The organism is Desulfovibrio sp. SGI.169 (genome assembly GCF_050313595.1).
Lineage (GTDB): Bacteria > Desulfobacterota > Desulfovibrionia > Desulfovibrionales > Desulfovibrionaceae > Desulfovibrio.
Window position 1 is genome coordinate 57,283 of record NZ_JBNPLS010000007.1, and the last position, 57,249, is coordinate 114,531.

Annotated in this window: 48 protein-coding genes and 1 tRNA gene (2 of these 49 cut by a window edge); 21 read left to right on the forward strand and 28 right to left on the reverse strand. The window is 61.4% G+C overall.

All coding sequences use genetic code 11. The features are described from left to right. The 4 genes from flgB to ACQRA4_RS05500 all read left to right on the forward strand — a co-directional run. Positions 1-33: the 3' end of a flagellar basal body rod protein FlgB gene (gene flgB, locus ACQRA4_RS05485; RefSeq protein WP_427822085.1), read on the forward strand. Its footprint begins 381 nt before the window's first position; the window shows 33 of its 414 coding nt (coding positions 382-414); the start codon falls outside the window, past its left edge; its stop codon occupies positions 31-33. 13 nt (positions 34-46) lie between these two features. Next, positions 47-487, forward strand: coding sequence for a flagellar basal body rod protein FlgC (flgC, locus tag ACQRA4_RS05490; RefSeq protein ID WP_427822086.1), 441 nt, complete (start codon positions 47-49; stop codon positions 485-487). A gap of 26 nt (positions 488-513) precedes the next feature. Beyond that, complete coding sequence (gene fliE, locus ACQRA4_RS05495) at positions 514-960, forward strand: flagellar hook-basal body complex protein FliE (RefSeq protein WP_427822087.1); 447 nt, start codon at positions 514-516, stop codon at positions 958-960. Positions 961-1,275: 315 nt separating this feature from the next. Beyond that, positions 1,276-2,607, forward strand: a complete 1,332-nt coding sequence (locus ACQRA4_RS05500; RefSeq protein WP_427822088.1) for a glycerate kinase type-2 family protein — start codon at positions 1,276-1,278, stop codon at positions 2,605-2,607. Between the two features lie 147 nt (positions 2,608-2,754). Here ACQRA4_RS05500 and ACQRA4_RS05505 read toward each other — a convergent pair. From ACQRA4_RS05505 to ACQRA4_RS05565, 13 genes are all read right to left on the reverse strand, one after another. Further along, positions 2,755-2,831, reverse strand: a tRNA-Pro gene (locus tag ACQRA4_RS05505). A gap of 55 nt (positions 2,832-2,886) precedes the next feature. Then, entirely contained in the window at positions 2,887-4,842 is a 1,956-nt protein-coding gene (locus ACQRA4_RS05510) for an alpha-amylase family glycosyl hydrolase (protein WP_427822089.1), read from the reverse strand. A 215-nt stretch (positions 4,843-5,057) separates the two neighbouring features. Next, complete coding sequence (locus tag ACQRA4_RS05515) at positions 5,058-5,960, reverse strand: NAD(P)-dependent oxidoreductase (protein ID WP_427822090.1); 903 nt, start codon at positions 5,958-5,960, stop codon at positions 5,058-5,060. Between the two features lie 15 nt (positions 5,961-5,975). Beyond that, a complete protein-coding gene (locus tag ACQRA4_RS05520) occupies positions 5,976-7,664 on the reverse strand; it encodes an SUMF1/EgtB/PvdO family nonheme iron enzyme (protein WP_427822091.1) in 1,689 nt (562 codons plus the stop codon). Next, on the reverse strand, positions 7,657-8,973 hold the full coding sequence (locus ACQRA4_RS05525; protein ID WP_427822092.1) for an ABC transporter permease: 1,317 nt from the start codon (positions 8,971-8,973) through the stop codon (positions 7,657-7,659). Before ACQRA4_RS05525 ends, ACQRA4_RS05520 begins: the two co-directional genes overlap by 8 nt. 4 nt (positions 8,974-8,977) lie before the next feature. After that, positions 8,978-9,760 carry an ABC transporter ATP-binding protein gene (locus ACQRA4_RS05530; RefSeq protein ID WP_427822093.1) on the reverse strand — a complete coding sequence of 261 codons (783 nt, stop codon included), beginning with the start codon at positions 9,758-9,760 and terminating at the stop codon, positions 8,978-8,980. 16 nt (positions 9,761-9,776) lie between these two features. Continuing rightward, on the reverse strand, positions 9,777-11,783 hold the full coding sequence (locus ACQRA4_RS05535; RefSeq protein ID WP_427822094.1) for a vWA domain-containing protein: 2,007 nt from the start codon (positions 11,781-11,783) through the stop codon (positions 9,777-9,779). Positions 11,784-11,847: 64 nt separating this feature from the next. Beyond that, the gene (locus tag ACQRA4_RS05540; RefSeq protein WP_427822095.1) at positions 11,848-12,876 is read right to left on the reverse strand and encodes a sel1 repeat family protein; all 1,029 of its coding nucleotides are present in this window, start codon (positions 12,874-12,876) and stop codon (positions 11,848-11,850) included. Between the two features lies 1 nt (position 12,877). Continuing rightward, positions 12,878-15,511 carry a virulence factor SrfC family protein gene (locus tag ACQRA4_RS05545; protein WP_427822096.1) on the reverse strand — a complete coding sequence of 878 codons (2,634 nt, stop codon included), beginning with the start codon at positions 15,509-15,511 and terminating at the stop codon, positions 12,878-12,880. A gap of 244 nt (positions 15,512-15,755) precedes the next feature. Then, positions 15,756-18,869 (reverse strand): virulence factor SrfB, encoded by a 3,114-nt coding sequence (locus ACQRA4_RS05550; RefSeq protein WP_427822097.1) that lies wholly within the window; start codon positions 18,867-18,869, stop codon positions 15,756-15,758. Between the two features lie 2 nt (positions 18,870-18,871). Further along, positions 18,872-20,167, reverse strand: a complete 1,296-nt coding sequence (locus ACQRA4_RS05555) for an SrfA family protein (protein WP_427822098.1) — start codon at positions 20,165-20,167, stop codon at positions 18,872-18,874. Further along, positions 20,164-21,294 (reverse strand): S1C family serine protease, encoded by a 1,131-nt coding sequence (locus tag ACQRA4_RS05560; RefSeq protein ID WP_427822099.1) that lies wholly within the window; start codon positions 21,292-21,294, stop codon positions 20,164-20,166. Before ACQRA4_RS05560 ends, ACQRA4_RS05555 begins: the two co-directional genes overlap by 4 nt. Positions 21,295-21,386: 92 nt before the next feature. Then, positions 21,387-22,208 (reverse strand): glycine zipper domain-containing protein, encoded by an 822-nt coding sequence (locus tag ACQRA4_RS05565; protein ID WP_427822100.1) that lies wholly within the window; start codon positions 22,206-22,208, stop codon positions 21,387-21,389. Positions 22,209-22,487: 279 nt separating this feature from the next. Here ACQRA4_RS05565 and ACQRA4_RS05570 point away from each other — a divergent pair, with 279 nt between their 5' ends. The 10 genes from ACQRA4_RS05570 to ACQRA4_RS05615 all read left to right on the forward strand — a co-directional run bounded on the left by ACQRA4_RS05570 (position 22,488) and on the right by ACQRA4_RS05615 (position 33,801). Next, complete coding sequence (locus ACQRA4_RS05570) at positions 22,488-23,438, forward strand: TAXI family TRAP transporter solute-binding subunit (protein ID WP_427822101.1); 951 nt, start codon at positions 22,488-22,490, stop codon at positions 23,436-23,438. 121 nt (positions 23,439-23,559) lie between these two features. Continuing rightward, positions 23,560-24,114, forward strand: a complete 555-nt coding sequence (locus ACQRA4_RS05575; protein ID WP_427822102.1) for a DUF1850 domain-containing protein — start codon at positions 23,560-23,562, stop codon at positions 24,112-24,114. Between the two features lie 57 nt (positions 24,115-24,171). Then, positions 24,172-26,259 carry a TRAP transporter permease gene (locus ACQRA4_RS05580; protein WP_427822103.1) on the forward strand — a complete coding sequence of 696 codons (2,088 nt, stop codon included), beginning with the start codon at positions 24,172-24,174 and terminating at the stop codon, positions 26,257-26,259. Positions 26,260-26,882: 623 nt separating this feature from the next. Further along, a complete protein-coding gene (locus ACQRA4_RS05585; protein ID WP_427822104.1) occupies positions 26,883-27,947 on the forward strand; it encodes a DUF362 domain-containing protein in 1,065 nt (354 codons plus the stop codon). A 176-nt stretch (positions 27,948-28,123) separates the two neighbouring features. Then, positions 28,124-28,663 carry a flavodoxin family protein gene (locus ACQRA4_RS05590; RefSeq protein WP_427822105.1) on the forward strand — a complete coding sequence of 180 codons (540 nt, stop codon included), beginning with the start codon at positions 28,124-28,126 and terminating at the stop codon, positions 28,661-28,663. A gap of 227 nt (positions 28,664-28,890) precedes the next feature. After that, entirely contained in the window at positions 28,891-29,733 is an 843-nt protein-coding gene (locus ACQRA4_RS05595; RefSeq protein WP_427822106.1) for an oxidoreductase, read from the forward strand. 403 nt (positions 29,734-30,136) lie between these two features. After that, complete coding sequence (locus tag ACQRA4_RS05600; RefSeq protein ID WP_427822107.1) at positions 30,137-30,931, forward strand: flagellar hook-basal body protein; 795 nt, start codon at positions 30,137-30,139, stop codon at positions 30,929-30,931. 45 nt (positions 30,932-30,976) lie between these two features. After that, positions 30,977-31,762, forward strand: a complete 786-nt coding sequence (gene flgG / locus ACQRA4_RS05605) for a flagellar basal-body rod protein FlgG (RefSeq protein ID WP_427822108.1) — start codon at positions 30,977-30,979, stop codon at positions 31,760-31,762. A gap of 93 nt (positions 31,763-31,855) precedes the next feature. Beyond that, positions 31,856-33,046 (forward strand): flagellar basal body P-ring formation chaperone FlgA, encoded by a 1,191-nt coding sequence (gene flgA, locus ACQRA4_RS05610; protein ID WP_427822109.1) that lies wholly within the window; start codon positions 31,856-31,858, stop codon positions 33,044-33,046. Between the two features lie 32 nt (positions 33,047-33,078). After that, entirely contained in the window at positions 33,079-33,801 is a 723-nt protein-coding gene (locus ACQRA4_RS05615; protein ID WP_427822110.1) for a flagellar basal body L-ring protein FlgH, read from the forward strand. A 150-nt stretch (positions 33,802-33,951) separates the two neighbouring features. On the opposite strand, the gene ACQRA4_RS05620 is transcribed toward ACQRA4_RS05615, so the two are convergent. Both ACQRA4_RS05620 and ACQRA4_RS05625 read right to left on the reverse strand, forming a co-directional pair. Beyond that, the gene (locus tag ACQRA4_RS05620; RefSeq protein ID WP_427822111.1) at positions 33,952-34,584 is read right to left on the reverse strand and encodes a sugar O-acetyltransferase; all 633 of its coding nucleotides are present in this window, start codon (positions 34,582-34,584) and stop codon (positions 33,952-33,954) included. An 85-nt stretch (positions 34,585-34,669) separates the two neighbouring features. Then, positions 34,670-36,112, reverse strand: coding sequence for a sodium:proton antiporter (locus ACQRA4_RS05625; protein ID WP_427822112.1), 1,443 nt, complete (start codon positions 36,110-36,112; stop codon positions 34,670-34,672). A gap of 162 nt (positions 36,113-36,274) precedes the next feature. On the opposite strand from ACQRA4_RS05625, the gene ACQRA4_RS05630 reads away from it, so the two are divergent. Beyond that, on the forward strand, positions 36,275-36,865 hold the full coding sequence (locus ACQRA4_RS05630; RefSeq protein WP_427822113.1) for a TrmH family RNA methyltransferase: 591 nt from the start codon (positions 36,275-36,277) through the stop codon (positions 36,863-36,865). Between the two features lie 17 nt (positions 36,866-36,882). On the opposite strand, the gene ACQRA4_RS05635 is transcribed toward ACQRA4_RS05630, so the two are convergent. Beyond that, a complete protein-coding gene (locus tag ACQRA4_RS05635) occupies positions 36,883-37,515 on the reverse strand; it encodes a hypothetical protein (RefSeq protein WP_427822114.1) in 633 nt (210 codons plus the stop codon). Positions 37,516-37,658: 143 nt separating this feature from the next. Here ACQRA4_RS05635 and uvrA point away from each other — a divergent pair, with 143 nt between their 5' ends. The 3 genes from uvrA to ACQRA4_RS05650 all read left to right on the forward strand — a co-directional run bounded on the left by uvrA (position 37,659) and on the right by ACQRA4_RS05650 (position 41,053). Further along, positions 37,659-40,616: an excinuclease ABC subunit UvrA gene (gene uvrA, locus ACQRA4_RS05640; protein ID WP_427822115.1), complete on the forward strand. Its 2,958-nt coding sequence runs from the start codon at positions 37,659-37,661 to the stop codon at positions 40,614-40,616. 138 nt (positions 40,617-40,754) lie between these two features. Next, the gene (locus ACQRA4_RS05645) at positions 40,755-40,961 is read left to right on the forward strand and encodes a hypothetical protein (protein WP_427822116.1); all 207 of its coding nucleotides are present in this window, start codon (positions 40,755-40,757) and stop codon (positions 40,959-40,961) included. After that, positions 40,949-41,053, forward strand: a complete 105-nt coding sequence (locus ACQRA4_RS05650; protein WP_427822117.1) for a Dabb family protein — start codon at positions 40,949-40,951, stop codon at positions 41,051-41,053. Before ACQRA4_RS05645 ends, ACQRA4_RS05650 begins: the two co-directional genes overlap by 13 nt. A 204-nt stretch (positions 41,054-41,257) precedes the next feature. Here the strand turns inward: ACQRA4_RS05650 and ACQRA4_RS05655 are convergent, their stop codons facing one another. The 12 genes from ACQRA4_RS05655 to ACQRA4_RS05710 form a co-directional block, all read right to left on the reverse strand. After that, entirely contained in the window at positions 41,258-41,803 is a 546-nt protein-coding gene (locus ACQRA4_RS05655; RefSeq protein ID WP_427822118.1) for a serine/threonine protein kinase, read from the reverse strand. After that, positions 41,803-42,588, reverse strand: a complete 786-nt coding sequence (queC, locus tag ACQRA4_RS05660) for a 7-cyano-7-deazaguanine synthase QueC (protein ID WP_427822119.1) — start codon at positions 42,586-42,588, stop codon at positions 41,803-41,805. The genes ACQRA4_RS05655 and queC overlap by 1 nt, the downstream gene beginning before the upstream one ends. Next, the gene (locus tag ACQRA4_RS05665; RefSeq protein WP_427822120.1) at positions 42,585-43,295 is read right to left on the reverse strand and encodes a thermonuclease family protein; all 711 of its coding nucleotides are present in this window, start codon (positions 43,293-43,295) and stop codon (positions 42,585-42,587) included. Before ACQRA4_RS05665 ends, queC begins: the two co-directional genes overlap by 4 nt. A 137-nt stretch (positions 43,296-43,432) precedes the next feature. Next, positions 43,433-45,202 (reverse strand): RNA polymerase sigma factor RpoD, encoded by a 1,770-nt coding sequence (rpoD, locus tag ACQRA4_RS05670; RefSeq protein WP_427822121.1) that lies wholly within the window; start codon positions 45,200-45,202, stop codon positions 43,433-43,435. Beyond that, on the reverse strand, positions 45,195-46,934 hold the full coding sequence (gene dnaG / locus ACQRA4_RS05675; RefSeq protein ID WP_427822122.1) for a DNA primase: 1,740 nt from the start codon (positions 46,932-46,934) through the stop codon (positions 45,195-45,197). Before dnaG ends, rpoD begins: the two co-directional genes overlap by 8 nt. Before the next feature lie 235 nt (positions 46,935-47,169). Then, positions 47,170-49,569 (reverse strand): endonuclease MutS2, encoded by a 2,400-nt coding sequence (locus tag ACQRA4_RS05680; protein ID WP_427822123.1) that lies wholly within the window; start codon positions 49,567-49,569, stop codon positions 47,170-47,172. Between the two features lie 398 nt (positions 49,570-49,967). Then, positions 49,968-50,423 (reverse strand): GatB/YqeY domain-containing protein, encoded by a 456-nt coding sequence (locus ACQRA4_RS05685; protein WP_427822124.1) that lies wholly within the window; start codon positions 50,421-50,423, stop codon positions 49,968-49,970. Positions 50,424-50,572: 149 nt separating this feature from the next. After that, positions 50,573-50,776 carry a 30S ribosomal protein S21 gene (gene rpsU / locus ACQRA4_RS05690; RefSeq protein WP_009302365.1) on the reverse strand — a complete coding sequence of 68 codons (204 nt, stop codon included), beginning with the start codon at positions 50,774-50,776 and terminating at the stop codon, positions 50,573-50,575. 262 nt (positions 50,777-51,038) lie between these two features. Continuing rightward, entirely contained in the window at positions 51,039-52,139 is a 1,101-nt protein-coding gene (gene ychF / locus ACQRA4_RS05695) for a redox-regulated ATPase YchF (protein WP_427822125.1), read from the reverse strand. Positions 52,140-52,253: 114 nt separating this feature from the next. Then, positions 52,254-52,859 (reverse strand): FlgO family outer membrane protein, encoded by a 606-nt coding sequence (locus ACQRA4_RS05700; RefSeq protein WP_427822126.1) that lies wholly within the window; start codon positions 52,857-52,859, stop codon positions 52,254-52,256. 8 nt (positions 52,860-52,867) lie between these two features. Then, positions 52,868-53,164, reverse strand: a complete 297-nt coding sequence (locus tag ACQRA4_RS05705; protein ID WP_427822127.1) for a hypothetical protein — start codon at positions 53,162-53,164, stop codon at positions 52,868-52,870. A 13-nt stretch (positions 53,165-53,177) separates the two neighbouring features. Next, entirely contained in the window at positions 53,178-53,876 is a 699-nt protein-coding gene (locus ACQRA4_RS05710; protein WP_427822128.1) for a FlgO family outer membrane protein, read from the reverse strand. Between the two features lie 212 nt (positions 53,877-54,088). Between ACQRA4_RS05710 and ispG the strand changes: the two genes are divergently transcribed. The 3 genes in view from ispG to xseA are tightly spaced (at most 43 nt apart) and all read left to right on the forward strand, a layout consistent with a single transcriptional unit that may run on beyond the window. Continuing rightward, positions 54,089-55,165, forward strand: coding sequence for a flavodoxin-dependent (E)-4-hydroxy-3-methylbut-2-enyl-diphosphate synthase (gene ispG / locus ACQRA4_RS05715; RefSeq protein ID WP_427822129.1), 1,077 nt, complete (start codon positions 54,089-54,091; stop codon positions 55,163-55,165). A gap of 43 nt (positions 55,166-55,208) precedes the next feature. After that, positions 55,209-56,939 (forward strand): proline--tRNA ligase, encoded by a 1,731-nt coding sequence (locus ACQRA4_RS05720; RefSeq protein ID WP_427822130.1) that lies wholly within the window; start codon positions 55,209-55,211, stop codon positions 56,937-56,939. A gap of 30 nt (positions 56,940-56,969) precedes the next feature. Then, positions 56,970-57,249: the 5' end (the start) of an exodeoxyribonuclease VII large subunit gene (xseA, locus tag ACQRA4_RS05725; protein WP_427822131.1), read on the forward strand. It continues 1,211 nt past the right edge of the window; 280 of the gene's 1,491 nt are visible here — the first part of the coding sequence; it begins with the start codon at positions 56,970-56,972; its stop codon lies off the right edge, out of view.

Here is a 57,249-nt window from a genome sequence, read left to right on the forward strand (position 1 = left end):
TCCACCGTCATTGCGGACGGCAAACAGGTTTAGCCGGGAGATCGTCATGGATTTTCTGACAGCGCTTGATATCGGAGCTTCCGGGCTCACGGCGGATCGCACCCGCATCAATACCATCGCCATGAACCTGGCCAACGCCAAGACAACGCGCACGCCGCTGGGCGGCCCCTATCGTCGGCGCACGGTGGTTCAGGCCGCCACGGATGTGGATGATCCCTTTTCCGTGCACATGCGCTCGGCTTTGGACCGTGAGCTCAAGGGGGTGCGCGTTATGGCCGTGACAATGGACAAACGCCCGCTCAAACAGGTTTATGAGCCGGGGCATCCCGACGCCAATGCCGAGGGCTATGTTTCATATCCAGATATCAATGTGGTGGAGGAGATGGCCAACCTGATGAGCGCCCAGCGCAACTATGAGGCCAACGTCACCACGGTGGAAGCCATCAAGGGCATGTACAACAAGGCTCTTGAAATAGGCAAACCATAGTTTTCGCAGGCAGCAAGGAGTAGGTTATGAGCGTTCAGGCACTGGGCTTGCGGGCTTACAGCGACGCGTTGCGGCATTTCAACAAGGTGGACAGCTCTCTCAAGCAGGGCATGCCCGTGGGCAAGCAGACGCTGTTTTCCCGCACTCTGGATCAGAGTCTGCTGCGCGACAGTGTGGACAAGGGGGAAACCTTCGGCGCGCAGGCCGACTTCATTCGCTATCCGGATCAGCAGCATACCCCTGTTGTGCCGGACAACAGCTTTACCAGTACGGTCACAAATTCCCTGAACAAGGTCAATGAGCTGCAAAACGCCAAGGCCCAGGCCATTGACGATTTCGCATCCGGGCGCACGCAGAACGTGCACGAGCTGATGATCACCATGCAGAAGTCCAGCCTGGCCATGAAACTGACCAGCGCCGTGCGCGGCAAGGTGCTGGAGGCGTATAAAGAAATTTCCAAAATGCAATTCTAAATGAACGCTTCACCGGCTAGCGTCCGGGTTCAAGGCATTAATATAAAAGATGCCAATGGCGGCGCAAAAGGCGAAAAGGAATACGCGCCGCATCGTTCACAGCGCATGGCAATTTCGGGCCAGCCCTTGAGCCCGCCAAACATGATTTCTCTTTCGCGTCGCTGTTCATGAAGCTCATTGTCATGGGCCGCCGGCTCTTTCCGGCCGCGCCGGCCCGGAATATTTTTTGAATTCTGGCAAGTTCACGCTTGAAGCATGCCTTGCTGGCCGCGCAAGCGCAATTTGTGCAACTCAGTTCCTTGGGACGGAGCATATATGGAGCGACAACGTACAATATTGCGGAGTATTCTGGACGCGGCTCTGAAGGCGGTGGCTCCAGATGAAGCTATTTTGCGTCATATGCACCTTGACGGAGCGGGCGGCCTCACGCTTGTGGCGGACGGTCGCGGCCAGAATCTGGCCGGCCGTCGGGTGCGGGTGCTGGGGGCGGGCAAGGGCGTCGCGCCCATGGCTCTTGCTCTGGAGGATATGCTGGGGCAACGCATTGATGAAGGCTTTATCGTTGTCAAGTACGATCACGGCTTGCCTCTGAAGCGAATACGGCAGGCCGAGGCCGGGCATCCCGTGCCGGACGAGTCCGGCGTGCGGGCCGCCGCGCGCATGCTGGACATGGCCCGAACCTGCACGGAACAGGACTTGCTGATCTGCCTGCTCACGGGCGGGGCCAGCGCCCTGACGCCGGCTCCCGCTCCGGGTCTGAATCTCGCTGACCTGCAGCGAACCACCCAGCTTTTGCTGGACTGCGGGGCCGCCATTCACGAACTCAACGCCGTGCGCAAGCACCTGTCGGCCTTCAGCGGCGGGCAACTGGCCCGCGCCGCCGGCGGCGCATCCGTGCTCAGCGTCATTGTATCCGATGTGGTCGGCGACCCGCTGGATGTCATTGCCTCCGGGCCCACAGCGCCGGATGCCTCCAGCTTTGCCGACTGCCATGAAATACTCGCTCGTTTTGGCCTTGAAAACAGGTTGCCTGTGGCCGTGCGGGAATATCTGCGCGCCGGTCTGGCCGGGCGCGTGCCGGAAACGCCCAAGCCGGGCGATGCTCTTTTCAGCCGGGTGCGGAACATACTGGCGGCCACCAACCGCCAGGCTCTGGATGCCGCCGCGCGCGCCGCCGAGGCTTGCGGTTATGTTCCCTGCGTGCTGACCGACAGAATGACGGGCGAGGCCCGGCAAAAAGCCGTGGAGCTGACGCGCGAAGCCCGGCGTCGCAGCAAGCTTCTGGGGCCGGACGACATGGGTTTCTGCCTGCTGGCCGGTGGGGAAACCACTGTGACCATCCAGGGCAGGGGCAGGGGGGGACGCAATCAGGAGATGGCCCTGGCGGCCGCCCTGGAACTGGAAGATCAGCCATGCGTTTGCGCTCTTTTCGCGGGAACGGACGGTACGGACGGCCCCACCGGCGCGGCGGGCGGCTTCGCCTTCAGCGACAGTGTGACCAGGATGGGGGGACGTGAGGCCGCCAGAAGCCTGCTGGACGAAAACGACAGCAATGCGGCGCTGACGCTGAGCGGCGATCTGCTGATAACCGGGCCTACTCGCACCAATGTTATGGATTTGGCGGTGCTTTTGGTGGAGCGGCCCTAGAGTCAGGCCACATTAATGGGCTGTTGGTCAGGCGAGCGGAAAAATCTCCCTTTTTGCCGACAGGCAAAACCCACGTGGATTTTGGAACCCGCAAAACGAGAAAAGGGAACCTGAATTTTCAGGCTCCCTTCGGGGTAATCTCATAACTGGTCGGGATGAAAGGATTTGAACCTTCGACCCCTTGAACCCCATTCAAGTGCGCTCCCAGACTGCGCTACATCCCGACGCGAGAGATAACTACGCGGCATAGGCGTTTCTGTCAAGAATTTTTCCGTCTTTTTAATCTTCGCGCCACAGCGTCAGGGCCACCAGCGGCGGCAGATAGAGGCTGACATCCTGTTCATAGCGATTTGGCAGCGGTTTGGTGAAGTGCGCCAGCGGCGGGCGCGTCACGCTCAGATTGCCGTGCCCCGCAAAGCGTTTTTCATCGGAAGAGAGCAGTTCCACATATTTGCCCGGCGTCACGGCAAAGGTCAGCTCTTGCCTGGCCTCCAGTTCGTGGAAGTTGAAGGCAAAGAGCAGTCGCCCCCGTTCAAAGGCCAGCAGGCGCTGTTCCTCATGGATGTAGCGGAACAGCGGGGCCTGTTGGAAGTCTGCCTCGTGCGCGGCCACCAGATCGCGCAGCAGGGCCTTGTCCCAGGCGGCCAGGCCGGCATATTTGAGATCGGGCCGATCCGCCAGGTGCCACTGGCGATGGGCGTGGGCCTCGGCGTCCAGCCATTCCGGGTGCCCGAACTCATTGCCCATGAAGTTGAGATAGCCCGCATCCGCGGCGCTCAGGGTGATCAGCCGCATCAGACGGTAAAAGGCCAGACCGCGCGAGACATTCCAGTTTTCTCTGTCCACAGACATATAATGGTACATGTCGTCGCCCATCAGCCGCCAGATCATGGCGTCGTCGCCGTTGATGCACTGGTCGTGACATTCCACATAGCTGATGGTGCGGTCATAGGGCCGGTGGTTGGTCATCTCGTGCCACAGGCTGCCCATGTCGCGCGGGGCCTTGACGCATTTTCCCCAGTAATCGGGAATGCCCATGGCAAAACGATAGTCAAAGCCAAGACCGCCTTCATGCGGCGGGCAGGTCAGGCCGGGCATGCCGGAAAATTCTTCGGCAATGGTCATGGCCCGGGGCCGCAGCTCGTGGCTCAGGGCGTTCGCCAGGCAGAGGTAGAGTTCACCATTCTCATCCGCGCGAGGTTCACCATTTTTGCCGTAAAAGCAGCGCCCCACATGCGAAAAATCATCGTCCACGCCGTGATCAAGGTAGAGCATGTTGCCCACCGCGTCAAAGCGGAAGCCGTCCACACGAAATTCCTCCAGCCAGTAGCGGCAGTTGGAGAGCAGAAAGCGACGCGTCATTTCCTGGCTGTAATCAAAAGAGGGCGTACCCCACTGATTGAACTTTTCGCTGAAAAAGTAACGGCTGCCGTCGTAACAGGCCAGGCCCTGTTCGGTATTGGCGCAGGCGTGGCCGTGGGTTATGTCAAGAATCACGGACAGGCCCAGGCCGTGGGCGGCGTCCACCAGCGCCTTGAACTGATCCGGCGTGCCGTAGCGCGAACTGGGCGCGAAATAGCTGCTGACCTGATAGCCGAAAGAGCGGTACAGGGGATGCTCCAGAATGCCCATGAGCTGCACGGCGGTGTAGCCATTCGCCTTGATTCTGGGCAGGATGGAGCGGCTGAATTCGGCGTAGCTGCCCACGCTTTCGCCATGATGGCTCAGGGATGACTGCGCCATGCCCACATGAGCTTCATAAATGCGGGGGAAGATCGACGCGCCGGGACGTCGATGGCAAAAGCGATAAGGCTGCGCGGGGGCCCAGAGCCGCGCGCACCACTGGGTGGGCACGGTTTTGTCCTGTTCCACCCACTGGGCAAAGGCGGGAACACGGCGCAACGGCGGCGCGTCCAGGCGGCATTCTTTCTGCGCCAAAGCATCCGGCTTCGCGGGAAGCTGTACGCGCAGTTCCACATAGTCGCCGTGCGCCAGGGCATCCGGCGGCAGAATCAGTTCAAAGATGCCGTCTTCCTTGCGCTGGAAGCGGTGGCTGGCATGGCGCTGGAAATTCAGCTTGTCCGTGGTCAGCCAGACGGCGCCGGCCTGGGGCATGTATTCGCGCCAGCGCCAGCGGTACACGCCTCTGGCGTTTTTGACGCGGTGCGGCCCCAGACTGGCATGCAAATTGGCATAGGCGCGCAACGAGCCGTATTGCGCGGTGATGCGCCTCATTTCCTCCTCAAAGCGGCGGCTGCGGCGCAGCAGAAAATTCCGATACGGTTCCAGGGATGGATCTTCCAGCGGATTTCGAGGCGGGCAAAAGGGCATGGCGGCCTCACAGGATGTCTGTCTGCGTTGTTCAGCCCGACAGCGGCGGGGCTCAGGCGCGGCATGCTTTCCCGGCCGGCGGTTCAGAATGGAGCGAACGCCGGCCGGGCGGGGCCATGTCAGTCGTGTTTACGCCATTCCTTGCCGGAAAGCGTGGCCAGACACTGGATCAGCGCTTGCGTGCCCTGACGGCCGTGGCCCTGGGCCTGCATCATGCGGTAAAATTCTTCCGCCAGAGTCACGCCCGGCAGCACCAGACGCAGGCGGCGGCATTCCTCCAGACAGAGGCCCAGGTCTTTGATGAAATGATCAATAAAGAAGCCGGGGGCGTAGTCGGTCTTGAGCAGGCGGCGGCCCAAAGTGCCCATGGCCGTGCTTCCCGCCGCGCCGGGTACGACCAGCTCCAGCCATTGGGCCACATCCAGGCCCGCCTCCTGCGCGAAAAGCAGCGATTCGCACACGCTGAACATAACCCCGGCCACAGCCGCCTGATTGGCAAGCTTGGCCTGCTGGCCGGAACCGGCCGGGCCGCAGTGCAGCAGACGTTGCCCCATTTTGGCGAAGCAGGGCTCGGCGCGTTCAAAGGCCGCTTTGTCGCCGCCCACAAAAATGGAAAGCCGGGCTTCCCGCGCGCCCACATCGCCGCCGGTCACAGGCGCGTCCAGCGCGGCGCAGCCCCGGGCGGCCGCCGCTTCGGCGATGCGCCGGGCCAGAGCGGGGCTGGAGGTAGTCATGTCGCAGACGATGCCGCCCCCGGCCAGCCCGCGCAAGGCGCCGTTTTCGCCCAGCATGACTTCCTCCACGTCACTGGGAAAGCCCACTATGGAAAAGACGATATCAGATGCGGCGGCCACGGCGCGCGGGCTGTCTGCCCATTGCGCGCCCCGGGCTATCAGGGCGTCGGCCTTGGCCCTGGTGCGGCTGTAGACGGTCAGCGGCCAGCCCGCCGTCAACAGATGCCCGGCCATGGACGAACCCATGACGCCGGTTCCGATCCAGCCGATACGCAGTTTTTCCGCCATTATCAGACTCCTTTGCTACTGGAAGCGACGTTCCAGAATTTCCTTTTGCATGGTCTCTCGCGGCAACGGCTTGTTTTTGCGCAACAAATCCACATGGCGACGGAACAGAGCCAAGTTGCGACGCATGTTTTCGTTGAAGGGGTCATGACCGCTGAAATCCTTGCCCAGCGATTCCTCGGCGGCGGTCAGGGCCTCCCGCGCGAGCAGCGTGCCGTCATCCACCTTGCTGCGGTAAAAGCTCAGGGATTTGTCCAGGCTGGTATCCAGCATGGCAATGCCTCTGCGGGCAGTATCCATGATCTGGCGCAGTTTTTCAAGGCTTTGACCCCCGGTGGTTTTACTGTCGCGCTCCATGCTCTGCAACTGGCTTTGCAGGCTGTTGCGGCGGCTGGCGTAATTGCGGATGGTTTCGATCATGTAAACGCCGGTGCGCAGCAGGGACTGGGCCTCCAGCTGTTTTTGACGCTCCAGCATGATATTGTTGTCTTTGATGGTGTCGCGCAGCTTTTGCAGATTGCTTTTAACCGCCGGATCACGGGCCATGACCAGCATGCGATCCAGTTCTTCCAGGGGGTTGCGGGCGGCCTGCATGTGGGGGGTCATGCTTTCTCCGGCCCTGTTCCATTCCGACAGCAATGCTTCAGGGCGGTCGCCTCCGGGCGTGTTGATGCCTGAAATCACCGGTCTGAAGCCCAGATCACGGGCATGGGCCGGGCCTTCGACCAGGAAGAAAGGCGTTTCCTCGCGGCGACCGGGCAGAATTTCCGCATCGCCGGAAAGAAAGGATCCGCCCTTGCGCACAAAGCCGCCGGCGGAACCGTGCAGGCGCCCGGCCAGAGAAAAGCGAAAGCTGTCCAGCACCATTTCAGCCGCATTGCCGGCCGTGTCATACAGCCCCAGAGGGTTCGGCTTGCGTGAGCCGATACGGGCCGCGTTTTCAGGGATGCGGGCCGCGCCCTCGGGGCGGTACACGGCATAGTCGGCTTTGCTTGCCCCTTGCGGCATGGCGAAGAAATCTTCCTGCAACAACTGCTGGCTGCCCGCGGTCTGACCGCCGCGCGCGGCATATTCCCATTCCGTTTCAGTGGGCAGGCGTACAAAACCCACGTTGCGACTGTCGCCGGCGAAACGCGGCAGGGCGTCAGGCGCGTTTTTCAGCAGCCAGTCCGTATAGCGGCGGGTAAAGTCCACGGCGTCGTACCAGCTCACGTCGGTTACGGGCCGGGCGGCCTCAACCGCAAGGCTCTGGCTGTCCGGGCAGGATGCGTCCATGACGGCCCGCCACTGCAGGTTGGTGACCTCATATTTGGCTATAAGATAATAATAATTGCGTCCTTGCGGCGCCGCCTTGCGCCAGGCGGCGGGCAGGTCGGCCAGGGTGAAGGGGCCGGACAGGGCCGCGTTATAGCGCCGGTCGTAGAACGCCCGCTCTGCATTGGCGCTGTCGTCCAGACCGGGACGCACGGGCATGTCCCAGAGAAAGCCCCTGGCCGGCACCGCCACCAGCTTGAAGACCATGCTCAGGTTACAGGGCATGGGCAGCGTGATATCATCGTCAGCGGGCCGGGGATTGCAGGCGTCGGCGGGGGTGGCGCTGTCCTTGCGGGCCAGGGCCGCGTCAGCGGGCTGAAGGCCGCAAAAAAACAGACCCAGCGCCAGAGCGCACAGGCTGAACAGGCAAAGGCCGGGCTTCGGCTCAGACATCGCGGATTACCTCCGAAGGTTCCACGCGCGCGGCGCGCAGGGCGGGCCCCAGGGCGGCCAGCAGGGAAAGGCAGGCCACCAGGGCGAAAGACAGCAGAAAATGACCGGGCAACAGGCGGCAAACCTGCTCCATGCCGCTGAGGCTGGCGGAAAAAAGACGGTTGATGGTCGCAGCGGCCACGGCGTAAACGGCGGCAGCCGCGACTGTGCCCAAGAGGGCGGTGAGCAGGGCCTGAACCAGGGGAAAGAGCATCAGAGCGCCAGTGGCAAAGCCCGCAAGTCGCAATAAACCGAGAATACGTTCCTTGCGTTTGACCCCGGCCAGCACGCTGCTGGCGGTGGAGGCCAGAAAGCCGGCGGCGGCCGCGGCGCAGATCAGCCCAAAGATGAGATTCAGGGCGCGAGCCAGCTCGGCGACCTGCTCAATTTCAGCGGCATGGGTATAGACATCCAGATGTTGACTGGCGAACCCCTGGCGCAGCGTGTCAACCGCATCCAGATCGCGCGCGTACAGGCGGAAGCCGGGATAGACGCGCGGGCCTTCGGGCCGGGGGTCTCCGCTCCATTCGCCGGTTCGACCGTTCAGCGCGTCCATTTCAGGCACGGCGCGTCCGTCGCGGTAGTCTTCAGTCGCTTCCAGCAGGGGCAGGGGAACATAGGCCACATCCTTTTGCTGGGCGGCCAGGGGAAGAACGGCGACCACCCGCAGGCGCACACGGGCGTTCTGCGCCTGCCCCTGATAGCGGCGTTCCACCCGTCCCAGCAGTGTTTCACCCTGGCGCGCGCCCAGTTTTTCTGCGGCTGTGGCGGAAAGAACCACGCCGATGGGCGAAGGAGGCGGCGCGGCGCTTTCATTCGCGTTATTCATCCCGCCCGCCGTGCCAGCCGCATCAGGAGCGGGCATGGCGGGCGCCGCCGCGTGATGGCGGGCCAGCAGGGGATCGCCCGGAGCCGTTGGCTCCAGAGAGGCCACCAGGGTCTTTCGCGTTGCTCCCTCGCCGTTGCTGAGGTTCATGGTGGCGGCAATGGAGCGGGTGCGCGGCAATACAAAGCTTACGTTTGGATGTGCGGCCAGCCGGGCCAGATAGTCGTCTGTATAACGTCCGCTGGTCACGGGCGAGATTTCCAGATTGCGCGGGTCTTCGCGCAGGCGATCCGTGAGCGTCTGCACCACGCCGAATTTGACCCCGTAGAGCACCAGCAGGGGCGTGAGCACGGCGGCCAGCCCCAGCACGGCGCAGGCCGAAAGCAGCCCTTCATGGGCGTAGTCTCTGAAAGCCAGAAGGCAGGCGCGCGCCATGAGCCGCATACGTTCAATCCTCCACAACGGTGTGACGCACGTCGGCAAAAACGCCGTCCGTTTCTGATTTCACCATAAAGCGGATCAGACTGAAACCGGCGTCTGCGGCCATATCCGGCGCATGCGTGACCATGATCATGGTTACGCCCAGTTCACGCGCCAGCTCTGCAAACAAATGCAGTGCATTGCGGGCGTGCCAGGGATCCAGGGCCGCGGTGGGCTCGTCGGCCAGAACAACGCCGGGGCCGTGCGCCAGGGCGCGGGCAATGGCCACCCGCTGACGTTCGCCCACGGAAAGCGTGGCCGGATATTGCTTGAGCAGATGTCCGATGCCCAGGCGCGCAACCAAAGCATCCACGGCTTCCCGGCGCTGTTCGGCAATGCCCAGGCTGCGGCAGTGCAGCAGGATATTCTCTCTGGCGGACAGAAAGGGCAGCAGGCCGCCGGTTTGCAGGACATAGCCCAGATGGCGCAGACGCAGAGAAGCCAGGGCGTCCATTCCGCCGCGCCGCCAGGCGGCCAGCACATCCTCGCGTTGTTCGGGCGTGGGCGCAAAGAAGAAGCGGGCTGCGGATTCGCGCCCGTTCGCCCCCTGAATATCGGGTTTCAGCGCGCAGGCCAGCAGGTCAAGAGCCGTGCTTTTACCGCAGCCGCTGGGGCCGGTCAGGGCAAGCAACTGACCGCGCCGCGCGTCAAAGGCCCCAAGGCGCAGGCGAAAGCCATCCCGCCCGGGGCGGCTTTTGCCCACGCCGCGCAGGGAAAAGACCAGATCGCCGGTGCTTTTCATCGCAGCCATGTTTGCTGTCCGGCGGCTACGGCAGCATGCTCAGGGGCACGCGGTAGACCCAGTCGCCGGCGTTGGACTGGCCGAAGCTTTCCCAGTTGGCGCGGTCCCGGTCGTATTCCTCATACCGGGCCAGTCGCGACTTGAGCCGGTTGATGAAGGCCGTCTGCTCGCCGATGCTCATGCGGTACCAGTCCTCCTCGCGCAGCAGCATGATGTCGCTTTTATAGGGCAGACCGTCCAGAAACTCGGAGAGTATGCCCAGCTCTGCCAGATTTTTGCCCTGAGTGGGCAGACTGGGATCGCGCGCCATGCGCGCGGAGGCCGAGAGAATGCCTTGAAAGAAATCGCGCGAGTCGGTCTTTTTGGTGCGCTCGGCATTGTCGATGATGGCCTTGAGCTGCGCGCTGAGATCGTTGAGCTGATTTTTGGTCAGCAGCACGGCCACTTCCACGCTGGGGCTTTGCTCATGTCTGGCGAGCCGCTTGAGATCCATATCCGCAATCCAGGAGTTGACCACGCTTGGGGCCTGGTTTTCGCGCGTCCGGCCCAGGTATTCCAGTTGCATGGCATAGCCCAGGGTTGCGGCCAGTTGGGCCGCCCGCTGTTCGGGCGTGGCCCGCTGCGGCGTTTCATCCCTGGGGCGGGTCATGATTCTGCCGCTGGCCGTATTTTTGACCATATCCACCATGCCGTCGGCCAGAGTTTTGGTCACAGCCGCGAACTGGCGCGCGCCTTCCGCCGGGGTGGGCGCGGAAACCGCCAGATAATTGGAACGATTGCCGGAAAGCCTGCTCAGGGCGCGATAGCTCTGCTCGGCATAGCCGTGATTTCTGCTCCCGCCGGGGCTTTTGACATGCAGTGCCGTGATCCAGATGCCCTTTTGCCGTGCGAAGTCATTGAGCTCGTTGACGCCCATTCTGACAGATGCGTATTTGTCGTCGCCGCTCAGAGGGCCCGCGTCGGTGATCAGGAGGATCAGACGCGAAGAGTATTCGCTCCAGTTCAATTCTTCCACTGCCTTGTACACGCCAGCCAGAGAGTCCTCGTTAAAGTCGTGGCTGGAAACCGTGGCTTCGCGCACTTGGGCCAGTTCTTCTTCAAGGTTTTTGCGATTTTCGGCCGTGGCGAAATCGCTGATCACTCTGGAGACATATTCCAGGCCCTGTGTGGCTGTGGTGCTGCTGCGGAAGGCCACCACGGCGAAGCCCACGTTATCGGCCATTTTGTCTCGCTCGATCTTGTCGTAGACCTGCCGAACCACGTTGAGGCTCTGTTCAATATAGGGCTTCATGGAAATGGAGGTGTCGATAACTATGGCGATGCCGGTTTTGGGCAGGCCGTTTCGGGGCTGAGCGTTTTTGCTTTTCGCATAGTCGCCCGGGTCAATGGAGGCCACGCGCAGAAACTTCACCCCGTCAAAAGTGTCCCGCATGGCCAGGATGGGCATGAGATAAAAGCGCTTTTCAGACACCGCCCCATCGCCTGGTTCACTGGCGATGACGGGAAATGTCGAAGGCGCATCCGCGGTTGCGCCGTTTCTGGCGGGTTTGGCGGATGCGCTTGCCGTCTTGAGCAGGGCATCCAGCTGTTTTTCCATGTCCTCAGCGGAGCAGAGGGCGTTGAGAGCCTGTTCCGTTTTGAAAAAGAGAACAGGATCGCGCCCTGTGCGCGGGGTGAACAGCAGCGTCAGAGACTGGTTCCAGTCCGTGGCGTGGGCCGCTTCCAGCCAGCCCGCGGGCTGGCTGGCGGAAGGCCCCACCCGCAGCCAGTCGCCCTGTCGGGCATAGACGTAGAGCACGGTAAAGGGAACCACCGCTTTTTGCAGCACTGTGGCGTCGGCTCTGGGTTCGGCCCGCAGACTGGCCCCCGGATGGCTGACCACCCGTTGGAAAAGACTTTTTTTGCCCTGCTGGAGCAACGGACCGGAGGAATATCCCGGCACGGAAGCCGGTTCGGCCTGGGCAGCGGCGGCGGCCAGGCACAAACACAGGGTAGCAAACAGGGGCAGGCACAAACGGACGCTCAGATGCATTTTTTTCTCCTTGAGCGGAACGGGGCGGGCGGCTCTGCCGCGCGACTGCGGTTCCTGCAGCGCGTTACTTCCAGTTGCGCAGCAGATTTTGAGACTCGGGATCACCCGTGGCCGCTTTGTCCCGCACATGGGCACGCAGGGCGTCCAGCGCCTTGTCGGCTTCGGCCTGACCTTTTCGCGCAGCCTGATCGTACCAGTGCTTTGCCTGGCTCATGTCCACAGGAATACTGCCGCGCGGCAGGAGACTGAGCGGGTCATAAAATTCCCCCACCAGCAGCATTGCTTCCGCATTGCCTTTCTGGGCCGCGTCTTCCAGCAGCAGAAAGGCCGCGTCGCTTTCTTCCGCGTCCGCGCCTTCCCTGCGCATGGGTTTTGCCAGGGCCAGGCTTGTTTCGGGCCTGGCGTCGCCGCGCAATTGCTCACGCGCTGTGGCCAGGGGTGACTTGCCGGCGGGCGCGTGGGGGGCGGCCCGGTTTTGCGCCGCCACGGGTGCGGGCGGCAGGGGCTGCTTTTCCGGCGTTCGCAATGCAAACCACAGCACAGCGCCGCCAGCCAGCAGCAGAAGCAGCAGCGCGCCCGCCAGCGGGACGCCTGTGCCGACTTTTTTCTCACCCCGCCCTTCAGGCGCTTTCGGGGAGGGCTCAGGCACGAAAGGCTCATCCGGTTCCGGGGGTATTTTTTCTTCAGTCGCGGCTTCAGGTTCCGCCACGGTATTCGGCGGCGTTTGGGCCGCGTGGACGGGCGGCGCATAGCCGCCAACGCCCTGGCCGCCGCTGATGCGCGAATAGACCAGATCATGAAGCGCCAGCACGCAGACGCCGACGCCTGGCAGGCTGATGCGGTAGGCGTCCAGACTGTCCATCTCGTCCACCACGGACGGTCCCACGGCCAGGCGCAGGCTGCCGCCGTCATTGTGCCATGCGTCGGGCTTGAGCGCGCTTTCGCTCTCCTGCCAGCCGCCGCCGGAAAGGGTTTTGCCGTCCGACCCCCGGCGGAGCACAAAAACAGGCTCAGTGACATTGCCGGCGTCATGGATTTCGATAATGCCGTGACCTGGGCCGCGAGAAGGGTCTGCTGTGATGGTGGCGCGCATGCTATTCCTTGAAGGCCCGCAAAATGTCGCGCAGGCGGTTGTTTTGTTCTGGATTGACGGTCTGGCGGCCGTCAAAATCCACATTGGCGGTCACGCTGTAGGCAAGGGCCCGTAGCCAGTCCGTATACCAGAGGCGGTCATAGGGCGATTCTTCCTCCGCGATATGCGGCTCGCCCGTGATCGCCGGGGGCGGGCTGAACAGGCAAACGCTTTTGCCGCCGAACAGAATTGTGCGTGCCGCCTGGTCTTTGAAGCGGGGGTCAAAACCCAGCCAGTCCACAAAGGCGTTGACCGCGTCGGCCGCCAGGCTGACCTGCTTCCAGATCAGACGCTCACGCGCCATATTGCTGTAGGCCGTATTGCGGCGCAAATCGGCCTCCAGGTTTTCGCGCAGCTTGCAGCGCGCGGCGGCGGTGATCAGTTCATGACAGAACTGATCCAGCTCTTTGGCGGGTAGGCCGAAATAGTTGCGGGCCTCGGCGTCACCGGCCAGATCGCGCAGGCGGCCGATCCAGTGCTCCAGCGCAAGGCCGGCGAAAAGGGCGGCCGTGTCGCGGGCGTGGTCTTCCTCTCCGCTTTCGGGTATGTCGGAAGCGGCCTGGCTGTCGCCGAAGATATCGCCCAGAATGTCGTCGGCTGAAACCCGCGTTCCGACCACCGGCGCGGGCGCAGGGGGCGCGTCGGCCTGATCGTCCTGGCTTTGCCCGGCGCGGGCGCAGATTTCGTAAAGGTCAAAATCCTTCACCTGGAGACTGTACAAAAATTCTCCGAAAAGCTGTTTTTCCGCCAGACGGGCAAGCAGAGCCACCAGCACGCGTGAAAGCCGCTCCTGCTGGCGTCGCTGTTCCTCGCGGTCATCGCTTTTGTAAAACGGCATGAGCCTGGTCAGCGCCTGTTCGCGTTTTTCCGTCAGGCTGACTTCGATCTGGCGGCGTTTCAGCTCAGGGTTGCAGAGCGGGCGCAGCTTTTCGCGCAGCAGCGCCACGCCGCCGTCGTTAAGCGCCATAGCCGCCTGCCAGACGGTTTCGGGTTCGGCGACATGGCGTTGCACCAGCGGTGACTGCAAAAACGCCTGACGCACTTCTTCCACATAGGCGGTTTGCTCCGGTCGGATGCCGCTTTCCCTGTCGCCGTCAAAGCTGAATATGGCCTCGCTGCGGAAATTGGGGTTGCGCAGCAGAAAAACATTGCGGAAAGGGTGACTGCCGTCCCAGTTTTCCGGCCAGTCATGCTGCTTGCCAAAAAAATCCAGCAACGAGGATTGCAGGCGCGTGGTCCAGCGTGTTTCCACGGAAGGCGTGCCCTTTTTCTTTTCAAACTCCATATCCATTTTGGTCAGCACAAAAAAGAGCGACGGGGCCTTGCCCGCGCGATGGGCCGGATTTTCTCCGTGCGTGGAGCATATCCAGTCATACACGGCGCGCGGCAGATCCTGCACTTCCTGATTGCCGGGCCCGATGCAGAGCAGCATGCTGGTAAGCTCTTTTTCTTCGCAGTAACGCTCGAACAGATAGGCCACCTTGCCGCGCAGGAAAAGATTTTCCAGGGTGCCGGGGCGTTCCAGCTCATGATTGAGGTTTGCGAGTTTCAGGCGCGAGCGGTAGCCGGGAAAGTCCAGCAAATCGGTGTGGTCAAAAAAGTCGTCCGGTTTTTCACGCATGTAGATGGTGATTTCAGCGGTCAGAGCCGTGACCACGGCGCGAGGCAGCGTAGCCTTGCGCCCCCCCGCGCCCAGAATGGTCAGCATGTCCGTGGTTGGTTCGCTGAGGCCGCGCAGCAGCGCCACGTCAATAATGCTGGTCGCGCGTGGGATCAGCGCCTCAATGGGGCAAGCGGCCTCGGCCGGATGCCCCAGGTCGCGCAACGCGCCGCAGAGTTGCAGATAAAGGGCTTGAAATTGCGGCACATTATTCCAGATCAGGCCCAGCAGTTGCGCCCTGTCCTCCAGACCCAGCCGCGGAACCAGTTCCGCGGCCCGCAGCCAGTAGCCTTTTTGCAGCATTTGCGCCCGCGGCCGTGAACTGAAATTTTTGTTAATGTAGTCCCTTAAGTCTTCCATGTCGTCGCCGCTCAGCATGCCGTCAGCCGGGGCATTGGAGGAGCGGGAGGCGCGGGCCTCCAGGGCGTTCAGCGCCTCTGTCATGGCTTCGGGTTGGGGGGCCTCCTTGTGCTCGCAGTCGGCATAATAGGTATTGGCCAGCACACGGGCCACATCCGTTTCAGAAAGCAGTCGCAGGCGGATGGGAAAGCCTTCGGACAGCCCTTCCGGCGGCGTGGTGGTGAAGCGGGTCACCAGCCCCGTGGATTCCTTGCCGCCTTCAGGATTGATCTGGGTGATGAAGTCATAGCTCGCGCTGCCGAAGACCGCTGCCAGAGAACCCCTGGAGTCGCGGGCCAGAGCCGAGATGAGATAGGATTTGCCGGACTGGCTGGGCCCGAATACGCCAACGCACATCTTGCGCCGCGCGGCCTGCTCGCATTTGTGAAAAAAACGTGCCGCGTGCCGCATGTCTTTTTGCAGGGCCGCGCATTCGCCGCCCACAAGCTCGCAATTATCCTGAAGCCAGCTCTCGGCCTGACGGGATTGCTCGGTCAAATGACGGCAAAGCCGTGCCAGATCGGTATCCTGCTGCATAGCCATCCTCATTTAGCACAAATTGACTTTGACTTTTTGCGACGTCAAAGTTCAAAAGCACGCCGGCATCGGCGTCTGACGCGCTGACAGGCTGCGCTTGCGCCACGGCCGCGGTTGTCAGCTCTCGCCGTCAGCAGAGCATTTTCCATATAAAAATGAGCCGACGCATTTCATACGTTACGTGTTCATTGCCGGCGGGCGCCTGTCTCCGCCCGCATGTCGCGGCGGGGATTTTGCGACAGCCCTAGCCGGCGTCGGTCACAATGCCGGTATCCAGCCAGTAGCCTTCGTCCAGTTTCAGCGTTTGCAGGCGTATTTCAAGGTCGTGACGGTTCACATTGCGGCCCTGGTTGTCCGTAATGGCGTCAATGCTGAATTCGCCTTCGCTGCGACGCTCCTTTTCTTCATCAGTACGCGGGGCGTCGTCCCAGATGTCTTCCACGCGCAGGCGCACTTCCACCGTATAGGGCAGACGGCCAGAGGCGCGGGCGCGGGCCTCCTCGCCCGCAAAAGTCAGCAAATGATAGCGGGTGGTGGGCCAGCGTTCGGCGTCCAGCTGACGATAACCAATGGACAGCGGACCGCTGAAGGCCACCTGACGGCTCTGTTCCGTGCCCTCTTTGCTCTCCACGTCCACATTAAACCAGACCTTGGCCCGCCTGAGCTGGCTGTTGATATCCATTTCGCCGATGTAACGCGCTGTGGAGGCAAGGCGCAACGCGCCGGAATCAAAGGAGAACCCCTCAAGATGTCCGTCGGCCAGGGCGCAGAGTATGGCCCCCACCACCACCGTGGTCTTGGGGTCGGTAATCCTGCCCAGCGCGTCGGCAAAGGGATACCAGCCGCCCACATGGTACTGCCGCATGGGGATGATTCTGTCCGGCGGCACGGGCAATTTGGCCAGCACAGGCGCAATGACGCCCTGCCAGGCGCTGGGGCGGCCCGTAAGCAGCAACACGTCGCTGTCATACAAATGCGTCATTTCACAGAGCGCGGACAGGGTGGGCCCCAGCGTCGCCCGAATGGTGGCGTCAACGGCGCGCGGGCGCACCTGAATGGGCACATCCAAAATATTAAAGTTTTGGATGAAAGGAGCCGCGCGGCGCACCAGCGCCTCCACCGCCCGCACAATGGCGGGCTGAGGCCGAGGGGCGCGCGTCGAGGGGCTGAAAGCGGCGGGCGCATTATCCTCCAGAGCGGGAAGCGCCTGTTCTTCCGGCGAAGCAAGGGGATCAGGCTCGAAAAAATCGCCCATAACGCAACTGCAGTCCACATCCCGCATGTCAGGATTCTCACAGGCGGTCAGCAGGCCCAGGGCCACGGGCACGGCGATCTGGCGCACCAGACGCACGCGGGTATTGCGCTCTTCCTGAGACATGCCGATGGCGTCGCGTCCGAACAACTGACCCAGCAGACCGCGCGGTTCGCTCAAGCCCTGCCTGGTCAGTGCGTCGCCAATGGCCGGGATGACATGATTGGCCACAACTTCGCGCAACACCTCGTCTCCGGCGATGTTGAAACCGTCGCGAAATTCGGTGTGCGGCACAATGCGGGCCGTATCTCCCTCGCCGCTGGCCAGCTCATAGGTGGTGATGGAAATATCCGTGGTGCCGCCGCCGATATCAATGGAGGCGACCCGCACACAGGGATGGTCGCCGCAGGCGGCGCGCGGTTTGCCCATCAGGCGAAAGAGGTGGTGGGCGTCGCCATGCTGTTTGACGGCCAGTTCATTGTAGAGCAGAACCAGCTGCGAGCAACTGGCCTCATCCCAGTCGCAGCGCACCTGCGGACTGAGCCGGTAATCTCCGCTCTGGCCCTTGTTCTGCTGCTGAGGCAGATACCATTGGTTCCAGCCCAGAGCGTCCCAGAGCACCCGCACGGCCCAGAGCACCCAGCGCCGGAAAATGCGCTTTTCCGCCACGGGCATGGCTGTGGGCACGGTAAATATCAGTCGTCGCAGCCGCCGGGGCAGATTGGGCAACTCCCGCCGGGCGCGGGTGGCCGGGGAGTTGATGGTCACCAGAGCCTGGGTCAGAATTTCACCCATCATGAAGAGCATCAACGACGAGCGGGTGAACAGCGATTCAAAAATGGGCTCGGCCTGCTGTTTTTGCAAGGCCGGACTTTTTTTGAACAGCGGGTCGCCGAAGCAGGCCAGGGGGGTGCCCTGGGGGTTGAGCTGGCGGGCGAAGAGGCCCCGGCTGACCATGGGTTCGGCTTTGCCGCCGGTATTGTAGCGCCAGCTCTGCTGCCAGGGGCGTTCGTCCCAAAGATAGCGTTTGGGGCTGGACATGCCTGTGACGCCTTCGGCGCAGACAGCCTGCGTGGCCAGCCGAGCGGCTTCAGGGCCGATGCGCACGGCCGAGGGCCAGGCAAAGGCCGGGCTTTGGCGGCCAGAACGACGGGAAAGAGCGTCATTGCCGAAAGTCGCGTCCACAAACTCGACACGGGTTTCAAACGGCTCGGCGTAAATCCGGTCAGGCTGGCTGAGATCTCGCAGTTCCAGCAGATAGCTGTCGTTGAGATTGGTGACGCGCTGGGGCAATGTTTCAACCAGAATGCCCGTGGTCCGGGAGTTGCCGATATCCAGAATCAGATCCACATCCACAGGGGTGTCGCGGTCTGGATTGATGACCTGAGCGGCCAGATCCGCAAGCGCCAGACGCACCGCTTCCAGCCAGGTCAGGTAACTGGCCAGGTGTTCCAGCACATAGGGCGTTTCCTCCTGCCAGGAGCCGCGCCCGTGGTGTCTGGCCTGCCGCCATGCGCTGTAGATGCCGGAAAGCCATTCGTCCACCCAGGCCGCGTTGAGAAACCAGGAGTTGTCGCGCACCTGGTGGGCCAGCATGAAGTGGCCGTGCGCCGCCACATCCTGCGGCGAAAGAGCGTGATATGCCTCGCCCTCTGCGGGTCGGGGCTCCACATTGGTGTCAAAGGCCAGCACCACGCGCAGCTGGCCCGGCTGCTGCTCGGAACGGATGACCCTGGCCCGCGCCCAGTTGGAGGGGCCGCATTCAAAACGTCGGCCGCCGTCGGGCCAGAGCTGGTCCAGAGTGCGCAGAAAGGGAATGGGCAGCCAGTGACCCTCCCAGACGTCAAGGGCGCGGCGGGCGTCCATATCATAATCGTAATCGCAGGCTTGGCCGGTCAGTTGGTCCACAAAACCATTTTCCGTTTCCACCAGGCAGCGCAGATAATGGGTATAACGCCCCCCGATGTCGCCCTCCTGCTTTTTTTCTTCACGAAAATAGCGGCGCAGGCGGCGGATGGCCTCCTCAGAGAGAGAAAAATCCAGAAACTGCGGACAACCGCCGGGGATGATGCTGACCGGCGAAAGATAACGGGGAATGGCGTCCATGCTTATTTCCTTCTGAAGCGGGCGTCCCATTTGTGGCGGGAGCCGCCCAGTTCATTGCCTTTGCACTGGGTACTGCGTTCGCTGCCCGTGCACTCCACCTTCTGGGGCACATATGTGCCGCCGCGCGGACAACGGGCGGAATCGGAATTGAAGAGCAGGCGGTTGCCCTGAAAGCGCGCTTTGGCCGAGCCGCTGCAAACCTGGCCGTTACGTTCGCGAACAAAGCGACGCCCCTTGCCGTTTTTGTCAAAGCAGTATTCGGCGATGATCGGCTCTTTGGAGGGGTGCGAGTACAAACCCGTCTCACTGGTCCAGCAGCCTTCCAGAAAGGCCAGGTCATTTTTCTTGGCCGCGTCGCCGGGGATGTTCAGATCCTCGTTCTTTTTGGGAGTGGGCCTGGGAGTGGGCTGCTCGGTTTTGGGCTTTTCCCGCCTGGGCTTCTCAACCTTGGGCGTATCCGGTTGCAACGGCGTTTCCCCCAGAAAGGGTTCCACCACTTCCGGTTCCGTGAGCGGCTGCTCAGGTTCCTTGACAGCCGCCGGCGGAGTTTCAGGCTTGCAGAGGGCCGCGCGTTCCAGCAATTGCCGTCTGAGGCGGGCCAGTTCATCATCCAGTTGGGCGGCGCGGTTCCTCTCGGCATTCAGTGCCGCGTCGTCCTGCCTGAAGCAGGCGGCCGGCAGAGGCGAGGGCAGGATGCCCAGAGCCGCCAGCAGCAGCCAGAGCAGCAAGAGTAGCAGAAGAAGAGGCAGCAGCCAAGGCAGGCAGCCGGTTCGGGCCGGGGGCGGCGGAACGGAAACCGCCGCAGGCGCGGGGGGCGGCGGCGTCGCGCCCAGGCGGGAAAGGTCTTGCGGTTGCGCGCCCGCTGTGCCGGGCGCAAAGCCCCAGTTTATCAGTACGGGCCTGCCGTCAAGGGACCAGAGGTCGTCGGCGGAAGGATGCCGCAGGGCCAGTCGCAGCAAAAAACCCGAAAGGGCCTGTCTGGCCTGGGCGTCAGCGGTCAGCGACCGTGAAAGCGCCATGATGTCCCGGGCCAGAGCGCCCGCCCTGGCGCGCAACGCCTGCGCCTCGGCTTCAGGCAATTCCTTGAGGGGCCGCGCCTGGCTGTGACCCTCGGCATACCAGTCCACATTGCGGCCTTCCGCGTCATGTTGCGGCTCGGCCAGCAGGGCGGCATGCTCCGGCCCCAGTTTTTGCAGCAGAATGGCCCGTATCTGGGCGTAGCAGTCAGTGGCGAAAATTCCCTGACTGGCCAGGGCGCGCATCTGGCCGCGCAGGCTGACGGCAATCCGCACGCTCATGGTTTGCCTCCCTTGGCGGGTTGAGTCGCCGGAGCCTGGGGGGCCGGACTTGCCTGGCTGAATGAAATTCCCTCGGAGCGCAGATAGTCGGCCAGACTGGCGCTGACAATGGCCAGGCTGGACTGGCGGTAAGATTCGTCATCCAGCTTGATGAAGGTGTTGATGCCCACCACGTCGCCCTTGTCGTTGACCAGCGGCCCGCCGCTGTTGCCCTGGGATACTGTGGCGGTATGCACGATGAGCGGCGGCGTGCGCTGCAGAATGACGCTCACCGCGCCATCAGTATAGACCACCTCAGGCGCGGCGGCGCTGCCCTGAAGCATGGCCGTGAATTGGAGGTCGTCAGCGGTGACTGCGCCGGGGAAACCCCAGGCGCTGACCCGTTCGGTGCGTTTGACGCCGGCGGCCAGCGTGAGCGGCGTGACTGGCGGAGCCTCCCGCACCTCTAAAACGGCGAAATCGCGTCCGCCGGACTGGGTCGCGCGCAGAACCGTGGCGGCCAGCGGCCCCCCGGTCGCCTTGTTAACTACAATGGCCTGGCTGGCGTCGCCCACCACATGGGCGTTGGTGACGATATGGCCCGACGTCACAAAAAAGCCCGAACCCATGGAAAGCCCCTCTTTTCTCTGGGCCAGAATCAGCACAGTCGCCTGTTCCAGAAGCTCGGCCACACTGGACGGCGGGGCCACAGCCGCGCGTTGGGGAGAGTGCGGCTTCTGAGTGGAGGGCGCTTCCGCGGCGGCTGGGGGTCTGGCCGGCGTCACGGGCGATATTGGCCAGGTCAGACCGTCAGGCGGGCTTATTGCGTCCAGTTCCCGCTGGACGTCGCAAGGCTGTTTTTCCAGCAGCGGGCGCAAACGTTGAAGAAAAGCCTCACGGGCCTGGTTGCTCTGTCGCGCCTCAGTTGTCTGCCGTTCAAGGGCTGCGCGACGGGATTCCGCCGCCTGCCATTCTTTCCAGACCAGCCAGGTCGCCAGTAGAAGCAGACAAATGAAAAGCGGCAAGGCCCAGAACCAGGGGCTTCGATACCAGGGAGCCGCCACAGGCGGCGACTGGCGTTCGGCGTCGCCCGCCGGAGAGGCTGCGCCGGAAGTGGAATCTGGAGTGGTGTTTTCGCCGTCTGTCATGCGCAAGCTCCGCTTTCACACGCCCCGAACGGGGCAAAGCGCGGCCCGTACCGCAGACAAGCGCAACACGGGCAGGGCGCGGTTCAGATCACTCAAATCAAAAGATTGTCCACCGTCTGCTGATAGGCGTTCAGACGCGAATCCACATCCTGGCGGGTGTTTTCCAACTCCTCGCGGGAGGTTTTCCACTGTTCGGCCTGGGCCGTGACCGCGCTTTGCCTTGGGGCCGGGGCCGGCTTGGCGGCGGCGCGTCTGACCTTGGAACTTGCGGAAGCACGCCTGGCTGAAGCCGGTTGAGCGGCGGTGTATTGCTCTGCCAGAGCCTGCTGGTATTCGCTGTCCTTCTGGGCCATAGTCGTCGCCGTGCTGTTCAGGATGAAGGATGTTTCCTCCAGGCCGCTGCGGATTTCAGTGTAACGGTTCTGGAAATCCAGGCGGGAGATCTGTCCTGCCTTGAACTGGTTGGCCGCCAGCTGAAACTGTTCGTCATAGCATTTGGCCGCCACCCTGGCTGCGGCTGTGGCCCGGTTCATGCTGGCCGCCTCTGCGCCCAACTGGCGGGAATATGCCTGCATGTAGGCGGCGTCACGGTCGCGCGCCTGGGATTTGCCGTAAATATTGCCGGCCACAGCGCCGGAGACGCCGCCCACGGCCGCGCCGGCCAGCGCCCCTTCCACCTTGCCGGTTGCAAGGCCGCCGATCAGCGCCCCCAGCAGGGCGCCGCCCGCGGCCCCCACCGCCGTGCTGGCGCCGGCGCTGTTTTCATCCTGCCGCAACTGGGCCACAGGCTGGTAGCATTGGGGGTAGTAATTGACCTCGGTTTTCTGCGCGCCATATTTGCTGGAGCAGCCGCCGGACAACAGGCTGGCCGCCAGAAACAGCGCCAGGCCCGGAAGAAAGAAACGATGTCGCATGAAACTGCCTCCTCGGGTGCGGTTATGAGTACCGTATATTTTTCCATTTTAGTGCAAAGCAAGGGCAAACGGCAAGCGGCAATCCGCCGCCGGATGGGTTTGCCCTGTTTCATGCCCGTGGTTGGCTTTTGCCAGATGGCGTGACCCGGATTTGCGTTTAACGCCTCCATGAGATATAAGAAGAGTTTGCGAATGGTTTTATGCCCGTGGCGCACGGCGGACGCAGCAGGTGCGCTCTGTCCGTCTGACGGGTCAACCTGTTTTGAGGAGTATCCCCAGATGAAAAAGATTTTCAGCCTTATGCTGACCGGCGCCCTGATTCTGGCCGCGGCCACGGCTTTTGCCGAAACCAAACGCCTGACTCTGGCCACCGGCGGCACCTCGGGAGTTTACTTCCCCTTGGGCGGCGCCATTGGTCAGGTGCTCACCACCAAAAGCAACGGCGCGTTGTCCATCACCGCCCAGGCCACGGGCGCTTCCGGCGAAAATATGCGCCTGGTGGAAGCCGGGGATGTGGATTTTGCCATTGTGCAGAATGACGTGGCCGACGCGGCCTTTAACGGCAAGGCGCCTTTCCGCTCCAAGCTGGAGAATGTGCGCGCCATCGCCCGCCTGTACCCTGAATACCTGCATGTGGTGGCCAGCAAGGACAGCGGCGTGACCAGGCTGGAGGATTTCAAGGGCAAGAAAGTTTCCGTGGGCGCTCGCGGCAGCGGCAATGAAGTGAACTGCCGTCAGCTTTTCGGCTTTTATGGTCTCGATTACAAGAATCTGGAGCCCATTTTCCTGCCTTATGGCGAAACCGCCGACCAGTTCAAAGATCGCCAACTGGACGGCTTTGTCTTCACTATCGGAACGCCGAACCCCGCCATTCAGGACATCACCACGGCGCAGGAAGTGGTCTTTGTGCCCATGGACGGCGCCAAGGCTGATGAAATTGTGGCCAAATTCCCCTATCTGGTGAAAGACGCCATTCCGGCCAAGACTTATAAGGGGCAGGAAAAAGACGTGCCCACACTTTCAGTGCAGGCCATTCTGGTAGCCAACAAGAATATGCCCGATGATGTGGCCTATACCCTGACCAAGGCCCTGTTTGAAAACCTTGCCGAGGTGGCCAAGGCGCATAACAAGGGCGCGGAAATCTCGCTCCAGCACGCCGCCGACGGCGTGACCATCCCCTTCCATCCTGGCGCGGCCAAATATCTCAGAGAAAAGGGCGCGTTGAAGTAATGTCGTGGGCGAGGGGCGTTTCCCCCGCTCCTTTTCTTTTCAGGCGTCATGATCCGGGCGGGGTAAGCCCCGCCCGGCGGCCCTGTGGGCGCAAATGGGCATGCGGAAAATTTTTGTATATATGCCGGCGGTGTTGCTATGCCTCTGCATCATGGGCCGGGCGGGCGCGGCGCAGGCGTTTTCTGACAGGTCGGGCGGGCTTGCCGCAGGGGAAAACACGGCCTGCCGGCTGGAGCTGAGGAATGCCGACGGCGTGGTGTTGTTTTCTTGTCAGGCCGCCAATGGTCTGACCTTCGGCATCCGGTATATCCACTCTGTGGCCCGGAGCCCGGTGGAAGACTGGTTTCGCGTCAGCCAGGGCATGATTTTTCTGGAAAAAACCATTTATCAGGATTTTGGGGCGGGCCTGCCGCACAATCCCGAACCGGGGCAGACCATGTCCTCCGGTGGAGGGCATATTGTGATCAGCGGTTATCATAAGGCGCTGCCTTCTTTTGATGTGCGCGTGGGGCGCATCGCGCGTCATACGCTGCTTTTGCCGCGAGAGAACGCGGCTGAGGGGGAGGCGGCCCGGGGAAAGGCGCGCGAGATTCCTCTGGTCACGCTGGCGCCGCCGGGCAGTGCGGTCACCTTTACGCTGGCGTCGCGGGTCAGTACGGATGCGGCGACCCGCTGAGCGGGCGGGGCAAAGCGCGCCACGCATAAACAACGTCTAGTTTTGAGGCAGGCAGGGATGAGCCACAAAGAGCGGATGAAGGTTATTGAACAGGAGGGCTCCGGCGGTTTTGCCCTGGAAGAGGCGGAAAAGCTGGATTCCTCGACGGTTGAAAAGGTGCAGGGCGCCATTGATGTCTCGGAAATCGTGGCCAAGTACGATAAGGAGTCGTCCTACCGGTCATTCAAAGGTTGGATGGATGTTTTCATCCGCTTGGTCTGCATCGCCTTTTCGGGCTTTCACCTGTTTACGGCGGCCACCGGCGCGTACCCGCCGCAAATCCAGCGGGCCGCGCATCTGGGCTTTGTGCTTGTGCTGATTTACCTGCTCTATCCGGCGCGAGCCACGGGCAGCAAGCACAGGCTCGCCTGGTACGATGTGCTGCTGGCCGCCGCCGGGGCGGCCGTCTGCGGATATATTATCTGGAATTACGACGTTATCGTTCTGGATGCCGGACCGCCCACGGAGCTGGATTTCTTCTTTGGTTGCGCGGCCATCCTGCTGGTGCTGGAGGCGACGCGCCGTATTGTGGGCCTGCCCATTACCCTGGTAGCCGTCTGTTTTCTGCTCTATGCAAAATTCGGCAATCTGATTCCGGGCATGATGGGGCACCCCGGCTTTTCGCTTCAGCGCATCGTGGGGCATATGTATCTGACAACGGAAGGTCTGTTTGGAATGCCGCTGGGCGTTTCGGCTTCCTTTGTCTTTCTGTTCATTCTGTTCGGCGCTTTTTTGCACAGCACGGGCCTGGGCAAGTTTTTCATTGATCTGGCTCTGGCCGTGGCAGGCCGCTTTGTGGGCGGCCCGGCCAAGGTGGCTGTGCTGGCCAGCGGCTTTTTCGGCACCATTTCCGGCTCTTCCGTGGCCAATACCGTGTCCACAGGCACGTTTACCATCCCGCTGATGAAAAGCGTGGGCTACCGAAGCGCCTTTGCCGGCGCGGTAGAAGCCGCCTCTTCCACGGGCGGTCAGATCATGCCCCCGATCATGGGCGCCGCCGCCTTCATCATGGCGCAATTCCTGGGTGTGGGGTATGTTGAAATCGCCAAGGCCGCGCTGATTCCGGCCTTGCTGTATTATCTGGCCGTGGGCTTTATGGTGCATATGGAAGCCAAGCGTCTGGGGCTCAAGGGCATTCCCAGGGAACGTCTGCCGCGCGCCTGGTTTGTGCTGCGGCAGGGCGGTTATCTGCTCATACCCATTTTCGTGCTCATCTATCTGCTCATTCAGGGCTACACGCCGCTCAAGTCCGCCTACTACTGCATTCTGGCCACGATGATAATTTCGCTGGTGGCCAACAACTGGAAGGCCTGGGCCGGCGCCAGCTCCAGCGGCATGACCGTCGGGCATGCGCTTGCCCAGTGCAATCGTCTGTCCTTCAAGGATATTCTTAAGGCCATGGAAAACGGCGGCCGCCTGGCCCTGGGCGTCGCCGCGGCCTGCGCCTGCACCGGCTTTGTCATCGGCGTTGTAACCCTGACTGGCGTGGGGCTCAAGCTGGCCAACGCCATTCTGACTCTCTCTGCCGGGAGCTTCGCCCTGACGCTGTTTTTCACCATGCTTGCGTCCATCGTGCTGGGCATGGGCCTGCCAACCACGGCCAAATATATCGTGCTGGCCACCATTGCGGCCCCGGCTATCCAGACCTTTGGCGTGCCCATGCTCGCCGCTCATCTTTTTATCATGTACTTCGGCATTCTGGCTGACCTGACCCCGCCGGTGGCCCTGGCCGCCTATGCGGCGGCGGGCATCGCCAGGTCCGAGCCCAACGCCACGGGCTTCATGGCCGTCAAGCTGGCCCTGGCGGGTTTTCTGATTCCCTACATATTCTGCTACAATCCGGGCCTGCTGATGATTGGGGCCAGCAACATGGAGGTTGTCTTCATTGTCTGCACCGCGGCCGTGGGCATTGTTTCTCTTTCTTTCGCCAGCGTGGGCTACTGGCTGCGCAACCTCTTTCTCTGGGAGCGTCTGCTGCTGGCGGGCGCGGCCATCACCCTGATTACGCCGGGGCTGATAACGGATATCATTGGCCTCAGCCTGATGGCGGGGGTCTATGTATTGCAGAAAGCATTCAAGGAAGGGCCAAAGTTCAGCGGGCAGTAGTTCTGGGCCGTGCTCCGAGAACCTGCCGCAACACGTTGAAAAAAGGCCCCCTCCCGGCATAGCCGAGGCCTCAGACTATTGACAAACCCCGCTTGCGGTGTTTGCGCCGACTAAGCCGCTTGCGCGGCTTGACGGAAAGACGCGAAAATCAGGCGCTTACGGCGCGGCGGAGCCGCGACCTGCTCCTGATTTCCAGGGCTGCCGACCTTTGCCGGCAGCCTCAGGAGCCCCCGGCATAGCCGGGGGCTCCTTTTGTAATGAGCGGATCAGGCAAACATCGGGGCGAAATGTGTATATCGCGATGCTGTTCACTGCAATAAAATTCAGCAGGATTGGGCATGGTAACGCGCATGAATGACAACCGCGGGAAGGAGCCCGCAATGCTGCCGGGCAAATTTTTTTGCGTCGGTTTGCTGATCATTGCCGGCATCTGTGCCGGCTGGACGGCAACGGCAAACAAAAAAACCCCGAAGCGCTATCAAGGATGCAAAAGGCGATCATTCCAATCCCCGCTTTTGCGATGCCGGACGTGGCTCGACTGTACCGCGTCAGTTTTGACAACCAGCGCTGCATGCGGGTGAGTAACTCTTGCGCAGCATGCCAATTTTTAAAGGAGCGCCTCTATGTCCGCTGACAATTTCTCAAGACGCGATCTCTTGAAAAGCGCCGCCGTTACCGTTTTTTCCGCCGCTGCTGTCCCCGTGTTCAACAATGCGGCATGGGGTGCGTCAAATACGGCAAATTTTGATGTGCCGCAAAAGACGCCTGTTATTGGCTCCCGAAAAATCAATGAAAAAAATTATCGGGGTTCTGCCGCAAGAGTCTATTTTTCTTCTGTAATTGATGCAGACAGCCTGATAAAACTTTACAATTTTGTTAATGAGGGAATTTATGGAAAGGTAGCCATCAAGCTGCATACAGGAGAAAAAAACGGCCCTAACATTATCCCCCCAAAAATGGTTCAATCCCTGCAGTCAACAATACCAAACAGTGAACTTGTTGAAACAAACACCCTTTATGAAGGAGATCGCTATACGACAAAGGGCCACCGTGAAACACTTGAGGTAAACGGCTGGACTTTCTGCCCTGTTAACATTCTGGATGAGCATGGCGATATCAATCTGCCCGTGCGCTCCGGCTTTCATCTCAAGGAAGTGGCAATGGGAAAGGGCATTGCCGAGTATGATTCCATGCTGGTGTTGACCCATTTCAAGGGACACGGCATGGGCGGTTTTGGTGGTTCCATGAAAAATATAGCCATTGGCTGTGCTTCCGGGCAAGTGGGAAAACGTCAGGTGCACGGCACAAATATGACCGGCAAGGCTGATTTTTCTTCCGCGCCCGCCAAGGATATGTTCATGGAGTTGATGGCCGATTCCGCCAAGGCTGTGCAGGATTATTTCGGAAAACGCATCACATATATAAATGTGCTTCGCAACATGTCTGTAAGATGTGATTGCGCTGGCGTAAAAGCGCCGGCGCCAACAATAAAAGATATAGGCATACTTGCTTCCACAGATTTGCTTGCAATTGATCAGGCGTCTTGCGATCTTGTCTTTTCCCGTCCGCATGAGGATAACAAGGATCTGGTGGAGCGGATTGAAAGCAGGCACGGACTGCGCCAGCTTTCCGCCATGGCGGAACACAAGATGGGCAATCCGTGTTATAAACTTATTGTTGTCAGCTAAAAGAATCTGTCTGGACTTTTCGGGCTACTTCCAAACAAGGCCCTAACCCAGGCTCAGGCCACATTAAAAAACACATTTGGGGTTTGTTTCTTGTGGCGGAACACAACCAGCAACCCCCTAACCAACAGCGTAGTAATGGAATCTGACGCTTATCATGACAATCAGGAGCAATATTCATGAAAAAAGTTCTGATTCTCGCCGGAAGTCCGCGCAAGAACGGCAATTCGGCGGCATTGTGCCGGGAGTTTGCCCGTGGCGCGGAGGAAAGCGGCAACCAGGTGGAACTCATCTTTGTTCGCGACAAGAAGATCGGCTACTGCCAGGCCTGTTATTATTGCAAAAATCACGACGGAGTCTGCATTATCAATGATGATATGGCGGAAATTCTGGACAAGATGCATGCCGCGGATGTAATTGTTATGGCAAGCCCTGTCTACTTTTATTCTGTAGATGCGCAGATGAAGTCGCTTATTGATCGGACAGTGGCCAGGTGGCTTGCCATAAGAGACAAGATTTTTTACTACATCATGACTGCGGCTGAAGATACTCCAACGGTCATGGATTGTACACTCGCGTGCATGCGGGGCCTCGCGGCCTGCCTCAAGGGCTCATCGGAAGGCGGCATTATTTGCGGCAAGGGCGTGTACGAGCCGGGGGCCATCAGGGAGAGTCCGGCCATGGAAGAGGCTTATGCCATGGGCAGGGCCATCTCTTAGGGCTTTTTTTTCAGTTGAGGCGTCCCGTGCCTCAATCCCCGCGCCGCCCTTGAAATGGCGCAACAGCGGGTTATCGTTGTCAAACGGCATGGCGGCGACGTGATTGTTGCGCATCTGCCGAAGCTGGGCATCAGGGGCAATGCCCATTTCCCCTTTTCAGACGGAAATAATGCGCAGATCGCGGATCTGCTTTCGCAATGGCTCAGGAAAAAATCTGGAGAAGCAAGATGACTGAAAAAGAAACCTGGCTGATCACCGGCTGTTCGTCCGGCCTGGGCAAAAGCCTGGCCACTGTCGCGCTGGAGCAGGGCAAAAATGTGGTTGTCACGGCGCGGCGGCCTGAAACGCTTGCCGAATTTGCGCAACTGTTTCCCGAAACCGCGCTCATCACCGCCCTGGACGTGACGGATGACGCCAGCGTGGCTGCCGCCGTGGAGCAGAGCTTGAAGCGCTTCGGCAGGATTGACGCGCTTGTGAACAATGCAGGCTACTGCCTGCGCGGGGCGGTGGAAGAATGCGCCGAATCCGAGATACGCCGTCAGTTTGACACAAATTTTTTCGGCACGGTTCGCACTATCCAGAAAGTGCTGCCCTGTATGCGCGCGGCCCGCAGGGGGACAATCATCAACTTCTCTTCCATTGCGGCTCTCAGCACATCTGAAGGCTCGGCCTTTTACGGCGCCTCCAAATGCGCAGTGGAAGGCTTGTCGGACGGGCTTCGCAAAGAGGTCGGCCCCCTGGGCGTCAAGGTCATGGTAGTGGAGCCGGGGCCCTTCAAGACGGATTTTTTCCACCGCTCCATTGATGTCAATGCCAACAATATCAGCGACTATGCGGCTACAGCCGGCAAGCGCAAGGTAAAACTCCAGAATCCAGAAGATTCGGGCATTCAGGGCTGGGGCGACCTGCGCAAGGCGGCTGAAGTCGTCATCCGGGCCGCGGATATGCCTGATGGCCCTTTCCATCTTTTGCTTGGTTCCACTGCCGTCAAGATCGGCGAAGAGTTCGTGAAATCCAGAGACAAGGAGGTTCGCCAGTGGGCATCCCTCAGCATACAGACAGATGCGTAAGGCAGCCTCCATGGCAGCCGCTTTCGGCGCGTTTTATGCTGCCCCCCTCGCGCGTGACGGCGCTGACGGTTCGGTTTCGGCTCCTTTCCCGTGGGGCGGCCTGAACCATGGTGGAATAAATCTTCTCAGGCTCAGACCTCATTAGAAAATAGGTTGGGGCTTTGTCGCTGGCGTTTGCAAAAAGCCCCTTTTCGGCAGGTGGCCGAACATACTGATATGCCGTCTCCATTGTTATGGAGAAAAGTAATTGTGCCTCCCCGACGCCAGGACCCGCCACGCGGGATTTTCTCCAGTCTTCCCATTTTTTGGCCCGTTCCTTGCATATTTTCCGGCAAAGGCTGTTTCGGCCGTGGGCAACGGTTGCGCCCGGACGGGCATGCGACCGCGGACAAAGGAGTTTTTTATGCAAGACGCGTTGTTTAGCGGGCTTTTCGGCGCGCTGACCACAGAGCACCGCATGAGCATCATCGCCAATAATTTGGCGAACGTGAATACGCACGGCTATAAGCGCGACACTTTGGCGTTCAAGGACACGATGGCTTATTATGCGCATGACGAGATTCGCGAGCCGTTGATGAATCTGCGGTCCGAACCGCTTTTTCCTGAGCCCAAAAATATGGCCCGGCCCCGCATTGCCGTTTCCAGACTCGATTTTTCCCAGGGTTCCATGCAATTCACGGGCGACCCGCTGGATGTGGCCATCGCCGGCGAGAACGCCTTTTTTCGGCTCAATACGCCCAATGGAGATTATCTGACGCGCAACGGTCATTTTGTCCTGTCCGCCGACGGCACGGTGATGAGCCCGCAGGGCTATGCGGTGCAGGGCACGGGCGGCAATATTGTCATCCCGCCGGGCACGCGTCAGGTTATTATCGGCGGCGATGGCCAGGTCATTGCTGACGGCGCGGTGGTCAATCAGATTGCCCTGATCAGTGTGGACAATCCGCAAAATCTGGAAAAGATGGGGCACAATCTGTTCCGCCCGCGTGAGAATGTTCAGGTGGCCGAAGGCGACGCCTACCTGAACGGCGCACGGCTGGAGCAGGGCTTCACCGAAGCGGCCAATGTGGAAGTGGTGACGGAAATGGTCAACATGATTGAAGTGCAGCGGCAGTTTGAGGCTTATCAGAAGGTGATGCAGACCTCGGATACTCTGGACCGCGCGGCCAATGAAAAAATAGGGCGCCGCCAGGGCTAGCCCGCGCGCGGCCCGCCCGCGTGACTGAGAGAAGGAGAAACCCCCATGATGCGTTCCCTGTACACCGGCGCTACGGGCATGATTGCCCAGCAGTTGAACATCGACGTCATTTCCAACAACCTGGCCAACGTCAACACCACAGGTTTCAAAAAAAGCCGGGCCGAGTTTGAGGATCTGATGTATCAGACCATGAAGATCGCCGGCTCCATCACCGAGGGCGACAATCGGCTGCCCGTGGGCATTCAGGTGGGTATGGGCGTGCGCCCCACGGCGGTGCACAAGTTCTTCACCCAGGGCGACTTTCAGAATACGGGCAACGCTCTGGATGTGGCCATTGAAGGCGACGGCTTTTTCCAGGTGGATGTGAACGGCGAGCTGATGTACACCCGCGCCGGCTCCTTCAAGCTCAACCAGGACGGCACTGTGGTCACGGCCAACGGCTACATTCTGCAACCGGAATTTGCCGTGCCCGCCGAAACCAAAAACATCTCCATTTCCTCTTCCGGGCATATCGCGGCTCTGGACAGCGAGGGACAGGAAATAGCCGGTGCGGAAATTCCGCTCTACACCTTTATCAATCCGGCCGGTCTGGACGCGCGCGGCCGCAATCTTTACACGCCCACCGAAGCTTCGGGCGCGGAAACCGAAGGTGTGCCCGGCACGGACAATGTGGGCACTCTGGCGCAGGGTTTTCTGGAAATGTCCAATGTGGAAGTGGTGGATGAGATGGTCAATATGATCGTGGGCCAACGCGCCTATGAGGTCAATTCCAAGGCCATCCAGACTTCGGATTCCATGCTGGGCATTGCCGTGCAGCTCAAGCGCAGCTAGGGCTGAAAAGGAGCGGTCATGCGCGGACGGCGACCATCGGGGACTGGCGGAAGCGAACTTTGGCCGCGCGGCTTATACGGTCGCGCGCGGCTTATGCTTGCGCTTTTCGTTCTGGCCTTGCTTTGGGCGGCCTGCCCCGCGCCGCTTCAGGCCGGGGCCCAGGGCGGCGTGCCGCAGGCCGTCTGGCAGGACAGCGAGCGCAATCACCGCCGTTCGCCGTCTCAGATCAAGCGGCAGTTGCGCCCGCCGCAGGTGCGCGCCGCCCGGATGCCCCTGGCGGTCGAAGCTCAGAACCAGCGCGCCGCCAAAACCCGCGACCTCGTGGCCTCCAATGCCGCGCCGCTGGCCGCGCCGCCCGCCGCCGGCGATCAGCTGCCCATGCTGGAGCAGGGCGACTGGCGGCTCAAGGTGGCCGCCGCCGCCGTGACCAACAGTGATATGGTGCTGCTGGGCGACATTGCCGCGCCGCTGGGCCATATGGAACCCGCGCTCTGGGGCGAGCTTAAAACACGTCAGCTCTGGCCCGCGCCGCCGGAAGAGGGCAAGCCTTTGCAGGTCAACCGCTCCCGTCTTTCGCAGGCTTTGCGCCAGAGTCTGGGCAACGAGCTGGCCGGGCGCTGCATTCTGCCCACATCGCTGGTCATCCAGCGCGGCGGGCTGGTGTTCAGAGAGGATGACCTGCGTTCCTATGTCGTCAAAAGCCTGACGCCGCAACTGGCCGCCATGCCCGGCGAGGCGGAGCTGAATGAGTTTCGCTTGCCGGAATATATTTTTTTGGCCCACAACCAGCAGCGCATCCAGCTGGAGCCGGGCAAGCTTGCGCCTGGCCGCGTGCCCCTGCGTTTTGCCGTGCAGGAGGCGGACGGCGTCGTACTGCGGCGGGTGGCCGGGACGGTAAACCTGGCGCTCTGGATCACCGTGCCCGCGGCGTCCAGACCGCTGGGCAAGGGCGATGCGCTGACGCCCGAAGCCGTGACCTTCATGCGTATCAATGCCAATCAGTTGCGCGATCTGCCCTGGGACGGGCACGGCGGCCCCTGGCAGGTGGCGCGAGCTCTGAATACAGGCGAGCCCATTCTGCAAAGCGATCTGGTCAGCCAGCTTATGGTTCGGCGCGGCGGCATTCTGACCCTGATCTACTCGCGCGGCAATCTGCGCATGACCACTCAGGCGGAGGCCCTGGCCGACGGCGAGCCCGGCGCCACCATTCCGGTGCGGAATTTGCAAACAAAGAAACAGGTCTACGCCACTGTCAAGGACGGCAACACCGTAGAGATACATTAAGCCGCGCCACGCGGCCGCGAGGAGAGGAGCGTATGAAAACACAGTTGATCGTCCCGGTTCTGGGGCTGGCATTTCTGCTCTGTGCAGCCTGCGGCGGAGGCGGCGCGCACAGGCGTCCGGCCTTGCAGCCCCCGATCACGCCGCCGCAGGAATATCGTCAGGAAACCAGCGGCCCCAACAATCCCGGCTCGCTTTTTGCCGTCAGCGAAGAGGATACGCTTTTTGCCGACAGCCGCGCCCGACGCGTGGGGGATATCGTGGTGGTCAAACTGGTGGAGAACACCAAGGCCCAGAACAAGGCCGAAACCACGGCCAACAAGGATGGTTCCAACAACTACCAGGTGGCCGCCATGTTCGGCAAAAGCAAGACCGGCTTCATCCCCCTGGTGGGTATTGGCCCTCAGGCCAGTGTGGGCATGCCGGCTTTGAACACGACCTCGGTCAGCGATCTGTCGGCCACAGGCAAGACCAAGCGTGAAAGCTATGTGACCACCTCCATGGCGGCGCGAGTGCTCCGCGTGCTGCCCGGCGGCCTGTTGCAGATCGAAGGCGCGCGAGAAATCCGGGTCAATGAGGAAACCGAATATATGGTGGTGCGCGGCATGATTCGCGCCAAGGATGTGGATGCCGAAAACAGCGTCTATTCCACCCAGATTGCGGATGCAAGCATTGAATATTACGGGCGCGGCGTACTGGCCGACAAGCAGAAGCCGGGGTGGTTTACGCGTCTGATGGACAACATCTGGCCTTTCTAGTCTTCATTTTTACAAGTGAACATCAGGGAATATGCCAGTATAAAATTCTCTGAAACAGTATGTTGTAAATGCATGTTGCTCTTGAGACGCTGAAGTTTCAAGAGCGACATGCATCATGCAGGCGTGACATGGAGCGATATTGCGCCCTTGTTATGCGTCTGCGTTGAAGTGCCGTTCGTAGTCCGTCACATCAAAAAGGCGATCTTTGAAATAACGGCGGCGGTCAGCTTCCGTAATGGGGCGCAGCACGCGGCAGGGATTGCCCGCGGCCAGCATATTGTCTGGAATGTCCCTGGTCACCACGCTGCCGGAGCCGATGACCACATTGCGGCCCACGCGCACGCCGGGATTGATCACCGCATTGCCGCCGATCCAGACATTATCGCCGATGCTCACGGGGCTGCCGTATTCATATCCCGAATTTCTGGATACAGGATGCAGCGGATGCCCGGCCGTGTAGATGGCCACATTGGGCGCAATCATGGCGTAATCGCCAATGCTGACCCTGGCCACGTCCAGCACCGTGAAGTTGTAGTTGGCAAAAAAATTTTCCCCCACCTCAATATTGTAACCATAGTCACAGTAAAACGGCCCCTCAATGCGCACATGCCGCCCACACGCGCCCAGAATCTGACGGATCAGGGCGTCCCGCTCCGCCTCCTGGTCGGGCGGCAGATGGTTGTAGCGAAAAACCTTTCGCCGGCAGGTTCGGCGCTCTTCGCTCAGGCCGTCCAGCCATGCCTTGTAGGGCAGACCAGCCAGCATGCGCTCCTTGTGGTTCATACTCCACGCTCCTCCCGCGCCAGGGCGCGCCGTAAAAAAACGGCAGGCCGCGGCCTGCCGTTTTTTGCATGTGAAGACGGAATGCCTATATGAAGAACACCCAGGTCAGCAGGGCGAACAGCGGGATCAGAATACCCACGGACCAGAGCATGTAGCCGAAGAAGCTGGGCATACGCACCCCCTGGTTTTCGGCGATGGAGCGCACCATGAAGTTGGGCGCGTTGCCGATGTAGGTATTGGCGCCCATGAACACCGCGCCCGCCGAAATGGCAACCAGGGTGGTGGCCATGTCGTTCATCAGATGGGCGGCGTCACCGCCTGCGGTATTGAAGAACACCAGATAGGTGGGCGCATTGTCCAGGAAGCTGGAGAGCGCGCCGGTAAGCCAGAAGTACATGGCGTTGACCGGCTGGCCGTCCGGGGTGGAAACCATGTTGATCAGCGAGGCCAGCGCGCCGTCCGTGCCGGCGCGCAGAATGGCGATGGCCGGAATCATGCTGAGGAAGATGCCGAAGAAAAGTTTGGCCACTTCCTCAATGGGCGCCCAGGAAAAGCCGTTGAGCTCTCGGCAACGCCGGCTGGTGAACTTCAGGGAAAGACCGGCCATGCAGAGCAGCACGATGTCGCGCAGCAGGTTCTGGCCTTCCACGGGCACGCCGTAAATTTCGATCCAGGCGCCCAGCGGGGCCATGCCGGAGGCCAGCACAGCCGCCACCACGCCCAGCAGAAAGAGCAGGTTGATCTTGCCTTCCAGGCCAAGTTTTTCTTGCGTGGCATTGGGGTCACGCGGCGGGGTGGGGCGGCCCTCCCTGTTGTACAGCACTGTGTCCAGCACAAAGAAAACGGCCAGCAGAATCACGGCGAGGCAAAGGGTCTTCAGGAAAAGATGGGTGGTGGTCCAGAAAAAGCTGACGCCCTTGAGAAAGCCCAGAAAAAGCGGCGGATCGCCCAGCGGCGTCAGAGAGCCGCCGATATTGGCCACCAGAAAGATGAAGAACACCACGGAATGCACGCGGTATTTGCGGTGGGCGTTGGCGCGCAGCAGGGGGCGGATCAGCAGCATGGCCGCGCCGGTGGTGCCCATCCAGCTGGCCAGGGCGGTACCCACGGTCAGCAGGAGGGTGTTCACCACTGGCGTGCCCACCAGCGAACCCTTGAGGCGCACGCCGCCGGCCACGGTGAACAGGGCGAAAAGCAGCACGATAAAGGGGATGTAATCCAGCAGAATGATATGCAGAAATTCATACAGGGCGACATTCAGGCCGTAGACGAGAAAGCAAGGCGCCAGAAAGGCCAGGCCCCAGAATACGGCGATTTTGCCGAAATGGTGCTCCCAAAAATGTGGCAGGGCCAGAGGCATGATGGCGATGGAAAGCAGCATGCAGGCAAAGGGAATAACCCAGACGGCCGAAAGCTCGGCGCCCGGGATAGTGGGGTGCCCCGCGGCCGCCAGGGCGGCGCCGGGCATAACCAGGGCAAAGAGCAGGGCTGTCGTCAAGCCCAGAGGCAAAGACCGGAATTTTGACATGGTCGCACTCCTGAATGAAGATGTCGCGGCCCCGGGCCGCACAGAAGACAGATTTTTCTTTTTTCTAGATTAAAAGCAGGCCATTGGCAATGCGCTTGCCTGAAAAAGTTTTTTCTGACACACCTTTCACAAGCATTTGCACCGCAGAAGGAAATCATCGCCATGCCCAAGGAGCCTACCCCCAGGCGCAGAGCGCGCCTGCTTGAAGTGTTGCGCCGTCGCCAGAATGACCTGACCCTGGTGCTGGCCAATATTCATGACCCGCACAATGTTTCGGCCATCTACCGTTCCTGCGACGCCTTCGGCCTCGCCAGGGTTCATCTGTACTATACCGACACGCCCTTCCCGGCACTGGGGCGCAAAACCTCGGCCTCGGCCCGCAAGTGGGTGGAAAGCGTACGCCATGGGAACAGCGCGGAACTGATGGGTGATCTGCGGGGGCAGGGTTTTCAGGTGCTGGCCACCTCCTGTTCGGAAACGGCCCGTCCCCTGCGCGGCTGGGATTTTACCCGGCCCACGGCGGTGATCATGGGCAACGAGCACAGCGGTGTGGAAGAGGAACTGCTCACGCAGGCTGACGGCCAGCTTTATATCCCCATGTACGGCATGATTCAGAGTCTCAACGTCTCCGTGGCCGCGGCCGTCATTCTGGCCGAAGCCGCGCGCCAGCGCGAAAGCGTCGGCATGTACGACGCCCCTCGCCTGAGCGAAGCCGAACTGGAGGCCCGGCTGGAGGAATGGCTGAAAAAATGAGAGGCGTCAGGCCGGGCTCAGGGGCGCCCGTCCGTCTGCGCCCTGTGCGGAAGAACCTGTTTTTCAAAGCTTCTGCCATTCCACTGAAAGCTGATGTCATGGGCCAGGGGCGCCTGGGTCATGCCTGAGCTGTTCCAGAACACCGGCTCGGCCTTAAGGCCGCCCAGCCCCAGGCAGATCAGCACGGTGGGGTTGATGCCCTGCGGCAGTCCCCGGCTCTGATCCAGAAACTCCCTGATGTCCGGCTCCGGCGGCGTGTCGATGGGCACCATGCGGCCCGTGACGTCCACACGCCACAGCTCCAGGGTGCAGATGGGCGCGCCCAGCGTGCCGATGGCCGCTTCAACCGAGCCATCCGCCGTATTGCGGAAGAGCCGCAAAGCCACGGCGCTGTCCCTAAAGGGCAGGGCCGCGAATACCATGACATCCTCGGTTTCCCCGGCTATTTCCCAGAAATCCGAGTGCCCTTCGGTCAGCAGGCGCTGCTTGTCCGCTTCGGAAAGGCCCTCGACCGTGTTTTCAAAAATGCTGACGGGCAGCATGCTAAAAATTCCTCTGGCCGTCATGCCGTTGTCTTCGGCCGCCGCCGCCGCGGGCAGCATGGTGGTCAGCAGGGTCAGCAGAGCGGCGAGGCGCATGCAGTTCCACATGTGGAATCCCTTCCCGGGCGGGCCGGGCTGTTTGATATTTTTATGTCCGTAAAAATTTTTATACCGATTTTGCGCCCGCTTGTCCATGCGCGCTGAAAAATGGCAGCTTGCCAAGAGGGGCGGAGCCGCTTAGATAACTTCCCATGAAAACGGAAAACAAGCCCTGTATTCATATCGAAAAGGCCCGGCAGCACAACCTCAAGAATATCAGCCTGGATATCCCCCGCGACGAACTGGTGGTGATCTGCGGCCCGTCCGGTTCGGGCAAGTCCACCCTGGCCTTTGACATTGTCTACGCCGAGGGGCAGCGCCGCTATGTGGAATCGCTATCGGCCTATGCCCGGCAGTTTCTGCCCCAGATGGACAAGCCGGATGTGGAAAAGATAGAGGGGCTTTCCCCGGCCATTTCGCTGGAACAGCAGAGCGTCTCGCGCAATCCGCGTTCCACCGTGGGCACGGTGACGGAGGTCTACGACTTTTTGCGCGTCTTTTTCGCGCGTCTGGGCCGCATGTACTGCCCCCGTTGCGGCCGCCCCATTGAGGCCCGCGCGGCGGATGAAATCATAGGCGATATTCTGGCCCTGCCGCAGGGAACCAGATTCATGATTCTGGCGCCTCTGGTGGAATTGCAGAAGGGCGCGCATCAGGACAAATTCAAGAGGCTCAAGGCCGAGGGTTTTGCCCGGGTGCGCGTGGACGGCGTCTTTTACACCCTGGACGACATGCCCGCCCTGGACAAGAACAAAAAGCACAGCATTGATCTGGTGGTGGACCGCCTGGTGAACAAGGAGGGCATTCGGGGCCGTCTGGCCGACTCTGTGGAGCTGGCCCTGCGCTACGGGGAGGGGCGTCTGGCGCTGCACGAGCCGGACAAGCCGGAAGGCGGGCGCGATACCATCCATTCCACCACCTCGGTCTGTCCGCACTGCCATATTTCCCTGCCCGCGCCCAGTCCGCAGCTTTTTTCCTTCAATGGCCCGCAGGGGGCCTGCCCGCGCTGCGTGGGCCTGGGCAGCGTGGATTATTTCGAGCCGCGCCTCATCGCGCCCAACCGGGGGCTTTCACTGAGCACCGGCGCGCTGCTGCCCTGGGCCACGGACAGACTGTTCAGCCGTTATGAAAGCGCGCTCAAGGCTCTGGGCAAGCGCTTCGGGTTTACGCTTTCCACGCCGCTGGAGCAGTTTTCCGACGCGGCTCTGGCCGCCCTGTTCTACGGCGAGGATGAACAGGGCAAACCCGTCGCCGGTTCTCTGGGACTGCGCCGCAACTGGATGGGCGGCAACGTGGCCCTGGGCGCGTCCGGCGACTGCCAGAGCGAACATTTCGCCGAGGCGCAACGCGCCCAGAGCGCCCTGAGCGTGAGCGACAAACGCTGGCCCGGCGTCATTCCGCTGCTGGAAAAGGGCATGCAGTACGGCGAGGCCTGGCGGGAAGCGCTGGCCCGCTTTCGCCAGTCCACGGACTGTCCGGACTGCAAGGGGGCGCGTCTCAATGCCGACGCGCTGGCCGTGCGGGTGGACGACCTGAACATCGCCCAGTTCTGCGCGCTGTCTGTGGAGCGGAATCTGGAATGGCTGCAAAAACGCGCATTCACGGGCCGCCAGGCCCTCATCGCGGAGCCGCTGCTCAAGGAGCTGACCTTCCGTCTCTCTTTCATGCGCAATGTGGGGCTGGAATATCTTTCTCTGGGGCGCTCCATGAGCACGTTGTCCGGCGGCGAGGCCCAGCGCATCCGTCTGGCCTCGCAGCTGGGATCGGGCCTGGTGGGCGTGACGTATGTGCTGGACGAGCCTTCCATCGGTCTGCACCCGCGCGATAACGAGCGCCTGCTGGGCACGCTGCGCTCCCTTCAGGCGCGCGGCAATACCGTGCTGGTGGTGGAGCACGACGAGGCCACCATCTGCGAGGCGGATACGGTTATTGAACTGGGGCCGGGTTCTGGCTCGCAAGGCGGTGAAATCATGTTCCAGGGGCGGGTGCGCGATCTGCTGGACACGGCGGACACGCTCACGGCCCGCTATCTGCGCGGAGACGAATCCATCGCTCTGCCCGACGCCCGGCGCGAGGCCAGGGGCGATCTGCTGCTGAGCCATGTGACCACCAATAACCTGCGCGGCATTGATTGCCGCATTCCCCTTGGCGTGCTGACCTGCGTGACCGGCGTATCCGGCTCGGGCAAAAGCTCGCTGGTGGTGGACACGCTTTATAAGCATCTGGCTCTGAGTCTTGGCCTGCGGGTGGATCAGCCCGGCTCCATCGGCGGCCTGCGCTATGAGAGGGGCGGCACGCCTGTGGAGCGCATCGTGTCCATTGATCAGACGCCCATCGGGCGCACGCCGCGTTCCAATCCCGCCACATATACCAAGATTTTCGATGAGATTCGCCAGATTTTTTCCATGACTCCAGACGCGCGCAAGCGCGGCTACAAGCCGGGGCGCTTCAGCTTTAACGTGCGCGGCGGTCGTTGCGAAGCCTGCGGCGGCGACGGCCAGATCAGGGTGGAAATGCACTTTCTGCCCGACGTGTATGTGACCTGCGACGTCTGCAAGGGCAGACGCTATAATCACGAAACCCTGGAAGTGCGCTACAAGGGGTTGAATATCGCGGAGGCGCTGGACCTCACCGTGCATCAGGCCCGCCAGCTTTTTGAAAATTACCCCGGCCTGGAGCGGCGTCTGGCCGTGTTGGAAGAAGTGGGCCTGGACTATCTGCGCCTGGGACAGCCCGCCACCACGCTTTCCGGCGGAGAAGCCCAGCGCATCAAGATATCACGAGAGCTGGGCAAGCGCTCCCTGCCCGGCGCCATGTACATTCTGGACGAACCCACCACCGGCCTGCATATGCACGAGGTGGGCAAGCTTATCAAAGTGCTGCACGCCCTGGTGGACAAAGGGGCCAGCGTGGTGGTCATTGAGCACAATACCGACATGATCCTGGCTGCTGACCATGTGCTGGACATGGGCCCCGGCGGCGGGGAAAACGGTGGCCTGATCGTTTCGGCCGGCACGCCTGAAGCCATTGTGGCCGACCCCAATTCCGTGACCGGCCGTTTTCTGATGCGGGAACGCGCGGACAGGCTCAAACGGCGGAAAGGGCGTTAACCATCTTGCCATGAACGTGGAACGCTTTTGCCGGTATGCGCCATACGCTCTGAGGACGCGCCGCGCAGAACGTTCCGATAAACCGCGCGCCGCAAGAAACACGGCGGGCAGTCCGGCGCGCGCAGCGGGGGGAAGAACATGACCCGGCATATCGTCTGGTGGACGCTTCAGGAAGAGGCGGACGGACGTTCGGCGGCGGAAAACGCCCGGCGCATCAAGGAAGCTTCAGCGTCACTGTGCGGTATTCCCACAGCGCGTTCCGTGGAAGTTTCATATCAGATACAGCCCACGAGCACGACGCCCGCCCAGGTGGTGCATCCGCGCATGACGACATGGACGGCCTGAAAGCCTATGCCGGGCATCCCATCCATCTGGAATTCGGCAAGCTGGTCAGGGCTGTCAGCGCGTCGCGGCAGGCTCTGGATTACGAAATATAGAGCCGTTCACATGGAAATGCCCGTACGACAGTGAAACAGCCGGTGTGGCTCAGCCGTTGTCTTCAACGTTACGGCAAAGAAAGCTGCGCTCTTGAGGCAACGGCGCGGGAACTCCGCGAGACTTTGTCGTGTCCCGCCACGCGGCGGCTCAAGGCCGCATGCCAGTGCGCTATGCTCTCCATACGGGCGCGGCCTTGACGCTTTTTAGTCCGCCAGAATTTCCAGTTCCTCCAGCTTGTCCCACACGGCGCTGAGCACCAGCGCCATGGCTGCGGCAAGACGCGCCTGGGCGCGCGTGTCTTGCGCCAGATGCGCGGCAAGCGCGGGCGCGGCATCGGCCAGACGGCGGCAAAAGAGGGATGGACAGCCGGCCTGCTCGCCGTGCGTCAGCAAGGCCATATAGGCGGCAAAAGGGCCATCCACAAAATCGGCCTGTGCCGGTTGGGCCTCAGGAGCGGCACAGGCGTCAGGCGCGTCTGTTCCCGCCGCGCGCAGCAGCTGGCCTGTCTGCCGCAGATAGCCCACCAGCACGCTGTTGGGCGCGTGCTGCATGAGCCCGGTTGTGACAACGGCATGGGCAAAGGCCCGCCATTCGGCGCAGAGCCGGGCACGCTCGGCCCCGCGCGTGAAAACGGGAGGCAACCCGGCGTTTTCGGCCAGGCGCAGGATGTCGGCTGTTTTACTGTTGAGCTGAAAAAGAATGCAGGCCGCTTCAATGCCCTGAGCCGCGCAGAGTCGTTTTCTGGCCATCAGGACTCCGTGTGATCCTGCCCGGTATGGGGCGTGTTGTTACGGCCTGTTTGCCGTTTTTTCCGGTAAGTGGCGTACCCGGCGGCGCGCAGACGACAGGCCGGGCAGACGCCGCAGCCGTAGCCCCACTCATGACGCTGCCCGCGTTCGCCCGCGTAGCAGGTATGGCTTTCTTCCAGAATCAGTTCCACCAGGGCCGCGCCGCCCAGATTTTCGGCCATCTCCCAGGCGTCGCTTTTGTTCAGCCACATCAGCGGCGTGTGCAGGATAAAACGACCGTTCATACCCAGATTGAGCGCCACCTGCATGGCCTTGATGCTGTCGTCGCGGCAGTCGGGGTAGCCGGAAAAGTCACTCTGGCAGACGCCCAGCGCCAGATGGCGGATATCCCTGGCATAGGCCCAGACAGCGGCATGCAGGATGAACAGCAGGTTGCGGCCCGGCACAAAGGTGGTGGGCAGGCCGCCCGGTCCGTTGGCGGCGATGGGCGCGTCGGAGGTCAGGGCGCTGTCGGCCAACTGGCGAAAAATATCCACATCCAGCAGCGCATCCGGCCCCAGACGGGATGCCCAGAGAGGGCTCAACCCGGCCAGACCCGCGCGCAGCCGTTGGCGACAGCTCAACTCCACGCTGTGGCGCTGGCCGTAGTCAAAGCCGAGCGTCAGAACGCGCCGGAAGCGACTCAGCGCCCAGGCCAGACATGTGGCGGAGTCCTGACCGCCGGAGAAGATGACCAGCGCCTGCTCCTGCCCAAGGGGAGCAGAGGAGGCAATAAGGTCGTTCATGGCTGCGCGGGCCAGAAATGGCAGACCCTGGCCGGCGCGTAACCGGCCAGAAACGCGTCCATCAGTGTGCCGAAATAGACCCGGTTGCGGGGTTTGATGCGTTGGGCGTCCGGGCAGTCCGCCGGGAAAAAACGCAGGGAATCGCGGTTGCCCGTGTAATTCAGGCGCGCCAGCGGCAGGGAGAGCAGATGCGCCCAGAGGCCGCGCCTTTCGTTGATGGCCTGTTCCTGCAGGGCGCGCAGGCGTTCCTGAAGATGCGGATTCTGATCCTGATGCGGGTAGTAAAAAGCCGCGCCCCGCTCGATCATCAGGTCGTTCAGAGAGCGACCATCCTCCAGACGCACGTCGGCCACAATGCGGCCATAGTTATCCCGGTTTTTGACCCCGGCCGCAAACAGGCGGACTTTCTGCCCCTTGGCCAGCGTCTCCAGTTCCTGCCGGGCCTCGCGGGCGTAGTATTGCGGTTTGTGATCACGGGCCATTTCCGGCGTGTCGATGCCCGCCAGGCGCACCACGCGCCGGTCTGTAAGCTTGAGCGTGTCGCCGTCAAAACAGCGGGCCACCACGCCGTCGGGCTGCGGCAGGGGGGGCTGTTCCGCCTTTGCCGCAGCAGGCGGCGGCAGGCAGCAGAGCAAAAGAAGCAATGCGGCCTTGAGACTGTTGCGGAAGCGGGAATGCTCACTGAAACTTGTCACGCGCGCGAACATAATGTGCCCTGTGTCTTTCAGCGGTGCGTCATTTACGATGTCGCCGCCAGCCAGGAAGACCGTCGCCCGCAACGGACACGGAACCGGAGCGGACGGCGCAGCCTGACGCCGCCAGCGGCGAAAAATGCCTGATGTCGCTAATTTTCGTAGTAGGAGCGCAGCGGCTGGCTCCGTACCGGATGCCGCAGCTTGCGCAACGCCTTGGCCTCGATCTGCCGGATGCGCTCACGCGTCACATTGAAGAGTTTGCCCACCTCCTCAAGGGTGTGGTCGCTCTTTTCGGCAATGCCGAAGCGCTTGCGCAACACCTGCTCTTCACGCGGGGTCAGGTCGGCCAGCACGGCGGCCAGCTGCTCGGAAAGCTTGGTGTTGATGACTTCCTCGGCCGGGGCCACGGCCTTTTTGTCTTCAATGAAATCACCCAGGCTGGAGTCTTCTTCATCACCGATGGGCGTTTCCAGCGAGATGGGCTCCTTGGCGATCTTGAGCACTTTCTTGACCTTTTCCACCGGATATTCCATGCGCTCGGCGATTTCTTCGGGCGTGGGATCGCGCCCCAGTTCCTGCACCAGATAGCGTGAAGTGCGGATAAGCTTGTTGATGGTTTCAATCATGTGCACGGGGATACGGATGGTGCGGGCCTGGTCAGCGATGGCGCGGGTGATGGCCTGGCGAATCCACCATGTGGCGTAGGTGGAGAACTTGTAGCCGCGCTGGTATTCAAATTTGTCCACGGCTTTCATCAGACCGATGTTGCCTTCCTGGATCAGATCCAGAAATTGCAGGCCGCGGTTGGTGTATTTTTTTGCAATGGAGACCACCAGCCGCAGGTTGGAGCGAATCAGCTCCTGCTTAGCGCGCATGGCGGCGGTATTGCCGCGCTTGATGCGCCAGAGCACTTCCTCAAGGTCGCCCACATTATGACAGCATTTTTCCTGGAGGCGCTTGAGAATTTCGATTTTGCCGATAATCATCTCCTTGAAGGAGAAAAGCTCGTCCACGCTGAGCTTGAGGTCGCGGGCAGCCTCGGCGGGGTTGAGCTCGCGTTTTTCCAGGCCGTCGAACATGGTCTGAATTTCCGCCTGGGTGCGGCCCGTGGAGAGAATATAGGCCGAGAGATCGCGCTGGCAGTTGTGCATCTGCCGTACATAGTCCTCCACCGTCTCGATAATCCGGTCAATGAGGGTCTTTTCCAGCTTGATGTCGCGCAGGCGGGTGACGATTTCTTCCTTGAAGCTGATAATTTCCTTCTGCGTGGCCGTGACCCGCCGCTCCAGCGTGCAGCAGTCGTCCAGCTTTTTGTAAATCTTGCGTTTTTTCTTGAAGACCTGCCTGATTTCATCCAGCAGCAAAATGACCCGCGAGCGCTGGTTCATTTCATCTTCGCTGGGGTCGTCTTCTTCAATGGTTTTGACCACATCCTTGAGCTTGATGCGGTTCTGGCGCAGGTCTTCCCCCACATTGATGAGTTCTTCCACAGCCACGGGAACTTCCACCAGGGCGTAAAGCACATCCTGTTCGCCCATTTCGATCTTTTTGGCGATAACCACTTCGCCGTCGCGATCCAGCAGGGGTACGGCGCCCATTTCGCGCAGATACATGCGCACGGGGTCGGTGCTGCGGGAGGAGTAGTCGGCTGATTCCTCGTCTTCGGCCAAATCCAGCGTGCCTTCGGACACCTCGTCGTCACTTTCGGCGGCGGAGGCTGAAATTTTTTTGCCGTCTTTCTCGGAATCCACAATGATGATTTCCAGCTGTTCAAAAATGCCGATAATCTCTTCAAATTGTTCGGGCGTGCTCATTTCCACGGGCAGGGCCTTGTTGACCTCTTCAAAGGTCAGAAAGCCGGCGCCTTTGCCTTTGGCGATAAGAGATTGTATTTGCTGGATATCTTTAAGATTACTCATGCCCTTTCTCCAAGGTTTCCTGCAGTGCGCGAAGATAATCCAAATCAGCCGCAAAGTCACCTGTACCGGTATTTTCGCGTAAGGCCGCGGAAACAGATGATTTTTGCGCCGAAGCGTAATAGGCGTCCAGGTCGCGGCGCAGAAATTCCAGTTCGTTGTCGCCGCTGTCGCGGGGCGCGGCCTCTGCGCCCCGGCAGTGGTTCCAGAAGTTTTTTTCGCGTTGGTCAAGGTGGTAGGAGCTTTCTTCCCCCAGTTCCTCAATCTTGTCCCAGAGGCGTCGGGCAATGGGCGACTGAATGGCCAGATCCGCGCCCAGGGCGCGGAGGTCGTCCAGCCGTTCGGGATAGCGCACCGCGTACATCATGATCTGACGGTCGCGCATGTTCTGCCGGGCGCGGCTGGGTTTGGCCGTCCGCTCCGGGGCGCGGCCCCCGCCGCCCTGCTGTTTCTGGCTGCGCCAGGCGGCCAGGCCCTGTCGCAGTTCGTTTTCAGAAAGCTGCAAATGCCCGGCCAGCCGCGATACATAGGGGCTGACCAACTCCGGCACTTCCACCTGCCGCAAAAAATTCCGCGCCCATTCCACGGTTTCGCGCGGGGCCAGGGCCTTGAGCACATCCACACAAAAGCGCAGGCCGTCCGGCGCCCTGGCCTGCAAATCCTCAAAGACTTCGGGGCCGGCGCCGCGCAGCAGGCTGTCAATATCCTCGCCTTCCGGCATCAGCACCACGTTGCAGGCCAGGCCGCGTGTAAGCAGCATTTCGCAGGAGCGCAGGGCGGCCTTGCGCCCGGCGCGATCCCCATCAAACAGAAGCACCATTTGAGAGGCGAAACCCGAAAGACGCTTGATCTGTTCCGGAGTCAACGCGGTGCCCAGCACGCCCACGGCATTGTCGTAGCCAAACTGATGCAGGGTGAGCACATCCATGTAGCCTTCCGTGAGCAGGGCGCGGCCCTTGGTGGTGATGCCGCGCCGGGCCTGAGCCAGGCCGTAGAGATGTTCGCCCTTTTTGTACAGCGGCGTGTCCGAACTGTTGATGTACTTGGCTTCATCCTCTTCGGCGATGATCCGCCCGCCGAAGGCGATGATCTGGTTGGACAGGCTCTTGATGGGAAAAATCAGCCGCCCCCGGAAGCGGTCATAGGCCCGGCCGTTGCCGGACTGACCCAGCAGGCCCGCCTCCACCGCCAGGCGGGCGTCAAAACCCGCGCGGCGCAGCGCGTCAGCCAGAGATTGCCACTGACGCCGCGCCCAGCCCAGGCCGAAGCGCTGCACGATATCCGCGCTCAGGCCGCGGCGTTCGATATACTCCCGACATTCGGCGGCCTCCGGCCCTTGCAGGGCCGAGCTGAAATGCCCGGCGGCCAGTTCGTACATGCGCAGCATCTGCTGCCGGCTGGAACGGCGCTCCCTCTCCTCCCCCTGACTGCCGGCTCTGCCGCGCCCGCGTTCAATGCTCACGCCCGCCTCGGCGGCCAGTTGCTCCAGGCTTTCTTTGAAGTCCAGGCCGTTGATCCGGCCGTAGAAATCAAAAATGTCCCCGGAAGCGTGGCAGCCAAAGCAGTAGAACATGCCCTGCTCCTCATTGACGGAAAAGGAGGGCTTGGTTTCCTGATGGAAGGGACAGGGCGCCACCCAGCGCGGGCCATTGCGCTTGAGCTCCACATAACGGCGCACAATATCCACGATGTTCAGGCGCTCTTTAATGGCGCGGATGGCGTCTTTGGATTGCATGCGGCAGCGTCCCCTGTTTGCCCTGCGCCTTGCCGGCTCCCAATTCAGCTTTCGCGGGTGCGTTAAGTTCGCCTCTGGAGCACTTTGCTTTTGAAATTCACAATCGCAAAAGCGACGCCGCATTTCCCCGCAGAGCGGGGCAGGCGCATGAAAAGGCGGTTTTCAGGCTCACCCGGCGCGGGCGTCCGCTTTTGCGGCCGCCGCAAACTCATGCCTTTTTCAAAAGCAATTTGCTCTAGCGAAACGTCACAATAGTCATGCCGTCGCCGCCGCGATCTTCCGGGGCCAGCGAAAAACGTTCCGCCGCCGGAAAAGCGCGCAAAAACTCGTGTATCTCGCGGCGCAACGCGCCCGTGCCGCGCCCGTGCACGATTTCCACCTCTGAAAAACCGGCCAGCAGGGCCTTGTCCAGAAATCGCTCCACCTCAGCCAGAGCCTGATCAGCGCGCATGCCGCGCAAATCCAGCCGCAGGGAGGCCGGATCGTCGTCGCCGCGCTTCACTGCGGCGCGTGGCGCGACGGGCTGGGCCGGTTTGCCGCCGCTTTCGCGCAAATCCTTCATATCGGCCCAGAGGTTCACGCCGTTCATATCCAGACGCACGCGGCCCCGGCGTTCGTCCACATCCGTAATGACGCCACGCTTGTTGAAGATGCCGTGCAGCACGCTCTGGCCCGGCACGAACTGTTGCGGTCGCGGCGGTACGGACGGCGTCTCCGCTTCCGCCGCCGGAAGCAGAGAAGCGCGCAGGCGGGACATTTCTTTCAGCGCCTGCTTGGAAGTGGCCCGGCCTTCCTTCCAGGCCCGCATCAGCTCAGCGGCCTTGCCCCGCACTTCATCGTGCAGGCGAAGGCGCTCCTTTTCCAGTCGCTCACGGTTCAGTTGCGCGGCATGCCGGGCCTTTTCCCGCTCGGCGCGCAACGCGGTCAGCTCTTCCTCGCGCCTGGCGGCCAGGTCGTTGAGGCGGGCCAGCAGGGCCGTGGCGTCCCGCCCGTCCTGCAACAGATAATGCTCGGCCCGGCGCACAATGGCTTCGGGCAGGCCGCGCTCCCGCGCCACATCCAGCGCCTGGCTGGCCCCCACCTGATCGTACGCCAGTTTGAACAGCGGCTTTTTGGTGGCCGGGTCAAACAGCATGGATGCCGCTCTGGCGCCCTCGCGCGTCAGGGCGTAGGACTTGAGCGCGGGAAAATGCGTCGCCGCCAGTACAAAAGTATGTTTGTCCAGCAATTCGTCAAGAACCGCCTGAGCCAAAGCCGCGCCCTGGGCCGGGTCCGTCCCCGCGCCAAACTCGTCCAGCAGCGCCAGGCCGTGCTGATCCAGATGTTTCCAGGCCTTGGCCAGATGGTCTATCTGGGCCGTGAAGGTGGAAACATTGTCATCCAGACTTTGTTCGTCGCCGATAAAGGCGTCCATGCGGCTGAACCAGGGCAGATGCGAACCCTTGCCCGCCGGGACGGGCAGACCGCTGAGCGTCATGGCCACCATGAGGCCCAGGGTTTTCAGGCAGACGGTTTTGCCGCCCGCGTTGCCGCCGGTGATGACCAGCGCCCGTTCGCCGGGACGCAGCAGAATGTCCAGAGGGCGAACCGACGGGGTGGAGGGCTTTGCGCTCTCGGAACTTCTGCCTCCTCTGGCCGTATCGCGCGCCGTCTCCGCGCCCCTGCCTCGGGCCAGGAGCAGCAACGGATGGCGGGCCTCCAGCAGTCTGATGCCTTCCTCCACCGGCGAGAGGCCGATGCAGCGGCCGTCAAAAAGGCCGGCCAGGCGGCGCTTGGCCTGAAGCACATCCAGCTGGGCCAGCAGATCCAGAGCGGCCCAGGCCCCGGGCAGCTCGGCGCTGAGCAGGTCGCGCAGATAGGCCAGCACCTTTCGCTCTTCCTCGCGCTCTTCGTGCTTGAGCTCCTGAAGGCGGTTGTTGATCTCCACCAGGAACATGGGCTCGAAATAACAGGTTTCGCCTGTCTGGGACCAGTCGTGGATGATGCCCTGCATGCGCCCCTTGAAGTTGGCCTTGAGCGGCAGCACATAGCGGTCTGAGGACAGGGTCATGAACTCGTCCTGCAGATAGGGCAGCATATTGTACTGCAGTGCGAAATCCTTGACCTTGCGCATGCAGTTCCGGTGCAGGCGGCGCAGTTCGCCGCGCAGTCGGTACAGCTCCGGCGAGCTTTCGTCCCTGATCAGGCCATCGTCGGAAATGCAGCGGTTCAGGGCCGCTGTGAGCTGCACGGGCATGGGCACCGCCTGGGCCAGCTCCAGCAGGTGCGGCCAGTGGCGCGGGGCGTCGGGCGTGTCGATGGCCGCGCGGGCGCTCTGGGCCAGGCGCAGCACTTCGCGCAACGCCCAGAAGGCGTCGGCGTCGGGCCGGGACTGAGGGCGCTCAACGGCGCGCAGCAGGCCGCCCACGTCGGGAAAAGCCGTTAGCTGGAAAGCCTTGCCGCCGTCGCCCACGGGCCGGGCGGCCCAGGCGGCGGCCTCTTCATAGAGGCGAGCGGCCAGGGTCACGGCCTCACTGTCCGGCAGGGGGGCGACGGCCAGAGCGGCTTCGCGACCCACGCCCGAGCAGCAGAGTCCGGCCAGATGTTCCGTGATCTTGCCGAATTCGAGGGCGTGGAGGGTGCGATTATGGATCATCGGGGCAGCCTCAAAAAAGTTCTTTTGCCGTCTGACCGCATCTTTCATGCTCTCGTGAAACGCGCGGCGCGCAAGGCCGTCCGCGGCCAGAGCGTTTTAACCTCAAAACATTGCACCGGCGCGTGAACCCGTTGCGTCCGTGCCCGCCGCCTTTTCAGAGCGGCTTGCCTTTGAAAAAGGCATGCTCTTCCGGCGGCCGCGAGCGCGGAAGTCCGCGCCCGATGAGCCGAAACAGCCTTTTTCAGGCCAAATGACGCCGCCGCTTTTGAACGTGTAAATTTCAAAGGCAAAACGCTCCAAAGCCGCCCGCTTCGGCGTTTACCGGCGCAAATGACGCATTTCGATTCCGGGGCGACGGCCGCCGCTCGCGCAGCCGCGAACATTCCCTTGCGATCACCCTATTGCGCAAGCCGCTTTTTGACCGCCTCAGAAAGAACCTTGCCGTCCACACGCCCCTTGTAAGAGCCCATGATGGTCGAAATAACCCGACCCATGTCTTTGGGGCTGGCGGCCTGGAGTTCGGTCACGGTGTTTTCGATAAGCGCCGTCAGCTCTTCCGGGCTGAGCGCCCTGGGCAGATACTCCTGCAGAATTTTCAGCTCGGCGGCTTCCTTGTCGGCCAGGTCGGCGCGATTGGCCGCCCTGTACTGATCAATGGAATCCTGGCGCTGCTTGCCTTCCTTGATGATGACGTCTAGCATTTCCTCGTCGGATAGGCTGCCGCCGGGTCGCCGAAGGTCCACCAGCCTGTTCTTGACAGCGGTTTTCAGCAGGCGCAGCACGGTCAGGCGCACGGCGTCCTTGGCTTTGTAAGCCTGGATGTATTCTTTTTCGATCTGTTCAGATAAGCTCATGACAGTAATGGGGTGGAAGGGTGGAAAAGAAGCGGAAACTGCGGGAAACCCCCATGGGATTTCCCGCAGCGTCTGTCCGGAATGGAGCATGGCCAGAGAAGACAGAACCACGCCGCGCAATACGCGAAAAAAAGCGTTGCGTATGTGGCCTAGGCCATATTCATTTTTCTGATTTTCTTCATCAGCCGCTTACGGGCGGCGGCCTTCTTCTTTTTGCGCATGACGCTGGGCTTTTCATAATGCTGGCGTTTCTTCATTTCAGAAAGAATGCCGGCCTTCTCCACCTGCTTTTTGAAGCGGCGCAAAGCGATGTCGAAGTTGTAGTCATCGTCGTTGAGAAAAACTCCGGGCAAGAACATCACCCCCTTCGGCGGGCAGGCCAGGTTTTGGAAAACGCTGGCCCCGCAAAATGTGGAGATTGCATATAGCGCGCCTTTGGGAAAAAAGCAAGCGCCATCACATGAAAAACCAAGTTTTTCCTTCGATGTTTGTCGCCCCGTTCCGGGCGACAGTTTTCAGCGTGCTTTTCAGAACATTTTCATCCCGCCGCCATGGCTTGTCGGCGGTAAAAGCAGGGCAGACGCGAAATGCCCTTGCGGCGGGAACCGCCCGCGCTCAGACGTTGAAGAGAAAATGCATCACGTCGCCGTCCCGCACCACATAGTCCTTGCCCTCCACCCGCAGCACGCCATCGGCGCGACAGGCGGCCTCGCTTTCATGGCTCATGTAGTCAGCAAAGGAAATGACCTCGGCCCGGATGAAGCCGCGCTCAAAGTCCGTGTGAATTACGCCGGCGGCCTGCGGGGCCTTCCAGCCCTGGCGGATGGTCCAGGCGCGCACTTCGTCAGGCCCGGCCGTGAAATAGCTGCACAGGCCCAGTGTGGCGTATCCGGTACGGATGATGCTCACCAGGCCGCTCTCTTCAATGCCGTAAGAGTTCAGCATTTCGAGCTGTTCTTCCTCAGGCAGGCCTTGCAGTTCCTCCTCAAGCTTGGCGCAGATGCGGGCAAAGCCCGCCTTGCGATCCGCGGCCAGGGCTCGCACCGCATCGGCAAAGGCGTTGCCGTCGGCCACGGCGGCTTCATCCACATTGGCGCAGTAAATCACGGGCTTGGCCGTAATCAGCCCCAATTCGCGCCAGGAGGTCAAAAAGGTTTCGTTATCCGGCAGGGAGAAGGCGGCGGCGGGTTTGCCGTCATTCAGGTGAGCCAGCAGACCTTGCATCAGCTCGGCCGCCGCTTTGGCATCCTTGCTGCCTTTGGCCATTTTTTGCAGCTTTTCCAAGCGCTTTTCCACGCTTTGCAGATCGGCCAGCAACAGTTCCGTTTCAATGGTCTCCACATCGCGCAGGGGGTTCACGCCGCCGTCCACATGGGTGATGTTTTCATCTTCAAAACAGCGCACCACCTGCACAATGGCCGCGCATTCCCGAATGGTGGCCAGAAACTGGTTGCCCAGGCCCTCGCCCTTGCTGGCGCCCCGCACCAGCCCGGCAATGTCGATAAAATCAACGCTGGCATGAATGGTCTTTTGCGGCTTTGCCTTGGCCGTCAGCGCTTCCACGCGCTTGTCCGGCACGGCGACGGTGGCCTTGTTGGGCTCAATGGTGCAGAAAGGGTAATTGGCGGCCTGAGCGTTCTGGGCTTTGGTCAGGGCGTTGAAAAGGGTGGATTTGCCCACATTGGGCAGCCCCACGATGCCGATGCTGAGCGACATGGAGACTCCTTGCGTTATACTGGGGCGCGGCATATGGCAAACCCCGCTCCCGGACGAACCGGAGGCGGGGTTTATATAGTCGCAAAGCGCGCCGGAAGCAAGCCGACGCTTTTTTTACTGCAAGCGGGTATGGACGGTGGGCACTTTGCCGACGCCTGGAGCCTGATCTTCCAGCAGGGGCAGCAGATCGTCGGTAATGGGCACAGTGGCCGCGCCCTTGGCCAGCACCTCGTTGCTGGTGGTGTGGATCAGGATCATGCTGAAGCGCACCTGGTCGCCGCTGACCACATAGGTGCCCGCCAGGATGGCTTGGCCGGCGCCCCGCGCGCTGCTCAGCTTGCGCACCTCGCGGGTCAGAATCAGTTCGCCGGTGCGTCTGTCGAAACGGATATAGGAACCCTTGCGCAACTCCTGATACCGATAGCCCGCGTTGACCAGCCAGCGCGACACTTCTTCCGTCATCTGGCGGGCCAGCGGCGACGCCGCTTCCAGATTATTGATATCGGCCGGCGTGGTGCCCATTATCATGATTCGGGAACGGGCCAGAGCCTGTCTCTGTTTTTTGCTCATGTCAGGGTCGTCGCCCGCGTAGCGCATCATCAATTGCTGATCCATCTGGCGTCCAATGCTGTCGGCGGCGCTGGGCACGGTTCCCGCCGCCGCCGTCAGGGGAAAGAGCAGTGCCGCAACCACCAGAATAATCACGAAAAAACGGCTCATGACCAACCTCAGCGCATGGTGCGCAATAAAAGTTCAACACCGGCCAGTTCACGTTTTATGATCTCCAGTCCGGCATTGCTCCGGCAGGTGGCCAATGCCTGGGCATAGGACTGGCGGGCCAGCTCATAGCGCCCCTGTTCACGGTATTGCCGGGCTTCATCAAGGTAGGTAGCGCTTATGTCCGGCCCCTGATTGGCGGAAGAACGGCCCTGGGGCGGCGTTTCACAGGACGAAAGCTCCTGGCTCATGACGGGAGAGCAAAGCGCCAGCCAGCAGGCGAAGAAAAAAAGAATCAGATGTCGCATGGCGGTTCCGGCATTATTTGCCTTGTTTGATGGCGATGCTGCCGCTGCTGATGGATTCGGCCGGGCTGTGCAGCGGAGGATACAGGGCGCGCCGTTCAGCGCGCGTCGTCACGGCGGCGGATTTGACCACCGGCGCGGCGACCGGAGCGGGGTCGCTCTTGCCCATGCGCGCCACAATGGGCGTATTGACCAGCACAAGCTGGCCGGCGCGCAGCACCAGGCCGTCGCTGGCCCGAACCAGCCGGGCGTTGACGAAGGTGGCGTCCTTATCCACATAGTAGGTGCCCACCACCAGAGCCGCCCATTTCTGCCCCTTGGTGGGAACAATCTGATTGGCGGCCAGAGCCAGATCGTCCCGGCCGCCCTGTACGGAAATGCGACCGGTCAGACGGTATTCGCGCGTGGGGAAGCCGCGCTGGTTAAATTCGTAAAACAGTGATTCAGCTATGAGCCTGCCCAATGGCGAGGAGAGCGACGTATTGTTTTGATCCACAAAAGAGGCGGGCATGGCCACAAAACCCTGCAAGGCGTCGTTGGGCGTCGTGGCCAGCATCTGGTCGGCCAGCTCACGGCATTTGAGTTTTACTTCCACGGCGTCCACATAGGATGGGTCATTGGCCGTGCGGGTGGGGCCGCAGCCTGGAAGCAGCGGCAGCAAAAGGGCGCATAGCAGGAAAAGGCGCGGCAGATTGTGCATGGCAACCTCAATCATGGTAATGGTGCTTATCGTCGGCCTGGCCGGAAACTTGAGTGCGATTCGTGAAAAAGTCCATACGGCATTCGACCTGAAACGCAAAAATTTATGCAATATGCGTTCCAATTATGGGCTTGGCTTGTGCCTGGAAATAGCATACAAGAAAGCCTCAACTGCAAGTATGGGCGGCGGCCCGCGTCGGGCCCGCCATTTTCGCGGTGAGGGAGAGCATGCGCAACATAAAAACCCGCGCCATCCGGCTGGGCGGGCTGGTTGTCGGCGGCGGCGCGCCGGTCATGGTTCAGAGCATGACCAATACGGACACCCGCGATGTGGAGGCTACCCTGGCCCAGATTGAGCGTCTGGCCGCCCGTGGTTGCGAGGCCGTGCGCTTGGCTGTGCCGGACGAGGCCGCCGCCAGGGCTTTGCGGGCCATTCGCGCGGGCACGGCTCTGCCGCTTATCGCGGATATTCATTTTGACTGCCGTCTGGCTGTCGCCGCGCTGGAGGCGGGTCTGGAAGGGCTGCGCATCAACCCCGGCAATATCGGCCCCAGCGAACATGTGGACAGGGTTGTGGATGCGGCCAAGGCCCACAGGGCCGTGATTCGCATCGGCGTCAATGCCGGTTCGCTGGAAAAAGCGCTGCTCAGGCAATACGGCGGCCCATGCCCCGAGGCGCTGGCGCAAAGCGCGCTGGGCCATGTGCGCCTGTTGGAGCGGCGCGGCTTTTACGACACGAAAATTTCTCTCAAATCTTCGTCCGTGCTGGATACCATCGCCGCTTACCGCCTGCTCGGCGCGGCCTGCGACTACCCCTTGCACATTGGCGTCACCGAGGCGGGCGGCCTGCTGCGAGGCACGGTAAAGTCTTCCGTGGGGCTGGGTATTTTGCTGCATGAGGGCATCGGCGATACCCTGCGGGTGTCGCTTACCGCCGACCCGGCCGAAGAAGTTACCGTGGCATGGGAAATTCTGCGTGCGCTTGGTCTGCGCTCGCGGGGGCCGGAAATCATTTCCTGCCCCACCTGCGGTCGTACGGAAATTGATCTCTTCGCTCTGGCCCGCGCCGTTGAGGAGCGGCTGGCCCAGTCCACGGCGGCCATCAAGGTGGCGGTTATGGGCTGCGTGGTCAACGGCCCCGGTGAGGCCCGCGAGGCTGATCTGGGCTTGGCCGGCGGTCGGGACAAGGGCATAATTTTCCGCAAGGGCGAAGTGATCCGCTCGGTCAGGGGGCAGGAAGCCCTGCTCACGGCTTTTATGGAAGAACTGCAAACGCTGCTCAATGAAAAGGGGCAGCCCGCCTGACGCCCGGCGCGGCGGCAAACCTCATACTAAGGAAGCAAGACACATGCGCTTCAGTTCCTGTTACATTCCCACCCTGAAAGAATCGCCGGCCGACGCCGAGGTGGTCAGCCATAAGCTCTTGCTGCGCGCGGGCATGGTGCGCAGGCTCACCTCCGGCCTGTATGTCTATTTGCCTCTGGGCCTGAAGGTCATTGACAAAATTGCGAACGTGGTGCGCGAGGAGGTTAATGCTTCCGGCTTTCAGGAACTGCTCATGCCTATGGTTCAGCCTGCCGATCTCTGGAAAGAGACTGGCCGCTGGGAGCATTACGGCAAGGAACTGCTGCGCTTCAGGGATCGCAACGAGCGCGAATATTGTCTGGGCCCCACCCATGAGGAGGTCATCACGGATCTGGTGCGCGGCGAGGTGCGTTCCTACCGGCAGCTGCCCGTGCGTCTTTATCAGATTCAGAGCAAGTTCCGCGATGAAATCCGCCCACGCTTCGGCCTGATGCGCGGACGCGAGTTTATGATGAAAGACGCGTACTCCTTTGACGCGGACAGCGCCGGGGCCGAACGAAGCTACCGGCTGATGTACGACGCCTATACCCGCATCTTCAGGCGTCTGGGCCTCAGGTTTCGGGCCGTGGAGGCGGACACCGGCTCCATCGGCGGCAGTTTTTCCCATGAATTCATGGTGCTGGCCGACACCGGGGAAGACACCATCGCTTTCTGTCATGACTGCGATTACGCGGCCAATGTGGAGCGGGCCGAAGTGGTCTGGAAAGGCTCGCCCTGCGCGGATGTCTGCCCCGCATATGAAAAGGTCGCCACCCCCGACGCGCGCGGCGTGGAGGAAGTGGCGGCCATGCTGGGCGTTCCCGCCACGGCCATTGTCAAAACCATGCTTTTCAACGTGGACGGCAAAACCGTCGCCGTGTTGGCGCGCGGGGACCGTGAGGTCAACGACGTCAAGCTCAAGAATCTGCTCAAGGCCCAGGATGTGGAACTGGCCGGGACCGCCGCCGTGGAAGCCCTGACCCGCGCGCCGCTGGGCTTTGCCGGGCCCGTGGGGCTGAATGTGCCTGTTTATGCCGACCTGGAACTGCAGGGCGGCACGGATTACGTCACCGGAGCCAACGCGGCGGACGCGCATTTCAGACATGTGGATCTGCGCCGTGACGCCGCTGTCACGGCCTGGGCGGATTTGCGCGTCATAACGGCGGAGGACGTCTGCCCGCGTTGCGGCGGTCGCATTGAACTGACCAGGGGCATTGAGGTGGGGCATATCTTCATGCTGGGCCTCAAGTACAGCGAAGCCATGCATGCGGCCTTTCTGGACGAAAACGGCAAGGAACGGCTGATGATCATGGGCTGCTACGGCATCGGCGTGTCCCGCGTGGCCGCTTCGGCCATTGAGCAGAATCATGATGAAAACGGCATTGTATTCCCGCCGCCGCTGGCTCCCTTTGAATGCATTCTGCTCAACCTTGACCCGCGCGATGCCGAGGTCACGGCCAAGGCGGAAGAAATTTACTCCATGCTGCAAAACAGGGGCGTGGATGTGCTGCTGGACGACAGGGAAGAGCGGCCGGGCGTCAAATTCAAGGATGCTGATCTGCTGGGCGCGCCCATGCAGCTGGTGGTAGGCGGCAAAGGGCTTGCGCGCGGCATCGTGGAATGCAAGGATCGCCGCAGCGGTGAAAAGGGCGAACTTTCCGCGGAGCGCATTGAGGAGGGCTTCTCCCAATGGGCCGCCGCGGTGCGGCGCGGCTGGGAGGCGCAGCAGGCCTGACCCCGTGGGGGCGGGCTGCTCCGGCGACCTATGCAGGACGGCATACTGACGGTCCGCGCTCTTACGGAGCAATTGCGCAGAAGCCTGGAGGGGCGTTTCCCTTTTGTCTGGGTGCGCGGCGAGGTAAGCAATCTCTCTCGCCCCGCTTCCGGGCATATTTATTTCAGTCTCAAGGATCAGGACGCTCAATTGCAGTGCGTCTGGTTTCGGAGCCAGCAGCGTCAGGCGGAGCAGGGTCAGTCTTTTGACCCTCTCACCGGCGAGGTTTTCGACAGCCCTCGGCCCTCGCCGCTGGAATTGCTGCGCAACG

Excerpts from the sequence above, each read along its gene's own strand:
- fliE (WP_427822087.1), top strand. The coding sequence starts at position 514 with ATGAGCGTTCAGGCACTGGGCTTGCGGGCTTACAGCGACGCGTTGCGG.
- ACQRA4_RS05520 (WP_427822091.1), bottom strand. The coding sequence starts at position 7,664 with ATGTCTGAGCCGAAGCCCGGCCTTTGCCTGTTCAGCCTGTGCGCTCTG.
- uvrA (WP_427822115.1), top strand. The coding sequence starts at position 37,659 with ATGAAAACGGAAAACAAGCCCTGTATTCATATCGAAAAGGCCCGGCAG.
- ACQRA4_RS05665 (WP_427822120.1), bottom strand. The coding sequence starts at position 43,295 with ATGTTCGCGCGCGTGACAAGTTTCAGTGAGCATTCCCGCTTCCGCAAC.
- ACQRA4_RS05525 (WP_427822092.1), bottom strand. The coding sequence starts at position 8,973 with ATGCGGCTCATGGCGCGCGCCTGCCTTCTGGCTTTCAGAGACTACGCC.
- ACQRA4_RS05560 (WP_427822099.1), bottom strand. The coding sequence starts at position 21,294 with ATGACAGACGGCGAAAACACCACTCCAGATTCCACTTCCGGCGCAGCC.
- dnaG (WP_427822122.1), bottom strand. The coding sequence starts at position 46,934 with ATGCAATCCAAAGACGCCATCCGCGCCATTAAAGAGCGCCTGAACATC.
- ACQRA4_RS05590 (WP_427822105.1), top strand. The coding sequence starts at position 28,124 with ATGAAAAAAGTTCTGATTCTCGCCGGAAGTCCGCGCAAGAACGGCAAT.
- ACQRA4_RS05510 (WP_427822089.1), bottom strand. The coding sequence starts at position 4,842 with ATGAGGCGCATCACCGCGCAATACGGCTCGTTGCGCGCCTATGCCAAT.
- ACQRA4_RS05550 (WP_427822097.1), bottom strand. The coding sequence starts at position 18,869 with ATGGACGCCATTCCCCGTTATCTTTCGCCGGTCAGCATCATCCCCGGC.
- ACQRA4_RS05555 (WP_427822098.1), bottom strand. The coding sequence starts at position 20,167 with ATGAGCGTGCGGATTGCCGTCAGCCTGCGCGGCCAGATGCGCGCCCTG.
- ACQRA4_RS05575 (WP_427822102.1), top strand. The coding sequence starts at position 23,560 with ATGCCGGCGGTGTTGCTATGCCTCTGCATCATGGGCCGGGCGGGCGCG.
- ACQRA4_RS05565 (WP_427822100.1), bottom strand. The coding sequence starts at position 22,208 with ATGCGACATCGTTTCTTTCTTCCGGGCCTGGCGCTGTTTCTGGCGGCC.
- flgA (WP_427822109.1), top strand. The coding sequence starts at position 31,856 with ATGCTTGCGCTTTTCGTTCTGGCCTTGCTTTGGGCGGCCTGCCCCGCG.
- ACQRA4_RS05685 (WP_427822124.1), bottom strand. The coding sequence starts at position 50,423 with ATGAGCTTATCTGAACAGATCGAAAAAGAATACATCCAGGCTTACAAA.
- ACQRA4_RS05540 (WP_427822095.1), bottom strand. The coding sequence starts at position 12,876 with ATGCGCGCCACCATCACAGCAGACCCTTCTCGCGGCCCAGGTCACGGC.
- ACQRA4_RS05615 (WP_427822110.1), top strand. The coding sequence starts at position 33,079 with ATGAAAACACAGTTGATCGTCCCGGTTCTGGGGCTGGCATTTCTGCTC.
- ACQRA4_RS05655 (WP_427822118.1), bottom strand. The coding sequence starts at position 41,803 with ATGGCCAGAAAACGACTCTGCGCGGCTCAGGGCATTGAAGCGGCCTGC.
- ACQRA4_RS05635 (WP_427822114.1), bottom strand. The coding sequence starts at position 37,515 with ATGTGGAACTGCATGCGCCTCGCCGCTCTGCTGACCCTGCTGACCACC.
- ACQRA4_RS05545 (WP_427822096.1), bottom strand. The coding sequence starts at position 15,511 with ATGCAGCAGGATACCGATCTGGCACGGCTTTGCCGTCATTTGACCGAG.
- rpoD (WP_427822121.1), bottom strand. The coding sequence starts at position 45,202 with ATGAGTAATCTTAAAGATATCCAGCAAATACAATCTCTTATCGCCAAA.
- ACQRA4_RS05705 (WP_427822127.1), bottom strand. The coding sequence starts at position 53,164 with ATGCGACATCTGATTCTTTTTTTCTTCGCCTGCTGGCTGGCGCTTTGC.
- ACQRA4_RS05535 (WP_427822094.1), bottom strand. The coding sequence starts at position 11,783 with ATGCATCTGAGCGTCCGTTTGTGCCTGCCCCTGTTTGCTACCCTGTGT.
- ACQRA4_RS05650 (WP_427822117.1), top strand. The coding sequence starts at position 40,949 with ATGGACGGCCTGAAAGCCTATGCCGGGCATCCCATCCATCTGGAATTC.
- ispG (WP_427822129.1), top strand. The coding sequence starts at position 54,089 with ATGCGCAACATAAAAACCCGCGCCATCCGGCTGGGCGGGCTGGTTGTC.
- ACQRA4_RS05530 (WP_427822093.1), bottom strand. The coding sequence starts at position 9,760 with ATGGCTGCGATGAAAAGCACCGGCGATCTGGTCTTTTCCCTGCGCGGC.
- flgG (WP_427822108.1), top strand. The coding sequence starts at position 30,977 with ATGATGCGTTCCCTGTACACCGGCGCTACGGGCATGATTGCCCAGCAG.
- ACQRA4_RS05720 (WP_427822130.1), top strand. The coding sequence starts at position 55,209 with ATGCGCTTCAGTTCCTGTTACATTCCCACCCTGAAAGAATCGCCGGCC.
- ACQRA4_RS05710 (WP_427822128.1), bottom strand. The coding sequence starts at position 53,876 with ATGATTGAGGTTGCCATGCACAATCTGCCGCGCCTTTTCCTGCTATGC.
- ACQRA4_RS05580 (WP_427822103.1), top strand. The coding sequence starts at position 24,172 with ATGAGCCACAAAGAGCGGATGAAGGTTATTGAACAGGAGGGCTCCGGC.
- ACQRA4_RS05620 (WP_427822111.1), bottom strand. The coding sequence starts at position 34,584 with ATGAACCACAAGGAGCGCATGCTGGCTGGTCTGCCCTACAAGGCATGG.
- ACQRA4_RS05645 (WP_427822116.1), top strand. The coding sequence starts at position 40,755 with ATGACCCGGCATATCGTCTGGTGGACGCTTCAGGAAGAGGCGGACGGA.
- queC (WP_427822119.1), bottom strand. The coding sequence starts at position 42,588 with ATGAACGACCTTATTGCCTCCTCTGCTCCCCTTGGGCAGGAGCAGGCG.
- ACQRA4_RS05680 (WP_427822123.1), bottom strand. The coding sequence starts at position 49,569 with ATGATCCATAATCGCACCCTCCACGCCCTCGAATTCGGCAAGATCACG.
- ACQRA4_RS05585 (WP_427822104.1), top strand. The coding sequence starts at position 26,883 with ATGTCCGCTGACAATTTCTCAAGACGCGATCTCTTGAAAAGCGCCGCC.
- flgC (WP_427822086.1), top strand. The coding sequence starts at position 47 with ATGGATTTTCTGACAGCGCTTGATATCGGAGCTTCCGGGCTCACGGCG.
- ACQRA4_RS05515 (WP_427822090.1), bottom strand. The coding sequence starts at position 5,960 with ATGGCGGAAAAACTGCGTATCGGCTGGATCGGAACCGGCGTCATGGGT.
- ACQRA4_RS05595 (WP_427822106.1), top strand. The coding sequence starts at position 28,891 with ATGACTGAAAAAGAAACCTGGCTGATCACCGGCTGTTCGTCCGGCCTG.
- ACQRA4_RS05500 (WP_427822088.1), top strand. The coding sequence starts at position 1,276 with ATGGAGCGACAACGTACAATATTGCGGAGTATTCTGGACGCGGCTCTG.
- ACQRA4_RS05600 (WP_427822107.1), top strand. The coding sequence starts at position 30,137 with ATGCAAGACGCGTTGTTTAGCGGGCTTTTCGGCGCGCTGACCACAGAG.
- ACQRA4_RS05570 (WP_427822101.1), top strand. The coding sequence starts at position 22,488 with ATGAAAAAGATTTTCAGCCTTATGCTGACCGGCGCCCTGATTCTGGCC.
- ACQRA4_RS05630 (WP_427822113.1), top strand. The coding sequence starts at position 36,275 with ATGCCCAAGGAGCCTACCCCCAGGCGCAGAGCGCGCCTGCTTGAAGTG.
- ychF (WP_427822125.1), bottom strand. The coding sequence starts at position 52,139 with ATGTCGCTCAGCATCGGCATCGTGGGGCTGCCCAATGTGGGCAAATCC.
- ACQRA4_RS05625 (WP_427822112.1), bottom strand. The coding sequence starts at position 36,112 with ATGTCAAAATTCCGGTCTTTGCCTCTGGGCTTGACGACAGCCCTGCTC.
- ACQRA4_RS05700 (WP_427822126.1), bottom strand. The coding sequence starts at position 52,859 with ATGAGCCGTTTTTTCGTGATTATTCTGGTGGTTGCGGCACTGCTCTTT.